Annotated in this window: 52 protein-coding genes and 2 pseudogenes; 24 read left to right on the forward strand and 30 right to left on the reverse strand. The window is 63.7% G+C overall.

Going from position 1 to position 49361, the window contains the following annotated elements; all coding sequences use genetic code 11:
- Window positions 1–131: 131 nt before the first annotated feature.
- Both ribB and aroC read right to left on the reverse strand, forming a co-directional pair.
- Window positions 132–1232 carry a 3,4-dihydroxy-2-butanone-4-phosphate synthase gene (gene ribB, locus AC0L2P_RS07790; protein ID WP_473500638.1) on the reverse strand — a complete coding sequence of 367 codons (1101 nt, stop codon included), beginning with the start codon at window positions 1230–1232 and terminating at the stop codon, window positions 132–134.
- Between the two features lie 97 nt (window positions 1233–1329).
- Window positions 1330–2430, reverse strand: a complete 1101-nt coding sequence (aroC, locus tag AC0L2P_RS07795; protein WP_473500639.1) for a chorismate synthase — start codon at window positions 2428–2430, stop codon at window positions 1330–1332.
- On the opposite strand from aroC, the gene AC0L2P_RS07800 reads away from it, so the two are divergent.
- Together AC0L2P_RS07800 and AC0L2P_RS07805 are read left to right on the forward strand one after the other, a co-directional pair.
- Entirely contained in the window at window positions 2429–2692 is a 264-nt protein-coding gene (locus AC0L2P_RS07800) for a hypothetical protein (RefSeq protein ID WP_473500640.1), read from the forward strand. The genes aroC and AC0L2P_RS07800 overlap by 2 nt on opposite strands.
- 15 nt (window positions 2693–2707) lie before the next feature.
- Window positions 2708–2971 (forward strand): DUF1344 domain-containing protein, encoded by a 264-nt coding sequence (locus tag AC0L2P_RS07805; protein WP_023716902.1) that lies wholly within the window; start codon window positions 2708–2710, stop codon window positions 2969–2971.
- A 12-nt stretch (window positions 2972–2983) separates the two neighbouring features.
- Here AC0L2P_RS07805 and AC0L2P_RS07810 read toward each other — a convergent pair whose 3' ends face one another.
- The gene (locus AC0L2P_RS07810) at window positions 2984–3571 is read right to left on the reverse strand and encodes a histidine phosphatase family protein (protein ID WP_473500641.1); all 588 of its coding nucleotides are present in this window, start codon (window positions 3569–3571) and stop codon (window positions 2984–2986) included.
- 31 nt (window positions 3572–3602) lie between these two features.
- A complete protein-coding gene (gene fabI, locus AC0L2P_RS07815) occupies window positions 3603–4421 on the reverse strand; it encodes an enoyl-ACP reductase FabI (RefSeq protein WP_473500642.1) in 819 nt (272 codons plus the stop codon).
- 214 nt (window positions 4422–4635) lie between these two features.
- Here fabI and AC0L2P_RS07820 point away from each other — a divergent pair, with 214 nt between their 5' ends.
- The 3 genes from AC0L2P_RS07820 to AC0L2P_RS07830 all read left to right on the forward strand — a co-directional run bounded on the left by AC0L2P_RS07820 (window position 4636) and on the right by AC0L2P_RS07830 (window position 6984).
- On the forward strand, window positions 4636–5211 hold the full coding sequence (locus AC0L2P_RS07820; RefSeq protein WP_473500643.1) for a GNAT family N-acetyltransferase: 576 nt from the start codon (window positions 4636–4638) through the stop codon (window positions 5209–5211).
- Between the two features lie 232 nt (window positions 5212–5443).
- Window positions 5444–6031 (forward strand): NAD(P)H-dependent oxidoreductase, encoded by a 588-nt coding sequence (locus AC0L2P_RS07825; protein WP_473500969.1) that lies wholly within the window; start codon window positions 5444–5446, stop codon window positions 6029–6031.
- 182 nt (window positions 6032–6213) lie between these two features.
- The gene (locus tag AC0L2P_RS07830) at window positions 6214–6984 is read left to right on the forward strand and encodes a substrate binding domain-containing protein (protein ID WP_473500644.1); all 771 of its coding nucleotides are present in this window, start codon (window positions 6214–6216) and stop codon (window positions 6982–6984) included.
- A 66-nt stretch (window positions 6985–7050) separates the two neighbouring features.
- Here AC0L2P_RS07830 and AC0L2P_RS07835 read toward each other — a convergent pair whose 3' ends face one another.
- Both AC0L2P_RS07835 and AC0L2P_RS07840 read right to left on the reverse strand, forming a co-directional pair.
- Window positions 7051–7977, reverse strand: a complete 927-nt coding sequence (locus AC0L2P_RS07835; protein WP_473500645.1) for a DnaJ C-terminal domain-containing protein — start codon at window positions 7975–7977, stop codon at window positions 7051–7053.
- A gap of 100 nt (window positions 7978–8077) precedes the next feature.
- Window positions 8078–8536, reverse strand: coding sequence for an RT0821/Lpp0805 family surface protein (locus tag AC0L2P_RS07840; RefSeq protein ID WP_473500646.1), 459 nt, complete (start codon window positions 8534–8536; stop codon window positions 8078–8080).
- A 39-nt stretch (window positions 8537–8575) separates the two neighbouring features.
- Between AC0L2P_RS07840 and pdxH the strand changes: the two genes are divergently transcribed.
- Together pdxH and AC0L2P_RS07850 are read left to right on the forward strand one after the other, a co-directional pair.
- Complete coding sequence (gene pdxH / locus AC0L2P_RS07845) at window positions 8576–9193, forward strand: pyridoxamine 5'-phosphate oxidase (RefSeq protein WP_473500647.1); 618 nt, start codon at window positions 8576–8578, stop codon at window positions 9191–9193.
- A 158-nt stretch (window positions 9194–9351) separates the two neighbouring features.
- Window positions 9352–9792 (forward strand): hypothetical protein, encoded by a 441-nt coding sequence (locus AC0L2P_RS07850; protein WP_473500648.1) that lies wholly within the window; start codon window positions 9352–9354, stop codon window positions 9790–9792.
- Window positions 9793–9969: 177 nt separating this feature from the next.
- Here the strand turns inward: AC0L2P_RS07850 and AC0L2P_RS07855 are convergent, their stop codons facing one another.
- Together AC0L2P_RS07855 and AC0L2P_RS07860 are read right to left on the reverse strand one after the other, a co-directional pair.
- The gene (locus AC0L2P_RS07855) at window positions 9970–10722 is read right to left on the reverse strand and encodes a crotonase/enoyl-CoA hydratase family protein (RefSeq protein ID WP_473500649.1); all 753 of its coding nucleotides are present in this window, start codon (window positions 10720–10722) and stop codon (window positions 9970–9972) included.
- A gap of 54 nt (window positions 10723–10776) precedes the next feature.
- Window positions 10777–12540, reverse strand: a complete 1764-nt coding sequence (locus AC0L2P_RS07860) for an acyl-CoA dehydrogenase (protein ID WP_473500650.1) — start codon at window positions 12538–12540, stop codon at window positions 10777–10779.
- Window positions 12541–13150: 610 nt separating this feature from the next.
- Between AC0L2P_RS07860 and AC0L2P_RS07865 the strand changes: the two genes are divergently transcribed.
- On the forward strand, window positions 13151–14254 hold the full coding sequence (locus AC0L2P_RS07865; protein ID WP_473500651.1) for a glycoside hydrolase family 25 protein: 1104 nt from the start codon (window positions 13151–13153) through the stop codon (window positions 14252–14254).
- Window positions 14255–14274: 20 nt separating this feature from the next.
- On the opposite strand, the gene purD is transcribed toward AC0L2P_RS07865, so the two are convergent.
- Window positions 14275–15552, reverse strand: a complete 1278-nt coding sequence (purD, locus tag AC0L2P_RS07870) for a phosphoribosylamine--glycine ligase (protein ID WP_473500652.1) — start codon at window positions 15550–15552, stop codon at window positions 14275–14277.
- Window positions 15553–15840: 288 nt separating this feature from the next.
- Here purD and AC0L2P_RS07875 point away from each other — a divergent pair, with 288 nt between their 5' ends.
- The 3 genes from AC0L2P_RS07875 (at window position 15841) to ubiA (ending at window position 17752) form a co-directional block, all read left to right on the forward strand.
- Window positions 15841–16059 (forward strand): AbrB/MazE/SpoVT family DNA-binding domain-containing protein, encoded by a 219-nt coding sequence (locus AC0L2P_RS07875; protein ID WP_473500653.1) that lies wholly within the window; start codon window positions 15841–15843, stop codon window positions 16057–16059.
- Complete coding sequence (locus AC0L2P_RS07880; RefSeq protein ID WP_473500654.1) at window positions 16059–16433, forward strand: PIN domain-containing protein; 375 nt, start codon at window positions 16059–16061, stop codon at window positions 16431–16433. Before AC0L2P_RS07875 ends, AC0L2P_RS07880 begins: the two co-directional genes overlap by 1 nt.
- 335 nt (window positions 16434–16768) lie before the next feature.
- Window positions 16769–17752, forward strand: a complete 984-nt coding sequence (gene ubiA, locus AC0L2P_RS07885) for a 4-hydroxybenzoate octaprenyltransferase (protein WP_473500655.1) — start codon at window positions 16769–16771, stop codon at window positions 17750–17752.
- Here ubiA and AC0L2P_RS07890 read toward each other — a convergent pair whose 3' ends face one another.
- The 3 genes from AC0L2P_RS07890 to AC0L2P_RS07900 form a co-directional block, all read right to left on the reverse strand.
- The gene (locus AC0L2P_RS07890; protein ID WP_023674094.1) at window positions 17753–18319 is read right to left on the reverse strand and encodes a DUF6101 family protein; all 567 of its coding nucleotides are present in this window, start codon (window positions 18317–18319) and stop codon (window positions 17753–17755) included. It abuts the gene before it with no gap.
- 186 nt (window positions 18320–18505) lie between these two features.
- On the reverse strand, window positions 18506–19936 hold the full coding sequence (locus tag AC0L2P_RS07895) for an FAD-binding oxidoreductase (RefSeq protein ID WP_473500656.1): 1431 nt from the start codon (window positions 19934–19936) through the stop codon (window positions 18506–18508).
- Window positions 19937–19945: 9 nt separating this feature from the next.
- Window positions 19946–20935, reverse strand: a complete 990-nt coding sequence (locus AC0L2P_RS07900; RefSeq protein WP_473500657.1) for an L-threonylcarbamoyladenylate synthase — start codon at window positions 20933–20935, stop codon at window positions 19946–19948.
- A 159-nt stretch (window positions 20936–21094) separates the two neighbouring features.
- Here AC0L2P_RS07900 and AC0L2P_RS07905 point away from each other — a divergent pair, with 159 nt between their 5' ends.
- Window positions 21095–21514 carry a hypothetical protein gene (locus tag AC0L2P_RS07905; protein WP_473500658.1) on the forward strand — a complete coding sequence of 140 codons (420 nt, stop codon included), beginning with the start codon at window positions 21095–21097 and terminating at the stop codon, window positions 21512–21514.
- Window positions 21515–21582: 68 nt separating this feature from the next.
- Here the strand turns inward: AC0L2P_RS07905 and AC0L2P_RS07910 are convergent, their stop codons facing one another.
- Both AC0L2P_RS07910 and glyS read right to left on the reverse strand, forming a co-directional pair.
- Complete coding sequence (locus tag AC0L2P_RS07910; RefSeq protein WP_473500659.1) at window positions 21583–21906, reverse strand: hypothetical protein; 324 nt, start codon at window positions 21904–21906, stop codon at window positions 21583–21585.
- A gap of 108 nt (window positions 21907–22014) precedes the next feature.
- On the reverse strand, window positions 22015–24483 hold the full coding sequence (gene glyS, locus AC0L2P_RS07915) for a glycine--tRNA ligase subunit beta (protein ID WP_473500660.1): 2469 nt from the start codon (window positions 24481–24483) through the stop codon (window positions 22015–22017).
- A 291-nt stretch (window positions 24484–24774) separates the two neighbouring features.
- Here glyS and AC0L2P_RS07920 point away from each other — a divergent pair, with 291 nt between their 5' ends.
- A complete protein-coding gene (locus AC0L2P_RS07920) occupies window positions 24775–24948 on the forward strand; it encodes a hypothetical protein (RefSeq protein WP_473500661.1) in 174 nt (57 codons plus the stop codon).
- Here AC0L2P_RS07920 and AC0L2P_RS07925 read toward each other — a convergent pair.
- From AC0L2P_RS07925 to AC0L2P_RS07940, 4 genes and pseudogenes are all read right to left on the reverse strand, one after another.
- A pseudogene (locus AC0L2P_RS07925) lies at window positions 24945–25127 on the reverse strand (glycine--tRNA ligase subunit alpha); the annotation flags it as partial. The gene AC0L2P_RS07920 and the pseudogene AC0L2P_RS07925 sit on opposite strands and share 4 nt — an antisense overlap.
- Window positions 25128–25268: 141 nt before the next feature.
- Window positions 25269–25988, reverse strand: a pseudogene (locus AC0L2P_RS07930) (glycine--tRNA ligase subunit alpha); the annotation flags it as partial.
- Between the two features lie 260 nt (window positions 25989–26248).
- Window positions 26249–28024, reverse strand: a complete 1776-nt coding sequence (locus AC0L2P_RS07935) for a tetratricopeptide repeat protein (RefSeq protein ID WP_473500970.1) — start codon at window positions 28022–28024, stop codon at window positions 26249–26251.
- 211 nt (window positions 28025–28235) lie between these two features.
- The gene (locus tag AC0L2P_RS07940; RefSeq protein WP_473500662.1) at window positions 28236–28841 is read right to left on the reverse strand and encodes a TetR/AcrR family transcriptional regulator; all 606 of its coding nucleotides are present in this window, start codon (window positions 28839–28841) and stop codon (window positions 28236–28238) included.
- Between the two features lie 104 nt (window positions 28842–28945).
- Here AC0L2P_RS07940 and AC0L2P_RS07945 point away from each other — a divergent pair, with 104 nt between their 5' ends.
- Window positions 28946–30379: an MFS transporter gene (locus AC0L2P_RS07945; RefSeq protein ID WP_473500663.1), complete on the forward strand. Its 1434-nt coding sequence runs from the start codon at window positions 28946–28948 to the stop codon at window positions 30377–30379.
- Between the two features lie 35 nt (window positions 30380–30414).
- On the opposite strand, the gene AC0L2P_RS07950 is transcribed toward AC0L2P_RS07945, so the two are convergent.
- Window positions 30415–31431, reverse strand: coding sequence for a polyprenyl synthetase family protein (locus AC0L2P_RS07950; protein WP_473500664.1), 1017 nt, complete (start codon window positions 31429–31431; stop codon window positions 30415–30417).
- Window positions 31432–31589: 158 nt separating this feature from the next.
- On the opposite strand from AC0L2P_RS07950, the gene AC0L2P_RS07955 reads away from it, so the two are divergent.
- The 6 genes from AC0L2P_RS07955 to moaB all read left to right on the forward strand — a co-directional run bounded on the left by AC0L2P_RS07955 (window position 31590) and on the right by moaB (window position 35284).
- Window positions 31590–31814, forward strand: coding sequence for a putative signal transducing protein (locus AC0L2P_RS07955; protein ID WP_473500665.1), 225 nt, complete (start codon window positions 31590–31592; stop codon window positions 31812–31814).
- Window positions 31814–32614 carry a tRNA1(Val) (adenine(37)-N6)-methyltransferase gene (locus AC0L2P_RS07960; RefSeq protein ID WP_473500666.1) on the forward strand — a complete coding sequence of 267 codons (801 nt, stop codon included), beginning with the start codon at window positions 31814–31816 and terminating at the stop codon, window positions 32612–32614. Before AC0L2P_RS07955 ends, AC0L2P_RS07960 begins: the two co-directional genes overlap by 1 nt.
- 87 nt (window positions 32615–32701) lie before the next feature.
- Window positions 32702–33559, forward strand: coding sequence for a S49 family peptidase (locus tag AC0L2P_RS07965; protein ID WP_473500667.1), 858 nt, complete (start codon window positions 32702–32704; stop codon window positions 33557–33559).
- An 81-nt stretch (window positions 33560–33640) separates the two neighbouring features.
- Window positions 33641–33826, forward strand: coding sequence for a hypothetical protein (locus AC0L2P_RS07970; RefSeq protein ID WP_473500668.1), 186 nt, complete (start codon window positions 33641–33643; stop codon window positions 33824–33826).
- 26 nt (window positions 33827–33852) lie between these two features.
- Window positions 33853–34755, forward strand: a complete 903-nt coding sequence (locus AC0L2P_RS07975) for a 4-(cytidine 5'-diphospho)-2-C-methyl-D-erythritol kinase (protein WP_473500669.1) — start codon at window positions 33853–33855, stop codon at window positions 34753–34755.
- Complete coding sequence (gene moaB / locus AC0L2P_RS07980) at window positions 34742–35284, forward strand: molybdenum cofactor biosynthesis protein B (RefSeq protein WP_473500670.1); 543 nt, start codon at window positions 34742–34744, stop codon at window positions 35282–35284. The genes AC0L2P_RS07975 and moaB overlap by 14 nt, the downstream gene beginning before the upstream one ends.
- 32 nt (window positions 35285–35316) lie before the next feature.
- Here moaB and AC0L2P_RS07985 read toward each other — a convergent pair whose 3' ends face one another.
- Window positions 35317–36291: a phytanoyl-CoA dioxygenase family protein gene (locus tag AC0L2P_RS07985; RefSeq protein ID WP_473500671.1), complete on the reverse strand. Its 975-nt coding sequence runs from the start codon at window positions 36289–36291 to the stop codon at window positions 35317–35319.
- A 198-nt stretch (window positions 36292–36489) separates the two neighbouring features.
- Window positions 36490–36993, reverse strand: a complete 504-nt coding sequence (locus tag AC0L2P_RS07990; RefSeq protein WP_473500672.1) for a glycosyltransferase family protein — start codon at window positions 36991–36993, stop codon at window positions 36490–36492.
- Window positions 36994–37144: 151 nt separating this feature from the next.
- Between AC0L2P_RS07990 and AC0L2P_RS07995 the strand changes: the two genes are divergently transcribed.
- On the forward strand, window positions 37145–38299 hold the full coding sequence (locus AC0L2P_RS07995) for a PA0069 family radical SAM protein (protein ID WP_473500673.1): 1155 nt from the start codon (window positions 37145–37147) through the stop codon (window positions 38297–38299).
- A 166-nt stretch (window positions 38300–38465) separates the two neighbouring features.
- Window positions 38466–39161, forward strand: coding sequence for a ribonuclease HII (locus AC0L2P_RS08000; protein ID WP_473500674.1), 696 nt, complete (start codon window positions 38466–38468; stop codon window positions 39159–39161).
- 186 nt (window positions 39162–39347) lie between these two features.
- Here AC0L2P_RS08000 and AC0L2P_RS08005 read toward each other — a convergent pair whose 3' ends face one another.
- From AC0L2P_RS08005 to AC0L2P_RS08035, 7 genes are all read right to left on the reverse strand, one after another.
- A complete protein-coding gene (locus AC0L2P_RS08005) occupies window positions 39348–39839 on the reverse strand; it encodes a F0F1 ATP synthase subunit B (protein WP_473500675.1) in 492 nt (163 codons plus the stop codon).
- A 10-nt stretch (window positions 39840–39849) separates the two neighbouring features.
- On the reverse strand, window positions 39850–40431 hold the full coding sequence (locus AC0L2P_RS08010) for a F0F1 ATP synthase subunit B (protein WP_473500676.1): 582 nt from the start codon (window positions 40429–40431) through the stop codon (window positions 39850–39852).
- An 81-nt stretch (window positions 40432–40512) separates the two neighbouring features.
- Complete coding sequence (locus AC0L2P_RS08015; protein WP_254820421.1) at window positions 40513–40737, reverse strand: F0F1 ATP synthase subunit C; 225 nt, start codon at window positions 40735–40737, stop codon at window positions 40513–40515.
- A 67-nt stretch (window positions 40738–40804) separates the two neighbouring features.
- Window positions 40805–41563, reverse strand: a complete 759-nt coding sequence (locus AC0L2P_RS08020; protein WP_473500677.1) for a F0F1 ATP synthase subunit A — start codon at window positions 41561–41563, stop codon at window positions 40805–40807.
- A gap of 70 nt (window positions 41564–41633) precedes the next feature.
- Entirely contained in the window at window positions 41634–42032 is a 399-nt protein-coding gene (locus tag AC0L2P_RS08025) for an AtpZ/AtpI family protein (RefSeq protein WP_473500678.1), read from the reverse strand.
- A gap of 256 nt (window positions 42033–42288) precedes the next feature.
- Entirely contained in the window at window positions 42289–43473 is a 1185-nt protein-coding gene (locus tag AC0L2P_RS08030; RefSeq protein WP_473500679.1) for a cell wall hydrolase, read from the reverse strand.
- Window positions 43474–43580: 107 nt separating this feature from the next.
- The gene (locus AC0L2P_RS08035; protein ID WP_473500680.1) at window positions 43581–44900 is read right to left on the reverse strand and encodes an MFS transporter; all 1320 of its coding nucleotides are present in this window, start codon (window positions 44898–44900) and stop codon (window positions 43581–43583) included.
- Window positions 44901–45020: 120 nt separating this feature from the next.
- Between AC0L2P_RS08035 and AC0L2P_RS08040 the strand changes: the two genes are divergently transcribed.
- On the forward strand, window positions 45021–45938 hold the full coding sequence (locus tag AC0L2P_RS08040) for a LysR substrate-binding domain-containing protein (protein ID WP_473500681.1): 918 nt from the start codon (window positions 45021–45023) through the stop codon (window positions 45936–45938).
- A gap of 10 nt (window positions 45939–45948) precedes the next feature.
- Here AC0L2P_RS08040 and der read toward each other — a convergent pair whose 3' ends face one another.
- Complete coding sequence (gene der, locus AC0L2P_RS08045; RefSeq protein WP_473500682.1) at window positions 45949–47382, reverse strand: ribosome biogenesis GTPase Der; 1434 nt, start codon at window positions 47380–47382, stop codon at window positions 45949–45951.
- 6 nt (window positions 47383–47388) lie between these two features.
- Window positions 47389–48054, reverse strand: a complete 666-nt coding sequence (locus AC0L2P_RS08050) for a tetratricopeptide repeat protein (protein WP_473500683.1) — start codon at window positions 48052–48054, stop codon at window positions 47389–47391.
- 198 nt (window positions 48055–48252) lie between these two features.
- Here AC0L2P_RS08050 and AC0L2P_RS08055 point away from each other — a divergent pair.
- Window positions 48253–49361: polysaccharide deacetylase family protein (locus tag AC0L2P_RS08055; protein ID WP_473500684.1), on the forward strand; the 1109-nt coding region annotated here is incomplete at its 3' end.

Consider the following 49361-nt stretch of genomic DNA (forward strand, 5'->3'; position numbering starts at 1 on the left):
CACGCCCTACGAGTTCATTTGCAAGGCATGGGCTGCACAGCCAGAACGCTTCAAGCTTGATCCGCTCCAGCAAATGCCGGGACTAAACACCTAGGCGGGGGCCGAACGCATACCAGCATCGTGAGAATGGCCTAAAGAATCTCGGTCTTGGCGATGTGAATGCCAAAACCTTCGAGGCCGACATAATGGCGCTCGCGCGAGGCGATCAGATTGATCGAGGAAATGCCGAGATCCTTGAGGATTTGCGCGCCGAGGCCAATCTCGCGCCATTCGTTCTCGCGCCGGCGCGCCTCTTCATGATCCTCTCGGTCGCCGGCAGCCGGCCGCTTGCGCTCCTGATGAGCGACGCCGACAGAGCCTTCGCGCAGATAGACGATGACGCCGCGCTTGCGCGCGCCCATCGCCTCCATGATGGCGTCCAGCCTGTGGCTGGTGCCGAAGACGTCGCTCACCACGTCCTCGGAATGAAGGCGCACCGGCACCTCGACGCCGTCGCGGATATCGCCGAAGACGACCGCCACGTGATGCATGGAATCCCAAGGCAGCGTGTAGGTGAAGACCTGTGCCTTGCCGCCGGGCGTCTCGATGTCGGAACAGGCGACGCGCTCGACCAGCGTTTCCTTGCGCTGCCGGTAGGCAATAAGGTCGGCAACCGAGATCTGCTTCAACCCGTGCTTTTCGGCGAAGGCCTGCACCTGCGGCCCGCGCATGACGGTGCCGTCATCATTGACCAGCTCGGAAATCACGCCGACCGGCGGCAGGCCGGCGAGCTTGCAGAGGTCGACCGCGGCTTCGGTATGGCCGGAACGCATCAGCACGCCGCCTTCGCGCGCGATCAGTGGAAAGATGTGGCCGGGGCGCACGAAATCGGACGCGCCGACATTGCCATTGGCGAGATTGCGCACCGTCAGCGTGCGGTCGTCCGCCGAAATGCCGGTCGTGGTGCCGTGCTTGAAGTCGACGCTGACGGTAAAGGCAGTGGTGTGAGCAGAATCATTGTCAGCCACCATCGGCGACAGATTGAGCCGCTTAGCTTCCTCGCGCGGCATCGGCGTGCAGACGATGCCTGACGTGTTGCGTACGATGAACGCCATCTTTTCCGGTGTGCAATGGACCGCGGCGACGATCAGGTCGCCCTCGTTCTCGCGCCCGTCATCGTCCATGACGACGACGATCTCGCCGCGCTCGAAGGCGCGCAGGGCTTCAACGATCTTCTTCTGGTCGTAAGACATAAGCGCTCGCTTCGCTCGCAGGGAATAGGGAGTAGGGCAGTATGGGAGTAGGGGAAAGGAAAAAATTGCTGTAGCGGGAGCCGCGTAACCTGCTCCCCTACTCCCTTCCCGTTTGTCCCCGATGACGCAGATAATGATCGGCGATGGCGCAGGCAACCATCGCCTCGCCGATCGGTACGGCGCGGATGCCGACGCATGGATCGTGCCGGCCCTTGGTCATGATCTCGACGTCGTTGCCGTCCTTGTCGATCGACTTTCGCGGCGTCAGGATCGACGAGGTCGGCTTCACCGCGAAACGCGCGACGATCGCCTGGCCGGTCGAGATGCCGCCGAGGATGCCACCGGCATTGTTGGACAGGAACACCGGCTTCCCGTCATTGCCCATGCGCATCTCGTCGGCATTCTGCTCGCCGGTGATGCGGGCAGCTTCGAAACCGTTGCCGATTTCGACGCCCTTGACGGCGTTGATAGACATCAGGCCCGAGGCGATGTCCTGATCGAGCTTGGCATAGATCGGCGCTCCAAGCCCCGCCGGCACGCCGTCGGCGACGATCTCGATGACCGCACCGACCGAGGAGCCCGCCTTGCGGATGCCGTCCAGATATTTCGTAAAGACGGCGACCGACGCCGGATCGGGCGTGAAGAACGGGTTTTCGGCGTCGCTGACGAAATTCCAGTTCCAATTGGCGCGATCGATCGATTTATCGCCCATCGACACCAGTGCGCCGCGCACCACCATACCTGGCACGACCTTGCGGGCAAGCGCCCCGGCCGCCACCCGCGCCGCCGTCTCACGCGCCGAGGAGCGGCCGCCGCCGCGATAATCGCGCAGGCCGTATTTGACCTCGTAAGTGTAATCGGCATGGCCCGGCCGGTACTGGCGGGCGATCTCGCCATAGTCCTTGGAACGCTGGTCGACATTCTCGATCAGCATCGACACCGGCGTGCCGGTGGTGATCATCGTCTCACCGTCCTCATCGAGGATGAAGCCGGACAAGACCTTGACCTCGTCAGGCTCGCGACGCTGCGTCACAAAACGTGACTGGCCGGGGCGGCGCTTGTCGAGCTCGGCCTGGATCTCGTGGCGAGTGAAGCGGATGCCCGGCGGACAGCCGTCGACGACGCAGCCCAGCGCCGGCCCGTGGCTTTCCCCCCAAGTGGTGACGCGGAAAAGATGGCCGAAGGTGTTGTGCGACATGAAACCAGCCCTGCCGGCATCGGAGCCGGCTTGGCGCATGACCTCGAAAATCGAAGCGATTCTCGGAAAGGAACATGCGCGAAAAATCAAAAGTGCTACAGCGTCCTTTGTGCGCCCAAGAGGACGTGCGGCGCAGCAGCCTGCCTTCTATTGGCGTTTTCCACAGTGGTCAAACTGTGATCCGGCGGATTTAGTTTTGACACATTCGATTGGTTTCTGCTCAGTTCCGTTCCGTTGGACCGAGCCGCTGTACCGGCGATGATTAAAGAGGACGATGATGCGTATCCTGATTGGCGCTGTTGCCGCCACGCTGTTGATTTCCACCGCCGCCTTCGCCGGCCAGACCGAAGGCCTGATCAAGAAGGTCGACAAGGATGCGCTGACGCTGACGCTTGACGACGGCAAGTCCTACAAGCTGAACGCCGAAACCGACCTCGATGCACTGAAGCCGGGGATGGACATCGTCCTCGCCTATGACGTGACCAATGGCGAGAACGTCGTCACCGACATGGAACTGCCCGACACCGGATCGACCGAGTAGCGGCGTTCCGGCTTACAGCCACTCCAGGCGTTTGCCCTCCAGCCTGAGCAGGCGGTCCTGCGGCACGTCGAGGGCTGCCGCCTCCTTCTTGGGAATGTCCAGCAGGAAGCGGAACAGCGCGCGCACGACGCCGCCATGGGTAACGCAGACCGTCTGCCGGTCGAGCGCATCGAACCACGGTTTCACCCGTTCGAGCAGCATCTGGTAGCTTTCGGCGCCCTCGCCGGGCGGCTGGAAATTCCATTTGTCGCGGCGGCGTTGCTTGGTCGAACCGGGATCATTCGCCTCGAGTTCGGCAAAGGTGAAACCCTGCCAGTCGCCAAAGCTCAATTCTATCAGCAGCGCCTCGGTACGATAGGCGTGCGGATCGAGCTTCATCGCCGCGCGCAGGCGCTCCATCGTCTCGCGCGTGCGCCGCATCGGGCTGGCGACAAAATCGAAATCTTCGGGCTTGTCGATGAGTTCGGCCAACCTGCACCCGTTGCGGGTCGCCTGCTCGCGGCCAAGCGCGTTGAGATCGGTGTCGGCCTGCCCCTGCAGCCGGCCCTCGGCGTTCCACGCCGTCTGGCCGTGGCGCACGATGTAGACGAGCGGGTACATCAGGTCTTCCGGAAGAGGTCAGGCGGTGGCGTCAGTCCTTGACGGTCGAAATATCCGGTGCGTCGACCGCTTTCATGCCGACGACATGATAGCCGGAATCGACATGGTGGATCTCGCCGGTGACGCCGCGCGAAAGATCGGACAGGAAATAGACGCCGGAATCGCCGACCTCCTCCTGCGTCACCGTCTGTTTCAGAGGCGAATTGTACTCGTTCCACTTCAATATATAGCGGAAATCGCCGATGCCGGATGCCGCAAGCGTCTTGATCGGGCCGGCGGAGATGGCGTTGACGCGGATCTTCTTGGCACCAAGATCGACGGCCAGATAGCGCACGCTGGCCTCGAGTGCCGCCTTGGCGACACCCATGACGTTGTAGTGCGGCATCACCTTTTCCGCGCCGTAATAGGTCAGCGTCAGCAGCGAGCCGCCGTCGGTCATCAGCGCCTCGGCACGTTTGGCGATGGTGGTGAAGGAATAGACCGAAATATCCATGGTGCGCAGGAAATTGTCGCGCGTCGTCTCGACATAGCGGCCGGTCAGCTCGTCCTTGTCGGAAAAGGCGATGGCGTGGACAAGGAAATCGAGCTTGCCCCAATGGCTGGCGATCTCGGCGAACACCGCATCGAGGCTGGCCGGATCGGTCACGTCGCAATGGCCCGCGACATGCGCGCCCAATTCGGCCGCGAGCGGCTCGACGCGTTTCTTGAACGCCTCGCCCTGATAGGTCAGCGCGATCTCGGCGCCGTGATCGACACAGGCCTTGGCGATGCCGTAAGCGATCGAGCGATTGTTGGCGATGCCAAGGATAAGGCCGCGCTTGCCGGCCATAAGGCCCCGTCCACCCGCCATGTCAGCGCTCTCCGCAAGGTTCTCTGCTTTGTGGAGTGCCTATCGCACAGCCACAGGACACCATCAAGCGTCCAAAGCGGACAGTTCGGGGACAAAGCGGTCGCTCAACAGCGCTACGCGTCCTTGGACGCGCAAAGAACGCTATGGCGCTTGACTCGGCGCGACCTGCCAGAGCCCGTTGCATTGGCGCCGTCTCAAGTCGAAAATGCCCCCTATGGAAACAGTCCTATTTCCCAAGCTCACAACACCAAGGCTCGGGCTTCGGGCGCCGAGCGAACGGGATATCCCAGCATGGTTTGCGCGCGCGACGGATGTCGAATCCGCCTCCCTTGCCGGCGATCCCGTTCCTGACGACATAAGCGCAGGCGAGCGGTGGTTCGCGCGTTCGCGTCAGCGGTTCGCTGACCGTAAGGCGATCCAGTGGTCCATAGACCAAGCTGGAGTATCGGACGCGATCGGGACGATAACCCTGTCCTTCGGCGTAACCGACGCCAAGGCAGCCGCATTGGGATTTGTGCTGGCGCGTGCGCATTGGGGGCACGGACTGGGCAGCGAGGCGGCGCGCGAAGTCCTCCGGTACGCCTTTGAAACTCTGGAGCTTGACCAGGTGACGGCCGAGGCGGCGGCGCGCAATTTCATGTCGCTGCGGGTATTGGCGAAGCTCGGCTTCAAATATCTCGGGAGCTTCATCGATGAGTCCGACGGCGAGCGCTGCGAGCGTTTTGCGTACGACGGAGACATCGGATCGTCACTGTTGGCGAGCAACGCGATGCCAGACTGCCGGGCTTGAGCCATCCGCCACTAGAGATTGTTTGTGCTGTTTAGGTCCGCAACGAGGGGGCTCGAAGTCCCTTGAGGCGAGAAGGGCCATTCTCGACGTGAAAAACAATTGCTCTTTGAAGACTGCGGCGCGTGCAGTTATTTCGAAATCCATGATTGTTATGAGAAGCTTCGCCCGAGCATCGCACCGCACGAATGATGACGCGCAGCGCAACCAAATTGGGAGGATTCAAAATATCGGCATGCGATGTTTGATTGTCACAGCTCATCCACTCGATCGAAGCCTTTGCCAAACGCTTTCGAACGCAGTTATCGAAACCCTGATGGAGGCGAAGCATCAGTGTCGACATGTTGATCTGTATCGATCTGGCTTCTTCCCGGCTCTTACACCGGCGGAACGCGCGAGCTACTATTCCGGATTCGAGACTACGGAGATAGTTGAAGAGATTGAGGACCTTCTCTGGGCCGAGACTATCGTCTTGATTTTTCCCACGTGGTGGTTCGGACCTCCAGCTATATTGAAGGGCTGGTTCGACAGGGTATGGGCACCTGGTATAGCATACGATCACGCGGCCGATCTTGGTGCCATACAACCGCGGCTTCACCAGTTAAGGAAGGTGGTTGCGATAACAACTTTGGGCTCACCTTGGTGGGTCGATTGGTTGATCCTCAGGCGGCCAGTGCGGCGTGTCCTCAAGACAGCTATTCTGAATACCTGTGCTCCTCAGGCCTCGCTTACCTTCCTTTCATTTTACAAGGTTGAAAGTATGTCTAGGCAAGATGTCGATGCTGCGATAAATCGCATTAGATCAATACTCCAACCTCTATAGGTGTGCCCCGTTCACAATGCTCCTTCCTGTGAAAAGGCGCAGGTAGAACAATGCCCGTCGGGACAGCGCGGCTCGTGACCGCTGCCCTTATCGGTATGCACGCGCATACGCGCCGAAGGTTGGGTTATCTGGCAGCCATAATCACTGGCGAAGCGTCACGGGTCCCCAGGAGACTGCGCCCAGTGGAAGAAGCGGATCTCGGTGGCCGATCTGACAGGCCGGCTTACGCCGGCAGCGGTGAGGGCCAACGCTTTTACGAGGAGGTGCGGCCTCACCTGACCGCGATTGAGGACGCGGCCGTGGTCGCCTCAGGCACTGCTTCCGTCGTGCGCGGCCGGCTCAGAGTCGACATCGACCCGTTCTTCCTCCCGCTGGTGCTTGCGGGACGGTTGGGTGCCTTTTGCGAACGCTACCCCGATCTTTCGGTGGAGTTCGTGACCAGCGATCATGTCGGCGATCTCGTCGCCGAAGGGATCGACCTTGCCATTCGCTTCGGGCAACCGCGACTCGCTACCCTGGTTGCGCGTAAGCTGATCGAGGCGCCCATTCTGACAGTGGCATCGCCGGCTTACATCGAGCGGCGCGGAAAACCGGTCCACCCCTCAGACCTGGCCGGGCACCGTTGCCTGCAATTCCTCGATCCGTACACGAGGCGGCCGTTCGACTGGGAATTCGTTCGCGGCAAGGAGACGATCCAGGTCCCGACCACGGGACCGCTCACCTTCACCGATCCAAAGTCGATGTTGGCGGAATGCGTCGCCGGCACGGGCATCGCACAGGTGATCGGCTGGGGCGCGGGCGGTCTGCTGGCGAAGGGCGAACTGATCGATCTGTTTCCAGACTGGCATGGCGAGCGCTTTCCGCTTTTCGCCTTCCATCCCTCCCGCAAACATCCGCCGGCCAAGGTCCGTGCCTTCGTCGACTTCTGCGTCGAGGTCGCAGTGGATCTCTAACGGGATGGTGCGGGCAGTATGCTCTTCACCTCGTAGTCGAGTTCCGGCCCCTCGCCTTTTCGACCGTCAGCCCTTTCGCCGGCGCATCAGCGCCTCGAGCTCGGTGTCGCCGCCTTCCGCCAGCATCAGCCGCACATGCGCGTAGAGATCGCCGTGACCGCCGGCCTTTTCCGGCAGGCCCCTGCCCTTCAGCCGCAGAACCTTGTCCGAACTGGACCACGGGGGAACGTTGACCGCAATCCTGCCGGTCGGAGTTTCGACCGCGACCTTGGCGCCAAGCACCGCATCGGCCAATTCCACCGGCAGGTCGACATGCAGGTCGCGTCCCTCGACGCGGTAGCGCGGGTGCCGGCGGAAACGGATCTTGACCAGTGCATCGCCGGGCTGCCCCGGCCCTTGCTCACCCTGGCCTTTCAACCGGATGGTCTGGCCGTCCTCGACATAGGCCGGCAGCTTGACCGCCATCTTGCGGCCATCGGGGAACATCGCCGTCACCTTCTCGGCGGTGGCGGCCTCCTCGATGGTGACGTCCAGCGTCACGTTGAGGTCTGCGGCGGTTGGCATCCGGCGTCCGGCGCCCATGCCGGCGCCGCGCTGCTGGGTGAATGCATCGCCGAATATCTGGCTGAAGATGTCGCTGTTGCCGTCGAACGGATCACCACCGGGACGGCCCGTGCGGAATTCGAAATGTGCGCCGCCCGGCCCTTGCTGCCGGCGGAAACCGGCGAAAGGATCGGCGCCGCCAGCCGCGCCTTCGAACCCCTGGAACCGCGGTTTGCCTTCGGCGTCGATCTCGCCGCGATCGAAAGCCGCCCGGTTCTTCTCGTCGCCGACGATCTCGTAAGCCTGGTTGGCGGCGGCAAAACGCTCTTTTGCCTTCGGATCCGGATTCTGGTCCGGATGATACTTCTTGGCGAGCTTCCGGTACGCCGACTTAATGTCCTTGGCCGATGCGTTCTTGGCAACGCCCAGCACCTCATAGGGGTCGCGCATGCTTACTGCCCTGGAGAAGGAGTGGTTCCATGATCGCCTCCTATATGCGCTCGCATAGGAAGAAATTCCAGTGGCCTACCGCTATATCACCGGCGGAAAATCAGAGCGCTTCGAAATCCTGCATTCGCCAGGCGCTGCCGCCTGCCAGGCATATTTCGCCTTTGAACAGCGCGACGCCATCGAAGCTCTCGCGCGACGCGGTGAAACGACGGCATGTCTCGCCGTTAGCCCTGAATTCCGCAAGCTCGGTGATGGAGCCGCGCGAGCCAGTGTCGGCATTCGCCCAGGGAACGGCCTGCCCGGCCAGTTGCCCGACGTCGGCGGAGGACACGGCGTTGCGGATCGTGGCCTGGTCGGAGGCGCCGTCCTGATCGAGTGGCGTGGCCGAGGCCGGCGTGCTCGAGGTCAGCACCGAGCGGTCGACCTCGGCCTGCTCCAAGCTGAAGCCGCCGCCGCAGGCGGCAAGCGGCAGGACGATTGTCACGATCATGGCTTTGGCGCTGGCCGAAGCGATAACGCTCCATTGCCCACTGTCAAAAGCTTGCACGATACGCGACAATCGGCAATCTCCCCAGCCGGCGACAAATTTGAGAAAACTATGAGCGAAACCGGGTTAACAAGCGGTGACTTTACCGAGGCGGCGGAACCGTTCCGGCTATTTGCGGCGTGGCTCGACGACGCGACGAAGAGCGAGATCAACGACCCCAACAGCGTGGCGTTGGCGACGGTCGACGCCGAGGGCATGCCTAATGTGCGCATGGTGCTGCTCAAGGGCTTCGACGAGGGCGGCTTTGTCTTCTACACGAATTTCGAGAGCGCCAAGGGCCGCGAGATCCTGGGCAGCATGAAAGCGGCGATGTGCTTCCATTGGAAATCGCTGCGCCGGCAGGTGCGGGCGCGCGGTCCGGTGGAGATCGTCACCGACGCCGAAGCCGATGCCTATTATGCGACGCGCCCGCGCGGCAGCCGCATCGGCGCCTGGGCTTCCAAGCAGTCGCGGCCGCTGGAAAGCCGCTTCGCGCTGGAAAAGGCGGTCGCCGAATATACGGCGCGCCACGCCATCGGCGACATCCCGCGGCCAAAACACTGGTCGGGCTTCCGCATCGTGCCCCGGACGATCGAGTTCTGGCACGACCGTCCGTTCCGGCTGCACGACCGCGTCGTCTTTTCACGCAACGCCGAGGGCGGCTGGGACAAGGTGAGGCTTTATCCGTAGGTATATCATCCCTCATCGCGTCGAGGGCGAGACTGTCGAAATCCTGACCGTCATGCACGCCGCACAGCTCTGGCCGCACGCGCCGTAAATCGCAACGAGACGCGCGAGATCAGGTCATACTGCTTGCGCCGGCGATTCAGCGGGCCTTTTTCCTGGCCATGAAGGCGGTCAAGGCTGCGCCGCCTCTGCCGATTTCCAATCCCCACTATCACGATCTCGTGTGCGTGAAACATTCCAGCTTGCCGCAACGAACCAGGAAAGGGCTCAACGCGCCGCTGGCGCAAACTCAGGAGGAAGCAATGCATTCATTCAGGTTGGTCACGATGGCCGGTCTTGTCGGCCTTTTCGCCACGCAAGCCTTTGCGGAGGACGCGATGGGCACGATGACGATGATGAAGGGTGGGGAGGTCATGGCGATCATGCCCGATGGTCATATGGGCACCATGATGCCCGACGCGAAGATGAGCGCCGACATGATGAAAATGGCGAAACCGATCAAGCACTGCATGATGTTGATGACCGACGCCAAAGGCAAGACATTCATGATCGACACGTCTTCGGCAAAGGCCCAGGCAGAATGTAAAAAAATGGCGATGTGACAAAGAGATCATGGCGAGAAAACCCGCCGGTTGCTGCCGGCGGGTCCACGGTGCGGGACACGGCCAGAAGGTTCTAAAGCGCGTCGCGTTCGACCGGCCTCATGCGACGCACTTTAGTTCTTGTTTTGATGCATGTCGTTATCGCAAAACCGCTGCACACTTTTGCGCGACATGCATTTAGGCCATTTTCCTGGTCGTGAAGGCGGTCAAGGCGGCGCGGGCCTCGTCGGATTTGAGCCGTTCGCGGAAATGCTGGCTTTCCTGGCCGATGCGCTCGACAAGGGCGTCGCGCGAGCCGCGCATCAGGTCGCGCGCGATCTTCAGCGCTTGCGGCGGCTTGGCGGAGATCTGGCCCGCCGCCGCCAAAACCGATGCTTCGAGTTGCCCCTCCTCGACCACCTCGTAGATCAGCCCGGCGGCCTTGGCGCGCGCGGCCGAAAAGCCCTCGCCAAGGCCAAGCAGCGCGAAGGCGCCTTGCCGGCCGAGGATCTGCGGTGCGAGCAGGCTCGATCCTGCCTCCGGCACAAGGCCGAGATCGACGAAGGGCGTCCGGAATATCGTGCGCGGCGTGGCGAAGGTCAGGTCGCAATGCAGGTTGAGCGTGGTGCCGATGCCGACCGCAATGCCGTCGACCCCGGAAACCATCGGCTTTTCCACTTTGGCCAAGGCCATCAGGAAATCCCAGACCTCGGAACCGCCTTCGCCGCCCGTGGCGACGACCAAGAAATCGGCAAGGTCGTTGCCGGACGAGAAGGCACCTGGCACGCCGAGAAAGACATGGACGCGGATCGCCGGATCAGCGTCGCCGCCGGTAAGAGCCGCCGACATCGTCGCGTACATGGCGCGGGTCAGGGCGTTCTTCTTGTCCGGACGGTTCATGCGGATGATCTGGATGGCGCCCTGGCGCTCGACGACGATGTGGTCTGTCACGGACTGGTCCTTTGTGAATTTCGGGCCTTTGTGAATTTTCGGCGCGTGCGAACGTCAGGCTGAAATCAGCGTCTTGCCGGCAACGGCAAGGCTGTCGGCGCCGCCGATCACGCACTCCTTCAGCGCGCCCACTTCGCCAAGCAGGTTCTCGGCGAAGAACCGACACAGCGCGATGCGGTTTTGGTCGGCAAGCGCGCCGCGCGCCAGATAGGCGCCGCCAGCGGCGAGCGAGATCAGCCTGAGATAAGGTGTGGCGCCGGCCAGCGCCTCGTCCGAACGGCCCTCGGCCTGCAGATCTTGCAGGAAACGGGTTGCCTGGGAGAGCTCGTCGAGCGCCTGGTCGAGGTGATCGGCGGTGCGGCCGAAGCCTTCAAGGTTCGACGCTCCTACCGCATTCGCGGCGGACTTGAGTTCGGCGATGTAGCCATGCACATGCCGGCCGCCGCCGAGCGGCAGCTTACGCGTCACCAGATCGATCGCCTGGATGCCATTGGTGCCTTCGTAAATGGGCGCGATGCGCGCGTCGCGATAAAGCGCTGCGGCCCCCGTCTCCTCGATGAACCCCATGCCGCCATGCACCTGCAGCCCGAGCGAGGCGACCTCGACGCCGACATCGGTGGAAAATGCCTTGGCCAGCGGCGTCAAAAGATTGGCGCGCTCCTGCCAGTGCTTTGCATGTTCGCTCTGCGCCGCAAGATCGATGGCGTGGGCGCAGGAATAACAGATGGCACGGGCAATCTGGGTCAGCGCCTTCATGGTCAGAAGACTGCGTTGGATGTCGGGGTGATGCACGATCGGCGCCATGCCGGCACCGCCGTAGCTTGCCGCCTTGCCCTGCCGGCGGTCGTTTGCATAGACGAGCGCCTTTTGCGTCGCCGCCTCGGCGACCGCCACGCCCTGTATGCCGACGGCAAGGCGCGCATTATTCATCATTGTGAACATGCAGGCGAGGCCCTTGTTCTCCTCGCCGACCAGCCAACCTATCGCGCCGGGCGAGCTGCCTTCGAAGCCATCGCCGTAGATCATGGTGCAGGTCGGCGAAGCGTGGATGCCCAATTTGTGCTCCAGCCCGGAGCAGAAGACGTCGTTGCGTGCGCCAAGCGCGCCATCGTCGCCGACCAGGAATTTCGGCACCAGGAACAGCGACAGGCCGCGTGTGCCGGGCGGCGCGTCGGGCAGCCGCGCCAGCACCAGATGGATGATGTTGTCGGTGAAATCGTGCTCGCCATAGGTGATGAATATCTTTTGCCCGAAGATGCGGTAGGTGCCGTCGCCGGCCGGTTCGGCACGGGTTCGCAAGGCATTCAGGTCCGAGCCCGCCTGCGGCTCGGTCAGGTTCATGGTGCCCATCCATTCGCCGGAGACCAGTTTTTCCAGATATTTGGCCTTAAGTGCCTGCGAGCCATGCTTGTCGAGTGCTTCGACCGCGCCCATGGTCAGCGTCGGGGCGATGCCGAACGCCATCGAGGCGGAGTTCCACATTTCGAGCGCGGCGACGCCGAGCATGGCCGGCAGCGCCTGGCCGCCATACGCTTCAGGCGCCGACAGCGCGTTCCAGCCGCCGCCGATCCAGCGGTGATAAAGTTCCTTCCAGCCGGGCGGGGTAGTGACGGCAGCGCCGTCGAGCACCGCGCCGTGCTGGTCGCCGAGCTTGTAGAGCGGCGCCACCTCCTCGCTGGCGAAGCGGCCGGCCTCAGCCAGAATGGCGTCGACGAGGTCCTCGCCGAGTTCGCCAAAGGTGCCGGCATCGAGCGCCGGCTTCAAGCCGGCGACATGCTTCAGCGTGAAGGCGATTTCCTCGACCGGTGCCAGATACATGGCGTTCGCTCCTCCTCAGCCCGGCTCTCCCCAGTCTGGCAGGTCTACTTAAGACCTGTGCCGATGCAAAACCATCTGCTTCTGGAATTCCCTGTCCATCTTCTTTTGACGTAAACGTCAATTTTGTCACGCAGATTTTGCAGTTGCCATGACGCAGCCTAAATTCGGCAAGATAGAGCAGAATACCGAAATAGGATTGCCTCGTGCCCGCAGACCTGACGCTTATCGCTGCATCGAATGCGCCTGCTCTGGCGGGCAGCCGGTTTTTGCCATCATGAAGGTAAGGTCGAGAACGGTGCAGCCTATTGGTCGGATCGCGGCATATTGTGCTCACCACCATGCTCGCTGACCTCTCATCGCAAACGCGAGGCCGAGGGAACGCTGTCGCAAGTGCCGGCGCTCGACCCGTTTCATATCCCCTCTCGCCAGTGACAACCATCAAGATCATCAACGGAGAAGCCGACCGAGCCGTGGCATGCGCGGGCCGCGATCGAAAGCATTTCCTTAACCATGGCGGCTCAGGATTGGGCTTTGGCCAGCAAGGACCTGCTGTTTGAAAACGCCGGCGCACCCTCTTATCCGCTCAGCGCTTCTCGTTGTCGCGGCCGCGATGACCCTGGCGCTTACGCCGGCAAAGGCGTCGGATTTCTCCGAGCCTTGGAAGGATGCGGACCGGGCGCTGGTTGTCGACGCCTACGAATACAATTCCATCGACTGGACCCGGCTAGCCGCCGACAAGCGTCTTGTCGGCTTCATCAACAAGGCATCCGACGGAATGCCGCCGCCCTATTTCTGTTTCGGCGATGAGACCGAGATGCGGCTGTGCAAGACGCTTTGGAAGCGCCATGCGATGGCGCAGGAACTGTTCCAGACGCGCAAGGTGGTGGCCAAGGCGTTGGGCCTGAAATGGGGTGCCTATCATCTCGCCCGCCCCGGCAACCCCGTGGGACAGGCCAATAATTTCATCAATTTCGTGAAACCCGGGCCGGATGACCTGCTTGCCCTCGACATTGAGGACGATGATCCCACCCAATGGATGTCGCTCGAGGATGCCGAGGAATTCGTGCGCCATGTGCATCGTCGGGTTGGCCGCTTTCCGGTGCTCTACACCAACGGCATGACAGCCCGGCATATCGCCGACAACAAGTATAGATACCCGCTCCTGTCCCGGTTGCTGCTGTGGTACGCGCGCTACAAGCCAGACATCGGCGTGCATTTTCCGATGGGCAACTGGCAGGGTTATGCGCTCTGGCAGTTTTCGGCGCGAGCAAATTGCGGCCGGTTCCGCTGCCCTTACAGGGTGGCGGGCACGCCCAACGATATCGATGTCAGCGTCGCGCCGATGAACGCCACGGAATTACGCGCGCAGTGGCCGTTCGGCGGCCTGATCGACGTGCAGCCGGATTATCTCGCCTCGATACCGGTGCCGCTCTCACGCGAGGCTGGGCTCGCCGGCGGCACCATCACCTACGCTAGCGTGGCCACGCCACCGAGTTTCGAGGAGATGGTGACGGCATTTAGAACGCGCCTAGCGAAATTCAGCAGCGGCTTTCAAAGGCCTACGGCCAAGACGGCGCCGAGCCTTCCGCGCGGGATTGCCGAATATGTCGCCTGGACGCGAAACGAAAAGCGTGCCGCCTCGGTGTCTGCAATTGCCCCCACCACCGACGCGGTCAGCACCGTCTCGACCGAATTCGACAACCGCCTGCGTTAAGGCGAGGACCGCCTTAAGCGTCAGTTCGACTGCTCGCGCGCCACTGCCAGCCAGCCAATGTCGCGGCGGTAAAAGCCTTGCGGCCAGTCGATCCGGTCGAGCGCGGCGTAAGCCTTCTTCTGCGCCTCGCCGACGGTGCGGCCGGTCGCCGTGATGTTGAGCACGCGACCGCCATTGGCGACGAGTGCGCCGCCGTTTATGGCGGTGCCGGCATGAAATATCTCGACGCCCTCACCTGCCGCCGCCTCGACACCGCGAATGACCGAGCCCTTTTCCGGCGTGCCGGGATAGCCCCTGGCCGCCATCACCACGGTGAGCGCCGCCTCGTCGCGCCAGCGCACGGACGTATGCGCAAGCTGGCCGTCGGCGGCTGCGTTGAGCAGGACCAGCAGATCGTCCTTCAGCCGCACCATCAGCACCTGGCATTCCGGGTCGCCGAAACGGGTGTTGTATTCGATCAGCTTCGGCCCGTTGTCAGTGATCATCAGTCCGGCGAACAGCACGCCGGAAAACGGCGCGCCTGTTTCAGCCATGCCGCGCATGGTCGGCTCGACGATCTCGCGCATGGTTCGGTCGATCATCTCCGGCGTCATCACCGGGGCCGGCGAATAGGCGCCCATGCCGCCGGTATTGGGGCCGGTGTCGCCGTCACTGAGGCGCTTATGGTCCTGCGCGGTACCGAAGGGCAGCGCGGTGGTGCCGTCGCACAGGCAGAAGAAACTCGCCTCCTCGCCCCTGAGAAACTCCTCGACCACGACTTCGGCTCCGGCCTTGCCGAAGGAGCCGTCGAAACAGGCGTCGAGCGCGGCCAGCGCCTCGTCAACCGTCATGGCGACGGTGACGCCCTTGCCGGCAGCAAGACCGTCGGCCTTGATGACGATCGGCGCACCCGTCTTCTCGACGTAGGCCCTGGCCGATGCCAGATCGCCGAAGCGGCCATAGGCGGCGGTCGGGATGCCGTATCTGGCGCAGAGGTCCTTCGTAAATCCTTTTGAGCCTTCCAGCCGCGCCGCCGCCTTTGACGGGCCGAAGACGCGGATGCCCTCGGCGCGCAGGTCGTCGGCAATGCCGGCGACCAGCGGCCCTTCCGGTCCGACCACGACGAGGTTTATTTCATTCTCGCGGCAAAACCGGACCACCGCTGCGTGATCCGCAGTATCGAGCCTGACCAGTTCGGCTTCGCCGCGGATGCCCGGGTTGCCGGGCGTCGCGTAGAGCTTGGTCAGCAGCGGCGACGCCGCGATCTTCCAGGCCAGCGCATGTTCGCGTCCGCCGGAGCCGATCAACAAAACACGCATGCCCAGATTCCTTACCGTTCCAAGACCAGAACTGCGCTATTGCGCCCCGGGCGGCGGGTCAAGACATTTGGGCAGTTTGACGGCACTTGCACCGTGCGCAGAATTGTTTGAGGTGCGCCGGACCTCGTTTCATTTCCTTCCGCGTGCGTCCACGTCTGCATTTGACATTCCCGAGCCGGGCTACCGTATGTCCCTGTCTCAACAATATACCGAGGCCGACGGCTGCCATAGCCCCTTGCATTGGGCCCCCATTGCGTCTTACGTTTTATGCATCGATCAACTGAGGGTATGATAATGGCGAACACTGCAACCCTATCCTCGAAGTTTCAGATATCGATTCCCAAGGCGATCCGGACCGCCCAGCATTGGGAAGCGGGTTTGACCTTTGCCTTCATCCCGAAAGGAACGGGCGTGCTACTCGTCCCTGTGCCGAAGCGGGAAGCGCTGAAGGGACTGGCGAAGGGCGCTTCGGCGACGGAATATCGCGACCGGTCGGACCGTTTCTGATGGTGCTCGTCGATACCTCGGCCTGGATCGAATGGCTGATCGGCTCTACGACTGGAGAGCAGGTGGCCGAGCATCTGCCCGAGCGAGCCGACTGGCTGGTTCCGACCATGGTGCAGTTGGAACTCGCAAAATGGCTCACTCGCGAAGCAGGCGAAGATAAAGCCGATCAGGCTATCGCCTTTACGCAGGTCTGCACGGTGGTCCCGCTTGACACGGAAATCGCCCTAGCGGCCGCCGAAGCCTGCCGGAAGTACAAATTGGCGACCGCAGACGCGATCATTTTCGCAACCGCTCGGGCGTGTGACGCGATGCTCCTGACTTGTGACAAGCATTTCGAGAGCCTGCCGGTCGTCACCCTCATCGAAAAGATCTAACGCTGATCTTGTTGGGCCGCGGGGGTGATGTCGGCTCCGGCATTTCACGACCCCTACGGGTACGGGGAGGAACTCCCTTCCGGTCGCCGGCAATACCGCAAAATGCCGGCTTCTCCGGCCTTGCACATCGGAGACCAGCACTTGGAGATTCCCGACCAACTACTGATGTGCGAGACTGATTTTTGGCTCTTGATGCATCGGATTGACTCCTAAGCGATGAACGCAGCGTTCGCGTCATCGAGGCGGGCTGGTTTCCGCCCCACGATAATTTCACATCATGCCATAGGTCGCGGACGAGGCTTGACGGTTTTCGCCTCTGCTGCCACTCCAGCAAAATGGAAACCGTCCAGTCGAAAGCGGCCCAGGGCCGCGTCGCCGATGCGCCGAGCGGCCATTGGGTCTATCGCGCGCTGCCGCAGGTGTTGTGGCCATACGCGCAGCTTGCCCGGTGGGACCGGCCGATCGGCTGGCAATTGCTGTTGTGGCCATGCTGGTGGTCGGCTGCCCTTGCCGCGAGCGCCTATCCGCGTCCGGCGGATCCGCTGCTCTCGCTGCTGCCCTCGCCATGGTATCTGCTGCTGTTTTTTCTTGGCGCGTTCGCCATGCGCGGTGCCGGCTGCACCTACAACGACCTAGTCGACGAGGACATCGACAATCAGGTGGAACGCACACGCTCGCGGCCGCTGCCGGCCGGCAAGGTCACGCGCCGGCAGGCCTGGATGTTTGTTGTCGTGCAGGCACTGGTCGGCCTTGCCGTGCTTCTGCAGTTCAACAGCTTCGCCATCTCGCTCGGCATCGGCTCGCTGGTCATCGTCGCCGTCTACCCGTTCATGAAGCGGTACACCAATTGGCCGCAACTCGTTCTCGGCCTCGCCTTTTCCTGGGGAGCGCTGATGGGATGGGCGGTCGAGTTCGGCGACCTCGATGGACCGGCAATCATGCTCTATATCGGCTCGATCCTGTGGGTGATCGGCTACGACACGATCTATGCCCATCAGGACAAGGAAGACGACGCCATCGTCGGGGTGCGCTCGACGGCGCGCCTGTTCGGCGACAACACCAAGGCTTGGCTGGCCGGTCTTTATGGCGGAGCGCTGGTCTGCTTCGCCATTGCTTTCGCCTCGGCACAGGCACCGGTGCCTGCACTGGCCGGGCTGATCGCCGCCGGCGCCCATATGGCGCGGCAGATCGGCGTGCTCGACATCGACAATCCTGACCAGTGCCTGAGGCTGTTCAGATCGAACAACCAGGTCGGCTGGCTGATCTTCCTCGGCCTGATCGGCGGCGCGGCTTGGGTGGCGCTGAAGCCGCTGGTTTAGCTACTCCCGCGAAATGAGTTCCTCGCCGCCGATGACCAGCCTGAGGCCGAGGTCGCCGGCGCGGCGGCGGGCGAGGAAGCGCGGGCGGCGCATGGTCGAGACGCGACCCTTGCGACGGTCCTGCGCCGGCAGCGCCTTGATGGCGGCGCCGAGCGATTCTTCCAGCGTGCGGGCAATGCCGTCGGCTTCGATCAGCAGCATCGGCAGGCGGTAGGCGTCGGCCCAGGCGCGCCAGTCGGCGGCGACGTCGTCGAGATCGTCGGCGACCAGCAGCGGCACCGACAGCATCGGATCGTTGTGCAGAAGCTCAAGCGTCACTGTGACATTGCCGTCCGGATCCTCCATGGCGCGGGCGGCGACGCCGCGAAACGCGTTGGCGGGCAGAGCGATGATCGCCGGCACGCCGCTCATCTCCAGCGTGCGGCGGATAACCGCGCCGCGCTGGTCGATGGTGAAGGTGACGTCGCCATAATCGTCGCGCGTGGCGTAGCTCACCACCTGCGGCAGGCGGAATGGGTCGAGACGCATATTGCGGCCCGCCCAGACTGGCTTCAGTCCAGTGTTCATATCGTGCCTTTCCTGTTTCTCCTGAGAGCCGGTGTTTTCCGGTTCTCCGGGCCGGTTGTCCCAGCCTCGTTGTGGAGAAACATTAGCGCGAGCTTCTTATCCTCGCGCTTAAGAAAGTCGGTTAAATTTTGCTGATCCGGGGCGGATGGTTATCGGAATGCCAACCGGCGCAGGCCGGCGAAAGGATCAGATAACCTTACCGGGATTCATGATGCCGGCCGGGTCGAACGCGGCCTTCACCCTGCGCATCAGTTCGATCGCTATCGGCGGCGCCGTCGCGATCAATTCGTCCCGCTTCAACTGGCCGATGCCGTGCTCGGCCGAGATTGAGCCGTGAAACGAGCGCACGACGTCGTGCACGGCCTTGTTCATGACGTGGTAAAGGCCGAGAAACGCCTCGTCGTCACCGTCGACCGGCCGGGAGATGTTGTAGTGCAGGTTGCCGTCGCCCATGTGGCCGAAGCAGACGGCGCGTGCGCCGGGACTGACCGATTGCACGGCAGCGGCGGCCTTTTCGATGAATGGCGGGATTGACGCGACCGGCACCGAGATGTCGTGCTTGATCGAGGCACCTTCCGGCTTCTGCGCCTCGGGCAGCACTTCGCGGAAATTCCAGAACGCATCGCCCTGGGCCATGCTTGCCGCGATCACCGCATCGCCGACGATCCCTTGCTCGAGGCCTGCCTGCAGCACCTCCTCGATCAGCGCCCGTGCATCCTCGGCCGAGCGGCCCGACGAGATCTGCATCAGCACATACCACGGCCAATCGCCGGCCAGCGGCCGCACCACGCCTTGTGCGTGGGTAAGCGTAAAGTCGTAGGGCCTCTGGCCGATCAGCTCGAAGGCGGTGAGCGCTGCCCCTGCACGGTCCATCGCTAGGCTGAACAGCGACAGTGCCGCCTCCGGCGATGACAGGCCGGCAAACGCCACCTCGCGCCCCTTGGGTTTGGGGAAAAGCTTGAGCACGGCGGCGGTGATGATGCCGAGCGTGCCTTCGGCGCCGACGAACAGGTTCTTCAAATCGTAGCCGGTATTGTCCTTTTTCAGCTTGCGCAGATCGTCGAATACTTCGCCGGTCGGCAGCACCACTTCGACGCCGAGGCAGAGTTCGCGCGCATTGCCGTAGGCAAGCACGCCGGTGCCGCCGGCGTTGGAGGAGAGATTGCCGCCGATCTGGCAGGAGCCTTGCGCGGCAAGCGACAGCGGAAACAGCCGGTCGGCGGCATCGGCCGCTTCCTGCAGCGTCTGCAGGATGACGCCGGTTTCGACCGTCACCGTGTTGGACAGTGTATCGATCTCGCGGATGCGGTTCAGCCGCGACAGCGACAGCACGATTTCGCGGCCGGATGCGTCCGGCACCTGGGCGCCGACCAGCCCGGTGTTGCCGCTTTGCGGCACGATGGGCGTGCCGGTTTCGGTCGCCAGCCGCATGATGCGGCTAACCTCCTCGACGCTACCCGGCCTCAGCACCAGTGCTGTTCTGCCATGCCAAAGTCCGCGCCGCTCGGCGAGGTAAGGCGCAATGTCCTGCTGGTCGCGCAGCGCATATTTGTCACCGATGATTGTCGCGAAGCGCGCGACGACGGCAGGGTCGAGATCGGGGGAAATGTCGTTCATAGGTGGAAACTATGGTGCTCGATCGATCTTGTCACGAGGGGCGATCTTGTCACGCGGAGCGGCGGCGCGCGAAAGCCTGTCGTTGATCGCCTCGCCCAGCCCTTCGAACGGGATCGGCTCGACGGCGATGGTTTTGGCGCCGCTGCGATCGAGATCCTGCAGATGAGCGAAGAGATTGCTTGCCGCCTCGCGCAGGTCGCCGGTCTCCGACAAATTGCGCAGGGCGGCTGCATCGCGCCAGCCTTCGGCACGGCGGCGGCCGAAGGCCAGCAAGGCTTCGCCTTTGACGACGTTGCGGGCATTGAGGCGCACGGCGGCACCCGGGGCGTAGTGCGAGGCGAGCATGCCGGGCGCTTCGATGCCCGAAGCGCCGCGCAGCAACTTTGTCCCGGCCACTGCTTCGATCTCTTCGGCGGCAATGCCGCCCGGCCGCAGCAGCCGCAGCTTTCCAGCTTCGACCTTCACGATCGTCGATTCCAGCCCGATCGGCGTCGCGCCGCCATCGACCACAAGCTTGATCCTGGGACCGAGGTCGGCGGCCACGGCTTCCGCCGTCGTAGCGCTGATCCTGCCCGACGAATTGGCGCTGGGCGCCGCAAGCGCGCGGCCGAATTTTGCGATCAGGTCGCCGCCAAAGCCTTTCGGCATGCGCAGCGCAATCGTGTCCAGCCCGGCGGTGACCAGCGGATGAATGCCGTTACCGGGCCGTTGCGGCAGCACCAGCGTCAGCGGCCCCGGCCAGAATGCCTGCGCTAGCCTTTCCGACAGCGGATCGAACAGCGCAATGCGCCCGGCCATCATCGGATCGGCTATATGGGCGATCAGCGGGTTGAAGCGCGGGCGGCCCTTGGCTTCGAAGATGCGGGCCACGGCAACGCCATTGGTCGCGTCGCCGGCCAGCCCATAGACGGTCTCGGTCGGTATGGCGACGACGTCGCCGCTTTCGAGCAGCGCCAATGCCCTTTCCATCGCCTCGCCGACGGCACGAATTTCAGCCACTGTCGTCACCTCACGGATGCGGGTGCCTAATACGGCGACGCCGGGCGAGCAAGTCCGGGCGTTGGCGAATCGCAAATCGCTAAAATGCCATGTTTGCCCGCAAGCCGGCATCAACTGCCCTCGGCTAGGGTGCCGTCTTCCTGGGCGAGGGGAATTATCATGCTCTCAATGCGTATCCTTGGTGCGCTTGGCCTGGCGGTTGTGGCCGGCACGGCACAGGCCTCGTCGCTGGTTTTTCTCGGGCAGACGACGGTGACGCCGTCGGTGGCAAGTGCCAGCGCGCTCGAGCGGGCGAAAACACCGTCGATCATCGCGCTTGGCGAGAAGCTGCCCAACGTCAATGGAAACGTCACCGATGAAAAGGTCGCGGCGATCCCGAGCCAGCCGACACATGGCTTCACCGGAAAGCCGATGATCATTCGCGGCGGTGTCGTCGGCGATGCCTTTGCAACGCCCGCGCCCAAAGCCGCGCCAGCCACCGCCGCAGACGACAAAGCCGATCCAAAGGTCGCCAGCAAAACCCCTGAGCCGGCGGTGCCGCAGCCTGCGCCGCTAGCAGCTCCCGACCAGCCCAAATAGGGCTGAGCGGCGTCGGAAACCAGGGCCGTGCGAGAGCGCCGCCCTGGTTCTTTAACCGGAGCGAAACCTCAGGCTGCTTGTTCTTCGTCCGTGTCGTCGGCGTCGTCTGATTCTTCGTCGTCGCCAGCGTCTTTTTCGCCGACACTTTCGGCCTTCACGCTGTCGTCGTCGTCTTCCTCTTCGTCTTCGTCGTCTTCTTCTTCGTCGTCGGAGAGGGTAGCCGACTTATGGTCTTCAGCAGCTTCCTCGTCGGTGTCTTCATCGTCGCCGTCCTCATCGTCCGACAGATCGGCAGGCTCGATCGCGGCGGCGGCCTCGTCGAGCGTCGTTTCGGAGGTGGGTTCAAGCGTCTCGGTCTCTTCTGTCACTTCGATGTCGTGAGCGGAATTCATGGAAGCCTCCGTGGGTTGGGAACATGTCCCTTTTTCCACGCGGAGATCATCGGCATATGACTGTAAGCCGGCTCGAATGGCCGGCAAGCGATGATTTTTTCCCGGATGTCAGCCGGCTATCTTGGAAAAATCCGCGACCCGGTCGGTCGCTGCGCGGATTCGTGCGAGCAATGCCAAGCGATTGGCGCGCACCGCCTGGTCCTCATCGTTTACGAGGACTTTCTCAAAGAATGAATCAACCGGCTCGCGCAACACGCTAAGCGCCAGCATGGCGGCGGAAAAGTCTTCGTTTTGAATTGCTTCGCCGGCTTGCCTCTCGGCCTGATTCACCGCCGCAAACAAGGCTTTCTCCGCGTCCTCCCGGAACAGAGCCGGCGCAACGCTGCTTGCGATCGCCGTCGCCTTCTTCTCTTCGGCAGCGACGATGTTGGCCGCACGCTTGGTGCCGGCAAGCAGGTTCTCGCCGTCCTCGGTATCAAGGAAAGAGCCGAGCGCTTCGACGCGGCGGACGATTTGCAGCAGGTCGTCGTTTTGGCCAATCTCCCCCCTTGAGGGGGAGATGCCCGGCAGGGCAGAGGGGGGCGCCTCGCGCCGAGAGGCCGGCGGGACAGCGCCCCCCTCTGTCGGCTGCGCCGACATCTCCCCCTCAAGGGGGGAGATTGGGCGCGAACCCGCCGCCAGCACCGCGTCGATCAGATCATGCCGCGCACCCTGGTCGCGGAGATAGACTTTTAGGCGGTCGTGGAAGAAGGAGAGGAGGTCGGCGGTGACTTGTGACATTACCTCTTGGGGATGGTCAACCACATGTCGAGCCATGCTGAGCGCTGACATCGAACGGAGTCCCAACCGCACTCGATTCTCGACCAAAATCCTGATCACCCCCAGCGCCGCTCTTCTCAACGCATAGGGGTCCTTTGATCCGGTCGGCTTTTCATCAATCGCCCAGAACCCGACCAGCGTATCGAGCTTGTCGGCGAGCGCCACGGCGATCGATACCGGGTCGGTCGGCACACGATCTGACGGTCCTTGCGGCTTGTAATGCTCCTCGATCGCCGCGGCGACGGACGGATGCTCGCTCTGCAGCAGCGCGTATTTGCGGCCCATGGCGCCTTGCAGTTCCGGGAATTCGCCAACCACTTCGGTGGTGAGGTCGGCCTTCGCGAGCACGGCAGCACGGCGCGCCAGCGCGGTAATCTCCCCCCTCGAGGGGGAGATGTCGCCGAAGGCGACAGAGGGGGTCGTCCCGCGTGGAGCGCCGACTTCCTCTTGCTTCGAAAAGCCAGATCGCGTCGCGCCAGCCGAAGCGACCCCCTCTGGCCTGCCGGCCATCTCCCCCTCGAGGGGGGAGATCGACTGCACCACGATTGGTGCCAGTTCTTCCGCCAACCTGGCAATCCGCTCCACCCGCTCGCCTTGCGTGCCGAGCTTGGCGTGGAAGGTGACACCGAGGTGATCGAGCCGGGCCATGCGCTGGTCGAGCGGTTTTTGCAGATCGAGCCCGAACTTTTGCGCCGATGCCTGCAGCTGGTCGAGATCCGGCAGGTCGCCCTGGTCGGTCCTCCAGAAATAGAGCGCGTCGGACAGGCGCGCGCGTACCACCTTGCCGTTGCCATGGGCGATCTCCTTGCCGCCATCCTTGGCCTCGATATTGGTGGTCAGGATGAAACGGTTGGAGAGCTCTTCGCCCGCGCCATGCGGCCGCGTCACGAAACACTTCTGGTTGGCACGGATGGTGAGCCTGATCACCTCGGCCGGAATGGCCAGAAAATCCTGCTCGAATTCTCCCATCAGCACGACGGGCCATTCGACCAGGCCCGACACTTCCTCCAGCAGCCCCTCGTCCTCGACGAGGTCGAGTCCGCTGGCGAACGCGAGATTGCTGGCATCGGCAAGAATGATCTCCTTGCGCCTGTCGGCATCGAGCACGACCTTGGCCGCCTCAAGCTTCGCGACATAATCGTCGAAGCGGCGCACCGTGATGGCGCCCGGCGCATGAAAGCGGTGACCGTAGGTGACGTTGCCGGAGCGGATGCCGTCGATCTCGAAATCAACGACCACCGGCTCCTCGGTTTCGGGGCCGAAGGTGCACAGGATCGATTGCAGCGGCCGCACCCAGCGCAGCGAGCCGGGCTTGGCCGAAGCTGGCCCCCAGCGCATCGATTTCGGCCACGGAAAATCGCGGATGATGCCCGGCACCAGCTCGGCGATGATCTGCCCCGCGGCCCTGCCCGGCCTGGAAATGTGGGCGACATAGAAGTCACCCTTCTTCGGATCGGAATGAACATGCGCCTCGGCAATCGAGGCAAGGCCGGCCTTGCGCAGAAAACCTTGCACCGCCTGGTCGGGCGCCCTGGTCGAGGGGCCCTTGATCTCCTCGCTGATGTCCTTCGAGCGGGCAGTCAGGCCGCGAATGTCGAGCGTCAGCCGGCGCGGCGTCCAAAATTCGCGCGCCGCCTCATAGGTCAGCCCGGCTTCGACCAGACCGTCGGTCAAAAGCTTCCTGAGATCGCCGGCCGCCTTGCGCTGCATGCGAGCGGGGATTTCTTCGGAACGAAGTTCTAGAAGCAGGTCAGGCATTGAAAGAGCTCACGCGACAAAAAAACAGCCGCCGCTTGGCGGCGTCCTCCTCCATCGAGGCGGAGGTAAGCGGGGCATAGCAACTCGGTCGGCTGCTGTCACCCTTCCCAGCAAGATCGGGCCAGCAAGATCGGGCCAGCACGATCAGGCGTCCAACGGCGATTTCCGAAAAAATTCAGCCGCCTGTCGGAGACGCCCCGGTCCGCCCGTCCTTGGATCAAAGATTTCCATGAACCGAACGCAGCGCTGAAGCGACCAACGCTCAGACAGAGAGCTATTGGCTGAACGACCATGAAAACGGTATCAACATTCCTGCAGATCCTCGCGCTCAGCGCCTGTTTTACAGCGCAGGTGCATGGCACGTTCTCGATGCCCGGCGTTCGGCAAGCGCTGCGGACGATAGCCGGTGCAAGCGGCCAAGGCACGTTGCCAATCAGCGCCCCTGTCGAAATCGCCTGGAGCTAAGCCGCCATTCCGCCCGCCTGGGTCAGCAGAAACGCCTCGCCGCAGGCCTTGGCCAGATTGCGCACCCGCAAGATGTAGCTCTGGCGCTCGGTGACGGAAATGACGCCGCGTGCGTCGAGCAGGTTGAAGACGTGGCTGGCCTTGATGCACTGGTCGTAGGCCGGGAAGACCATGCGGTGGTACCCCTCCCCCTTGAGGGGAGGGTGGCCAGACAAGGTCTGGCCGGGAGGGGTCGCCCGCGCAGTGCTCGACGCCTGACTTGCGGTGCCTTCTGAAGCGACCCCCTCTGCCCGCTTCGCGGACATCTCCCCCTCGAGGGGGGAGATAGGCGCGCCGGCTTCGAGCAGCGCCTTGCACTCGGCCTCGGCGTCTTCGAAATGGCGCAGCAACATCGCGGTATTGGCGAATTCGAAATTGTGGCGCGAATATTCCTGCTCGGCCTGCAGGAAGACGTCGCCATAGGTCACCTTGTCGGCGCCTTCGCGGCCGTTGAAGTTGAGGTCGTAGACATTGTCGACGCCCTGCACATACATGGCCAGCCGTTCCAGCCCGTAGGTGAGCTCACCCGCCACTGGTGCGCATTCGATGCCGCAGACCTGCTGGAAATAAGTGAACTGCGACACCTCCATGCCGTCGCACCAGCACTCCCAGCCCAGCCCCCAGGCGCCCAGCGTCGGGCTTTCCCAGTCATCCTCGACGAAGCGGATGTCGTGCAGCAGCGGATCGATGCCGATCGAGGCCAGCGAGCCGAGGTAAAGCTCCTGCAGATTGGGCGGATTGGGCTTCAGGATCACCTGGTATTGGTAATAGTGCTGCAGCCGGTTCGGGTTCTCGCCATAGCGGCCGTCCTTGGGGCGGCGCGAGGGCTGGACATAGGCGGCGTTCCAGCGTTTTGGGCCGAGCGCGCGCAATGTCGTGGCCGGATGGAACGTGCCGGCGCCGACTTCCATGTCGTAAGGCTGGAGGACGACGCAGCCATAGTCCGCCCAGTAATTATGCAAGGTCAGGATCAGCCCCTGGAACGAGCGGCTGGGGTGCATGTGGGCAGGGATATCAACGGTCACGGCGGCCTCCGGCGGGATGCGGCACCTCGTAGATGCCCGGCCTCCGAGCGTCAAGGCAGAGGGCGGCACGGCGCTCTCCCTTCTCCCTTGTGCGAGAAGGTGGTCGAGCGAAGCTCGGTCGGATGAGCGGTGTTCCAGGGAACGCCAACGCCCCACTTCTTCCAGCACCCTCAACCGTCTTGGCGCTACACGCCAATCCACCTTCTCCCAAAAGGGGGGAAAAAGGGCGGCGCCCGTCACCCCTTCGGGGCGGGCGCCGGCTCGGGCTTCACCTTGGGGGTTTCCTGCGCCGTGTTGGATTCGATCGGCGGCAGGCCCTTCATCAGCTTTTGCTGCAGGGCGGCAAGCACATCCGGGTCCGGCTTCAGGTCGCGGGCCTGGTTCCACTGGAAGGTGGCTTCCAGCTTGCGGCCGACGCGCCAGTAGGCGTCGCCGAGGTGATCGTTGAGCACCGGATCCTCCGGCTTCAACGAAACGGCGCGTTCCATTTCGCGCACCGCGTCGTCGAACTGGCCAAGACGGTAATAGGCCCAGCCCAGCGAATCGACGATGTAGCCGTCGCTCGGCCTCAGGTCGACGGCCTTCTGGATCATCGCGAGGCCTTCCTTGAGGTTCATGTTCTTGTCGACCCAGGAATAGCCGAGATAGTTCAGAACCTGCGGCTGGTCGGGGTAGAGTTCCAGCGCCTTGCGGAAATTCGGCTCGGCCTTCGGCCATTCCTTCAGCCGCTCATAGGCGATGCCGCGCTGATAGAAAATGTTCCAGTTGGCGGCGGTCGGTGTCTTCAGCACCTCGACTGCCTTGTCGTAAAGATTGGCGGCGGAGCGGAAATCCTCCTTCGAGGAATAGACGCCGCCGAGCGCCAGATAGGCGCGCATGTCGTCGGGATGCGCATCGACGATGGCCTTGAGGTGAGCGATCGCCTCGTCGTTGCGGTCGAGATCGGCAAGGTTGAGGCCAAGCTGCAGGTCCGAAAGCTCCTTCAGTGGCGAACTAGGCGGAATGCGGCTATAGAGCGCGATGGCGCCCTCGCCGTCCTTCAGCTGCTCGGCAACGGCGGCGAGCTGAACGAGCGCCGCGTCATTGTCGGGCCTCAGCGCCAGCGCATATTGCAGATAGAGCCGCACGAACGGCTCGCCGCCGCCGCGATTGAGCGCGGTGGCGAGATCGAGCAGGATTTCCGAGGCCCCGTCCGACGGACCGGCAACGAAGGGTTCGATCTTTTCGCCCTTGTTGATCTTGTCGCGAAGGGCTGCAATCTCGACCTTGCCGGGCGCAAACGCCTCGGCCTTGTCGAGCACCGACAGCGCCTTGGCCTTGTCGCCCTTGCGGGCGAGGAAAGAGGCATAGGCCTGCGCGTTGCGCATCCATGTTTCGGGGGCCGCACCGCCGGCGGCCGTATCCTGCAGGGTGGCGGTGTAGAGCGCATCCGCCCTGTCGGGCAGGCCGGAGGCGTCGGCAATCAAGGAACGGTGGAAGGACTTGAACAGGCTGAACCAGTCGGGGCCTTGCAGCTTGTCGATGGAAGCCATGGCCTCGCCGGCGTCACCAGCACCCTGCTTGGCCCAGCCGGTCATGACGCCGGAGATCAGCCGGTCGAGATCGGATTCGAGCGACAGCTTGAGCCAGTATTCGGCCTTGGAGAAATCCTTCTTGTGGAAGGAATCGATGGCCAGCGCCAGGCGCGAGAAACGCTCGACGTCGGGAACCACCTTGAGCTTGTCGGCATAGACCAGGGATTCATCGAAGCGCCCCTGCGCGATCAGCGACAGCATCAGGCTCTGCTGCAGTCCCGTATCGTTCGGATCGAAGGCGAGCGCCTGCTTGTAATAGGTAATGGCGCTGGCGAGGTCGTTGTCGCCTTCGGCAATCCGCGCGGCGAGATAGGCCCCTGAGAAGGATGTGATCCTGACCGGCTCGGCGGTCTGTTTGGCATGCGCCGGCAAAGCCGAGATCGCCATGCCCGTCGCGATTGCCAGCCCCGTCAGCCAGCGCGCATATCCTTGCCGCATCATGTCCCTTTCAGCCAAACGCCATCTCCGCGTTAGCGGGATCGCCGTAGACTCGATCTTTGCAGGTAAAGCATGGCCTTTTTGGGGTCGGGGTTCAACCCGGCCCGAATTCACAATCGGGTCAAGCAACTAGTAAACCATGCCGAAAGGGCCTGAACTGCGACCCTTGACCGCGTGGCGTCCGCTTTGGCACTGCCTGCGCGGACGAAACTCAGGACGTTTGCGAAAGGCTTGCGTCGAGCGCCTGCATGGCGACGGTGACAAGATCGTGCAGCCGCTTTTTCGGCACGCCGTCGCGTGCCTGCACCGAAAGGCCGTGCATCAGCGTGGCGTAATAGTCACCCAGCGTCTCGGCATCGGTATCCGGCTTCAATTCGCCATCGCGCACGGCGTTTTTCAATCGCTCGACGATCGATGCGGTGCGCGCCAGCCGGTGCTCCGCCAGCCATTGCAGCACGGCGTCATTTTCGACTGCGCAATTGGTTGCGGCCGTCACCACCATGCAGCCCTGCGGCTGCCCCGGCCGCGTATAGATTTCGACGGCGTCGCGAAGCATGCGCTCGATGACGCGCCGGACGTTCGGTTCCTCCTCCAGCGCGCGCGTGGCGAAGCCGCCCTCATTGGCTTCGTAAAGCGCCACCGCTTCGCGAAACAGATCCTCCTTCGAGCCGAAGGCCGCATAGATGCGCGCCGATGCGAGGCCAAGCGCCGCTACGAGATCGGCCATCGAGGTGCCCTCGTAGCCACGCCTCCAAAACGCGTCGCGGGCTTTCTCCAGCGCCTGGTCGCGGTCGAATTCCCTTGGCCTGCCTGCCATGGTGGTCTCCAATTTTTGTCGATCAACAAATAATCCACTTGACTTCGGATTGCAAATCTCAATTCTTTGTCGATCATTAAATAATCGTCGACAAGGAGTCCGGCATGAGTTCATTGGATCAAGGCGCGCCGCTCGGGGCGATAACGCAAGGAGCAAGCACGGCGAAACATGGCGCAACGCTGGCGCTGCTCGCCTTCGCGCAGCTCATCATCTCGCTCGACCTCAACATCGTCTTCGTGGCGCTGCCGGAGATCGGCAGCGGTCTCGGATTTTCAGGCCAGACCCTCCAATGGGTGGTCAGCGCCTACACCGTGTTCACCGGCGGCTTCCTGCTGTTCGGCGGCCGGGCCGCCGACCTGATCGGCCAGCGCCGCGTCTTCATCTTCGCGCTCCGGCTCTACGCGCTTTCATCGCTTGTCGGCGGGCTCGCATGGTCGCCGGAAATCATCATCGCGGCCCGTGCGGTGCAAGGCATCGGCGCCGCCTTCCTGTTTCCGGCGACGCTGTCGCTGATCAACCGTCTGTTCGCCGAGGGACCGGAACGCAACCGGGCGCTCGCCGTCTGGGGTGGCGCAGGAGCTAGCGGCCTGACGCTCGGTTCGCTTGCCGGCGGGTTTCTGACCAGCGCTTTCGGCTGGCCGTCGGTCTTCTACGTCAACGTGCTGTTGGCCGGGATCGCCATCATTGCGGGTTTCGCCATCATTCCGCGTGACAGCAAGCGGCACGAACACCGCAGCTTTGATCTGCCCGGCGCACTGACCGTCACCGCCGGAGCGACGCTGCTTGTCTTCACCCTGGTTCAGGGACCTGAATATGGCTGGGGATCGACCGCAATCATCGCCAGCGCTGCACTGGCGGCATTGTTTTTGATCGCCTTCACGGTGATCGAGGCCAACAGCGCCGACCCGTTGATGCCGTTGCGCCTGTTCCACAACCGCAGCCTTGTCGCCGGCATGACTATAACCTTCCTCTACATGGCCACTTTCGGGGCGGTGCCCTACTTCCTCACAGTGCTGTTGCAAAACGTGCACGGCTTCACTGCCTTGCAGACGGGTCTCGCCTTTCTCGTGCCGTCGGTCGCCATCGCCACCGGCACGCAAGCCGGCGAGCGTCTGGCGACGCGCTTTTCGACACGCAGCACACTGGTCGGCGGCATGATCGTCGGCGCGGTCGGCACGGCCTTGATGGTATCTGGCGCGACCGCTGAGAGCAGCTATCTGTCGCTCGTACCCGGCCTGATCGTCTCCGGGGTCGGGCAAGGCATCGTCTGGACCGCAATGTGGATTGCCGCCGCTTCTGGTGTTGCCCATGACCAGCAAGGCGTTGCCTCGGGGATGGCCTCGACGACGCTCAATGTCGGCAACGCCATCGGCATGGCCGTGCTGATTGCGATTGCGAACAGCCAAATCGGCGAATTGTCAGGCGGTGCCTTGAAAATTGCCGTCGCCGACGGCATCCAGGTCGCCTTCTGGCTCGCGGCGGCGGGCATCGTCGTCAGCCTGCTTGCAGCAATGGTTCTTCCGGCAAAGGCCCGATGAGCAGGCGGCGTCCCGGCCTCGCGCCGCGACGCCTCTCAATTCACCCGGCTGATGCAGAAGTCGATGACGTCGATCAGCGCCGATTTCTGCGGCGTCGCCTCGAGCGGTGCCAGCGCGTCACGGGCGATCTCGCCGAAATGGCGGGCGCGTCCGATGGTGTCGGCAATCGCGCCGTGGCGGAGCATCAGGCCGATCCCCTTCTCCAGCCCGGCGTCGTCGACGGCATTCTCCTCGATGGCACGTTTCCAGAAGCTGCGCTCGGCCTTGGTGCCGCGCCGATAGGCGAGGATCACCGGCAGAGTCACCTTGCCCTCGCGGAAATCGTCGCCGACATTCTTGCCGAGGTCCTTGCTGGTGCCGCCGTAATCCAGCGCGTCATCGATCAGCTGGAAGGCAAGGCCGAGATTCATTCCGTAGGAGCGGAGTGCTGCGCGATCGTTGCGCGTCGCCTGGGCGATGACCGGGCCGACTTCGGCGGCGGCGGAGAACAGCGCCGCGGTCTTGGCCTTGATCACGGCGAAATGCTCGTCCTCGGTGGTCTCGAGGTTTTTGGCGGCGGCAAGCTGCATCACCTCGCCTTCGGCGATCACGGAGGCCGCACTCGACAGGATGTCGAGCGCTTCGAGCGAGCCGACATCGACCATCATGCGGAAGGCCTGGCCGAGCAGGAAATCGCCGACCAGAACACTGGCCTGGTTGCCCCAGATCATGCGCGCGGTCTTCTTGCCGCGCCGCATGCCGCTTTCGTCGACAACGTCGTCGTGGAGAAGTGTCGCGGTGTGCATGAATTCGACCGATGTGGCGAGCTTGACATGGCCGTCGCCGGAATAGCCGAACATCTGGGCGGCGGCGAGCGTCAGCATCGGCCGCAGCCGTTTGCCGCCGGATGAGATCAGATGGTTGGCGATCTCCGGGATCATCTCGACATCGGAGCCGGCCTTCGACAGGATCAATTTGTTGACGCGCCCCATATCGGCGGCAGTCAGGTCGATGAGACCCTTGATCGAGGCGGCTTCCCGTTTTCCGTTTTCAATGTTGAGAACGACACCCACGGCAAACTCCCAACCTCGATATGCACGACGGCAACATGGTCCCTGGACCGACTCTAGGCGGCACCCACCGGTGCGGCAAGAGGCGAATTGGCGCGGCGGCTCTGGTACATGATCACGCCTACGTTTACATCAACGCCGCAAACTGCGAGTTTCACCCGATGATAGAGCTCATCCGCACCAACGACGCCGTCATCATTTCGTTTGTCGAATCGCTGATGCGCGATGCCGGTATCGGCTGTTTCGTCGCCGACCAGAACATGAGCGTGCTCGACGGCTCGATCGGCATTCTGCCCCGTCGTGTCATGGTGGAGGCCGACAAGGCCGATGCGGCACGGCGCATCCTGACGGATGCCGGCATCGCCAACGAGATCCGTCAAAAATAATGTCCGCGTCATCCGCTGCCCTTGTCCCGGACATGCCGGCTCATACGGTCGATGCCTTCCATCGCGGACGCTTCTGGCTGGTGCAGCCGAGAAAGGCGGGCCACCGCGCCGGCATGGATGCGATGATGCTGGCGGCTGCCGTGCCGTCCTCTTTCGCCGGGCGGCTAGCCGACTTTGGCGCGGGTGCCGGTGCCGCCGGCCTGGCGGTCCTGTCGCGCTGCCCCGGTGCCGCGGCCGTGCTCGTCGAGCGTTCCCCGGAAATGGCGGCCTTCGCCACAACCACGCTTGCGCATCCCGGCAATGCGCATCTCAGCGACCGCGCTTCGGTGCTCGTCGCCGATCTCGCGCTGTCGGGCCGGGCGCGAACGAGCGCCGGCCTCGAGGACAACAGCTTCGATTTCGTCATCATGAACCCGCCGTTCAATGCCGCAGAGGATCGCCCGACGCCCGATCCGCTGAGAAAGGCCGCACATGTCTTTGAGGACGGGCTGTTCGACAGCTGGATCCGCAGCGCGGCTGCGGTGGTCAGGCCGGGCGGCGGGCTGGCCGTCATCGCCCGGCCGGAGCAGCTCGGCGCCATCCTCGATGCCATTGCTGGCCGCTTCGGCGATGCCGAGATGCTGGCCGTCCACCCACGCCCCGAGGCGGCAGCGATCCGCATCGTCGTCCGGGCAGCACTCGGCGCACGCGGCAAACTGTCGATCCGGCCGCCGCTGATGCTGCATGCCTTTTCAGGCAATGGCCCATCGGAACGGGCAGAGCTGATCAATAACGGGCTGGCGTCGCTGTTCGGAGATTGATCCATTTTGATTGCCGGCGTGACGGCATTGCCGTTGGCCAGCGAATTCCTACATGCCTCAAGCAAATCGACCGGAGACAGCCCCCTCGTGAAACGCCTTTTCAACCGCCTGCTGCCGAAATCCTGGCGCTCCACCGTCGTCACCATTCCGGTCGTCCGGCTGCACGGCACCATCATGCCCGGCGGCGGCCAGTTCCGGCCCAGCCTGTCGCTGGCGTCGACCGCCGGTCTTCTCGAAAAGCTGTTTTCATTCGATGCGCCGGCGGTCGCCATCTCGATCAATTCGCCAGGTGGTTCTCCGGTGCAGTCGCGGCTCATCTTCAGACGCATCCGCGACCTGGCGAGCGAGAAGGACAAGAAGGTCCTGGTTTTCGTCGAGGACGTGGCGGCATCGGGCGGCTACATGATCGCGGTCGCCGGCGACGAGATCTTTGCCGACCCGTCCTCCATCGTCGGCTCGATCGGCGTGGTGTCGGCCTCGTTCGGCTTTCCGGAGCTGATGAAGAAAATCGGCGTCGAGCGCCGTGTCCACACCGCCGGCCAGAACAAGGCGGTGCTCGACCCGTTCAAACCAGAAAAGAAGGAAGACGTCGAGCGCCTGAAGGCGCTGCAGCTGGAGGTCCACGAGACTTTCATCGACCTCGTCAAGGACAGGCGCGGCAGCAAGCTCAAGGACGATCCCGACCTGTTCACCGGCCTGTTCTGGACGGCCAAGAAGGGGCTCGAACTCGGGCTGGTCGATGCGCTCGGCGACATGCGCAGCGTGCTGAAGAGCCGTTTCGGGCCGAAAACCCAGCTCAAGCTGATTACCGCGCCGCGCGGCCTGTTCGGCCGCTTCGGCCTGTTCGGCTCGCGCTTTTCGGCGCCCGATATTGCCGCCGCCGCGGCAAGCGGCGTCATCGATGCGGCGGAAGAGCGCGCGCTGTGGGCACGCTTCGGGCTTTGAAATGCCGGTGAAAGCGTCTAGCATAAATCATCAACCGACCCGACCGGCGGCCTTGCCGGCCTTGCGAGGGAGGAGTTTGACATGCCGCAGATCATTTTCTTCGCCGTCGTCGGCATCGCCGCCTATTTCGGCTACCGCTCCTTCGTCAGGGAAGCCGACCGGGTGACCGCCAAGGTGCGGCGCGCCGAAAAGCAAGCCGCCAACGGCACGATGGGAACACTGGTCAAGGATCCGAAGACCGGCGAATACCGTCTGGCCAAGGATTGACTGTCCTCCCTCTCGCGGCCGAGCCAGTGGACTCCGGGGCCAGCGTCCGGGCATTGCATGCGCACTCCAAGATAAATCTCGCGCTGCACGTCACCGGCCGGCGCGCCGACGGTTATCACATGATCGAAAGCCTGGCTGTGTTCACCCGCTTTGGCGACCGCATCGAAACGAAACTTGCCGACAGCGATGGGTTTTCCGTGTCCGGCAAATACGCCTCCGCGGTACCGGCCGACGACAATAATCTGGTGGTGAGGGCGCGCGACGCGCTGCGGCGCGAGGCCGGTCCCCAGTATGCGCCGGCTGTCGCCATCAGGCTCGAAAAGAACCTGCCGGTCGCGTCCGGCGTCGGCGGCGGATCGAGCGATGCGGCGGCTGTGCTGCGCGCCCTGGTCCAGATCTGGGGACTTGATGTTGGCGATGCCGAACTGGCGCGGATCGGCCTGTCGCTCGGCGCCGACGTGCCGATGTGCCTCGCCTACAAGCCGCTGATCGCCCGCGGCATCGGCGACGAGCTGACGCTCGTGCCGGGTTTCCCGGCCTTGGGTCTGGTGCTCGTCAATCCCGGAACTGCCGTCTCGACGGCCGACGTGTTCGAGGCGCTTGGCCGCCGTGATAATGCGGGGCTGCCGCCGCTGCCGCGCAACCTCGACTTTCATGGCATCCGCAACTGGCTGGAGATCACCCGCAACGATCTCGAGCCTGCGGCGCGCGCAATCCAGCCCGCCATCGGCAAGGCGCTTTCCGTGCTCAACAAGGCCGGAGCCGGTTTTGCCAGGATGTCCGGCTCCGGCGCAACTTGCTTCGGTCTGTTCGAGACCGGCAATGTGGCCAAGCGCGCGGCCGTCGATATCCGCAGCCGCCATCCCGATTGGTTTGTCGCGGCGACGCGAAGCGTGACATCGGAGGCTGATGCCCATGGCCAGGATTGACGAGAGTCGCCCCTTCGTTCCCGTGCGCATCGCGGTGCTGACCGTTTCCGATACGCGCAGCCTCGCCGACGACAAATCCGGGCAGACGCTGGCCGACCGCATTGTGGAGGCAGGCCATATCCTGGCCGCCCGCGACATCGTCACCGACGACCGCGACAAGATCCGCGAGAGGGTCCTGGGCTGGTCGAAGGACGACGCAATCGATGTCGTCATCACCACCGGCGGCACCGGCTTCACCGGCCGCGACGTGACGCCGGAAGCGCTGGAGCCGATCTTCGAAAAGCACATGGACGGCTTTTCCGAAGTGTTCCACCGCATCTCCTACGACAAGATCGGCACTTCGACGATCCAGAGCCGGGCAACCGGCGGCGTCGTCAACGCCACCTTCGTCTTCGTGCTGCCGGGCTCGCCGGGCGCCTGCAGGGACGCCTGGGACGGCATCTTGAAGCCGCAGCTCGACTACCGGCACATGCCCTGCAACTTCGTCGAGATCATGCCGCGTCTGGACGAGCATCTGCGGCGCGGCTGAGACGAACCGAGCTATCAGTCAAGGACCTCGGTTTAGCGAATGACCGGCTCGCCGTGAAAACGGCGGCGCGACGGCGGCGACACGCCGAAGCCAACTTCCATCATCAGCCGCGGCGTGCGCGTCGGCACGGTGCCCATATGGAAGCCGAACGGGTCCTCGACAAAGCCGAGACCGGCCGGCCCGGTCAGCGTGACCGGGCTCTGCTCGCCATAGACGCTCAGCACCTCTTCCGCCGAATGGCCGACCAGAAGCGTCAACTGATGCTTCAGGATGCGGCGGTTGTGGGAGCCGCGGACATAGACATGCGGCCCGGTGTCGGCGTCGACCGGCACCAGGTAAAAAAAGAACTTCAGCATGCGCCAGTCATCGAGGTCGAAATGGTATTTGCCCAGCGAGGCCATGTTCTTGTCGGCGTCCGAGACACCACCGGTCGGAAAACTCCACCAGATGCGGGTGGTGATCAGCTTCGCCTGACTGCCGAGATAGTGCGCCGCGATGTCGAGAAGCAGCGGATCGCGCTGCACGGCGACCGCAGCGCTGCAGTCGAGGACCCGCTCGAAATAGTGGCCGCTGAGCAGCGGGCGGCCGAAATGCTTTTCGGCATCGGCGTGTTTTTCGGGCAGGAATTCCAGCCGGCGGTCGAAATTGCCGAAGCATGGCGTGCGCTCGGCGAAGCGGGCGATCTCCTCTTGGATGACGGCCGGCAGCATCAGGCCCGAATAGAGCCCCTCGATGCGCAGAGCGCCGACGACGGCGCCACGATCGACGCCGGCGAACATCGTTTCACCGACATTGCGCGCCGGCGGAACGGGCTTCGCACCGCGCCAGTGCAGGCGCCGCGCCGGCATGGTGCGCGCCAGCATGAACATCGGCAGCCATGCCGGATTCTCGCAAAGGTCGGAAAGATAGGTCGGGATGCGGGCGGCGATACGGCGCAGCGTACCGCCATTGCGTGCGATCGCCTCGAGGCTTGCAGCGCCGGACTTGTCAGGGCTTGAAAGGGTCATCCGGGTCCTCAAAATGTCGAGGGAACAGCATCGACGACAGTCGTCGTTACCGCTCCGGCACACACCCCAACCCTATTGCCCATATCGCTGGGAATGGTAACCCCCGGCCACATTTTGTGCAATGCACAATAAACCGTTCGCGGCCAAAATTGCAGTGCTTCCCTTCTCCCCTTCTTGTGGGAGAAGGAAACGGGCGCTTCACTTCCGCGGCGCGACCCAGATCTCGGCGTGGAGCCTTCTGGTCGCCAGGCCGCGGGCGATCGCTTCGGCGCTGCGGGCATTCTTCGACAGCGCCCCGGCCTGACGCTTGCTGATCACCAGGCCTTCGGCGAGAGCGCGATGTCCGGCAAGAACGCGCGACAGGAAGGGCGCGCGGCTGCCGCGTGCCGGCGAGAACCGCGCCGCCATGGTTTGCCTAGAGGTATGGGCAACGACCTCATCGATCCAGCCCTCTCCCAGCCGCGCGCCCGGTTCCAGCAAAAGCAGCCAGTCGCCCTTGGCCTGTCTGATGCCGGCGGCGATGCCGCCGCTGACATAATGGCAGCCGGCATGTTCGGCGACGCGGTGCGTCTGATCGGTCGAGCCGATGTCACAGACGAGAACGTCGCGCACGACGCCCTCGACGGCGCCACCGATCAGCGAGGCGAGCGTGCGGGCGAGGCCCTCCTCGTCATTCAGGGTTTCGATTAGGACGCTGAGCATCTTTAGCCGAATAGCGGAAAGCGATGGGCAGCGCCAGTTTTTGCGGCGCATCGCGAGAAAGTTCTTGCTTTGTTCTCCTCAATACGATAGGAATACATTCATGAGCAGAACGATTCGACAGCGGGCGGACAGTCCCTGGGAAAGGGCCAAAATGGAACAGATCGTGCGTGCCGACATTGCCGCCTTCGGCGCTGGCAGGGCCGAGATGGCGAATGCGATAATCGAGCAGAGCGGCATGCGCGTCCGCCCGGACCGCAATCGCGGCAGGTCGGCGGGCATCAATCCCTCCGGCCGTTTCGAGCCGGTCAGCCGGCACGTGTTCGACGATGGCTGGAATTCGCTGGAGGAGCTGCCGCCGTTCAAGACCGAGGTACAGGTCGAGAAGCCGCGCACCATCATCACGCGCAACGAATCGCCCGACATCTCCTTCGATCGCTCGATCAATCCCTATCGCGGCTGCGAACATGGCTGCGTTTATTGTTTCGCGCGGCCGACGCACAGCTTCATGGGCCTGTCGCCGGGTCTAGATTTCGAATCGAAGCTGTTTGCCAAGCCGGAAGCGGCGCGGTTGCTCGACAAGGAATTGTCCAGGGATAATTACCAGCCGCGCACCATCGCCATCGGCACCAACACCGATCCCTATCAGCCGATCGAGAAACAATACCGGATCATGCGCGAGATCCTCGAAGTGCTGGAGGCGCGCGGGCATCCGGTCGGTATCGTCACCAAGTCGGCGCTAGTGACACGCGATATCGACGTTCTGTCACGCATGGCCGAACGCGGGCTGGCCAAGGTGGCATTGTCGGTGACGACGTTGGACAGGATGCTGGCCAGAACGATGGAGCCGCGCGCTTCGACGCCGACCAAGCGGCTGGAGGCGATCAGGCAGCTTTCGGACGCCGGCATTCCGGCCTCGGTGATGGTCGCGCCGATCATCCCCGGACTGACCGACCCGGAGATGGAGCGCATCCTCGATTCGGCGCAGGCAGCGGGTGCGCGCGAGGCCGGTTATGTGCTGCTGCGCCTGCCGCTGGAGGTCGCGCCGATTTTCAAGGACTGGCTGCTGCGCCATTATCCCGACCGCTATCGCCACGTCATGTCGCTGATCCGTTCAATGCGCGACGGCAAGGACTACGATTCGGAATGGGGCAAGCGCATGAAAGGCTCCGGCCCCTATGCCTGGCAGATCGGCCGGCGTTTCGAGATCGCCGCCAAGCGGCTCGGCCTCAATGCCGAGCGGCGTTCACTGCGGACCGACCAGTTCGTCCCGGCTGCCAAGGCAACAGAGCAGCTGATGCTGCTGTGACAAAGCGTCTCGCGCCAGCCGCTTGAAGCGGCCGGCAACAGGCGAAAAAATCCCGTCCGGCCTGTCCTGTCCCCGGCCTTGCAGACGGTAGCCCTCCTGGTCCGGTGCCCCGCCCGACCCGGAGGGACTTGCGGAGAATCGGAGCCGATGCGAACCTCGCCGCACCATGGCTCGCCCGCGTTCCGATTCTCCGCTTCTCTTCGAGATCGTCGAGAAACCCGACTTCTCGTTCGAGACGAAGGCGATGGCCGAAGGCCTTTGGCCGGTGGCGGGGATGGACGAGGCCGGCCGTGGTCCGCTCGCCGGGCCGGTGGTAGCGGCAGCGGTGGTGCTCGATCCGGCCAACATCCCGGACGGCCTCGACGATTCCAAGCGGCTGACGCATTTGCAGCGCGAGGCGCTGTTCCTGAAAATCCTCGGCTCCGCGCTCGCCGTGTCGATGGCCTCGGTCAGCGCCGAAGGCATCGATGCCTCCAACATCCTCAAGGCCAGCCTGGAGGCAATGCGCCGTTCCGTGGCCGGCCTGTCAATCCGGCCGAAGCTGGCGCTGGCCGACGGCCGCGACGTGCCACCCGGCCTGCCCTGCGAGGGCAAGGCGCTGATCAAGGGCGACCAGCGCTCGCAGTCGATCGCCGCGGCCTCGATCGTCGCCAAGGTGTTGCGCGACCGCATGATGTGCGGCTGCGGCAGCCATCATGCGCATTACGGCTTCGAGCTGCATATGGGCTACGCCACCGTGCGCCATCGCACGGCGATCGATCTGCATGGACCAGTGGCGCGGCTGCACCGCGCCTCCTTCGCGCCGTTCCGGTTCGACGGGGTAGAGGTACTGGAGGAAGAGGGTTTTTCGGGGTTGGATTGATTGCGAAAACGACCAGTCGCGTAATCTCCCCCCTCGAGGGGGAGATGTCGCCAAAGGCGACAGAGGGGGTCGGTACGTCCTGGCGCGACACCATCTTGAACGACAGAAAAGGTTGGCGCTTCACGCGCGGCGACCCCCTTTGGCCTGCCGGCCATCTCCCCCTCAAGGGGGGAGATTACGCTCCGTTCAGTTCAGCTTCGACTTCAAATCCTGCAGCGAGGCGTTGAACAGGTCGGCGCCGGCCTTGGCGTCGATCTTGCCGGCCAGCAGCGCGCGCGCGGCTTCGACCGCGATATCGACGGCGCTGGCGCGCACTTCGCCGATCGCTTCGCGCTCGGCCTGGCCGATCTTCTGCTCGGCTAAGGCGGTACGCCGGGCGACATAGTCCTCGGTCTTCTTGTGCGCCTCGGCGGCAAGCATGTCGGCCTCGCGCTTGGCGGCGGCGACAATGGCCGCGGCCTCCTGCTCGGCTTCCTTGCGCTTGCGCTGGTACTGGCCAAGCAGCTGCTGGGCCTCTTCGCGCAACCGGCGCGCTTCCTCAAGCTCGGAGCTGATCTTGTCGGCCCGCGCATCGAGCGCCTTGGCGATCATGCCCGGCACCTTGATGTAGATGGTAATGCCGAGAAAGATTACGAGGGCAACGGTTGCCCAAAGCGTCGCGAGAGATGTGGCGTCCATGATGCGCTCCTCACCCGGCCACGGATTTGACGGCGGCCGCGATCTCGGCCTTGCTGGCCTTCCCGCCGACGAGCGCCTCGACAATGGCCGAAGCGGTCTCCTCGGCGATGGTGCCGACTTCCTTCATGGCATTAGCCTTGATGGAAGAAATACGCGCCTCGGCCTCGCCAAGCTTCTGGTCAAGCGCTGCCTCGATCGTCTTGCGGGCAGCTTCGGCTTCCGCCTTGGCCGCATCGTTGGCCTGCTGGCCGATCGCATTGGCCTTGCCCTTGGCTTCCGCCAATTCCTGCTCATAGGCGGCAACGGCGGCATCCGCTTCGCTTTTCAGCCGGGCGGCATGGTCGAGATCCTGCGTGATGCGGTCGTTGCGAACGTCGATGATGCCGCCGACGCGCGGCATCACCACCCGTTTCAAGAACAGGTAGAACAGCCCGAAAGTGATTGCAAGCCATAACAGCTGTGATGGGTACGTCGCCGGATTGAATGGCGGGAACGTGCCGTGCGCCTCGGCAGGCACGCCGGTGCCGGCGTGCGTGTCGCCTTCCGTTGCGGCGGGCGCGGACTCTTGCGCAAAGGCAGATGTCACGAACATGGACTATCCCCGAAATTCAGACCCGCCGCAGGATCGCGGCTGGCCTGTTCAATCCTTCCCAATGTTCAGCCGAACAAATATTCAGCCGAACAGGGCGAGAAGCGCGATGAGAAGCGAGAAAATACCCAGCGCTTCGGTCACGGCGAAGCCGAAAATCAGGCGACCGAACTGACCGTCGGCGGCAGACGGGTTGCGCAGCGCGCCCGCCAGATAGCTGCCGAAGATGTTGCCGAGGCCAACGCCCGCGCCGCCCATGCCGAGGCATGCGATGCCGGCGCCAATGTACTTTGCTGCTTCTGCGTCCATTTGTTCAACTCCTTTGGATCTAAAATTCCGTTGCGATTCCAACCGGCGGCAATGCCGGAAACTCTAATCAGTGCGAAGGGTGCAGGGCGTCGTTCAGATACATGCAGGTCAGCACGGCGAAGACGTAGGCCTGCAAAAGCGCCACGAGCAACTCCAGAGCCGTCAAAGCCACGGCCATCGCCAGCGGCAGGACCGAACCCGCAATGCCAAGCGTGCCGAGAGCGCTGAGGCTGACGACGAATCCCGAAAACACCTTCAGCGTGATGTGGCCGGCCAACATGTTGGCGAACAGACGAACCGAGAGGCTGACCGGGCGCGATACGAAGGAAATCACTTCGATCGGAACGACAAGCAACATCATCACGATGGGCACGCCTTTCGGCACGAACAGCTTCAGGAAGCCGAGACCGTGCTTCATGAAGCCGTACACGACGACCGTTCCGATCACCAGCGCAGCGAGGCCGAAGGTGACGATGATGTGGCTGGTGACGGTGAAGAAATACGGAAACAGGCCAAGCAGGTTGGCGACAAGCACGAACATGAACAGCGAGAACACGAAGGGGAAGAACTTCATGCCTTGCGTGCCCGCGGCGTCCCTCAGCATATTGCCGACAAATTCATAGGCCATTTCCGAGACCGACTGAAGGCGGCCCGGGACGAGGCTGCGGCTCGACGTGCTGAGATAGAGAAACGCCGCTGCGACAGCAACTGTCGCAAGCATGAACAGAGCCGAATTGGTGAAAGACAGGTCGTAGCCGCCGATGTGAATCGGAATGATCGGATGGATCTGGAACTGGTGGATCGGATCGACCTTGTCAGCAGCCACTTTAAATCCCCATCAAAGCCGCAGACGGCTTCAGTATCCTGTTCAATGCGCCGGCATGCGGCGCCTCAATTCATTCTTTCGGATCGCGCGGTTTGTCGCCCGTTCCGAATTCCGACACAAGCCCGGCTGAACGCAGGACATTGAGCACGCCGGCGCCAAAACCGAGCAGCAGCCCGACTATCAGACCCCATGGCGATGCCCCCGCCACGCGGTCGATAAACCAGCCGAGAGCCGCACCGACCACTATCCCGGCGATGAACTCGCTGGACAGCTTGAGCGCCTGGCCGTACCCGGCCACACTGCCCGCTTTCGCGTCGTCTTTCCCCTCGAGCCGATCCGGCCGCCTTGTCGCAAGCGATGCTTCAAGGTCGCGCCGGCGGCGCTCAAGATCGTCGTCGCGGATATCGGCTTCATGCTGCTTGCCGCGGCCGGTTTTGCCGGTTCCGTCTGGCCCATTCTTGTCGGCCACGCAACCCCCCTGCCCGGTCAGACCGTCGCCGTCCGTCCGCTTCTTAAAGTCGCCGGCAACATAGTTAGAGGGTCCGCGCCCGTCAAGCCACGGGCGGACGTTCAAGCTCAAGTATTTTTTTCGTTATAAATCAGCTACTTGCCTGGGTGCGACATCGCGCCCGACGCAGTCCCCAGCGGGCTGCGGCCGAATCCCCACGGAGATGCGTCTTCGATCGGCCGCTCTCCCGCGAAAGACGCGAGGGCTGCCCGAGCGCTCAGCTCCAGCCCCCGCCATAGGTGCGGTAGAAGATATGCAGGCCGATCCTAGTCATTTTCTGCATCGTCCGCGCCCAGCCCGGATGGACGTAATTAGCGTAATAATGGGTCGACGAGCCGACGTCCGGAATGAAGATCTTGCCGGCAGTGACGGCCATGGCGACATCCTGGGCGGTCTGGTAGGCGGCAGGGTTGTCGATGCGCTTCTTCCTGCCGTCGCAGGCGAAGGAAAACTGGCAGCGGTTGAACCAGTTGTCGTTCTGGTAGACGACGCCGCAGATCGAGTTCGGATAGGCCGGGTTGCGGACGCGATTGAGGATGACCTGGGCGACGGCGGCCTGGCCGCGTACGGATTCGCCGCGCGCCTCGAAATAGATGCCTTTGGCGAGGCAGGCCTGCTCCGGCTTGGAAAAGACGCTGGCGGGAAGCGGCGTCTGCATCCACGAATGATCGCCCTTGCTCAGCGGCGGGATGAAGCGGCCGTCGTTCGGCTCCTCGTCCTGCAGCAAGGCCTCGAAAGGCGATGCTTGTGCGTAATCGGGAGCGGACGAGGCATAGGCGGTCGCCAGCACGTCGGGATGATCGTTGTTGACCAGTGCGGCAAGCATCGCCGGCACGCCGGGATCCGGCTTCTTGTCGACGCGCGCGTGGAAGGCGGCGGCGATCTGGATTTCCTTGCCTTTGATCTCGGGCTTGGCGAAGGCCATCCTCAGGCCGCTGTCCATGCTTGGGCGGAGCAGCGAGGAGGTGCGCTCGAAAATCGAGCCGGCGTTGAAGTTCTTCGGCGGCGAGACGGGCGAGACCTGGATGATGCGGCCCTTCTTGTCGGCACGCATGATGCGGCTCTCGTCCGGCATCGTGCCGGCGATGCTGCCCTTGCCGCGAAACGAGACGGCGCCGATGCCGGGCAGCTGGACGCCGGAGCCGGAGAGCGAGCCGGTGCTGCTGGAATCGAGGAATGGCATTTCGGCGGCGTGAACGGAGCCGGCGACGGATTTCTCCACATAGGCGTTCCAGCGGACGCTCGGCGCTTCCAGGCCGGAGACCAGGCTGGTCATGTCCTGATAGGCAGCGACACTCGGAAAACCGAGCCAGATACCAAGGCCAATAACGAGCGGAGACAGGAAGGAACGCTTTTTCTCACCGGCGGCGGCGACAAGCCGCGTCAAAACACGTCGATGCACGGAACTCTCCAGAAACGCGACGGACCCCACTGGAGAGCTACAATGATGCATTAACCTTGATGGGGCGTTAACAGCTTAGAACGTTGTTTTCCCATCTCGTGTCGAAGTCAGGCGCTTTTGCGGCCATCGCTTGACGGAAGAAAGATCGGCCAGGCGATCAGCGCGCAAATAGCCGCACCCAGCCAGACGCCTGCCCACGAGCAGAGCACGAGAAGCCCCGGAATGGCGATCGGCACCAGGAAGAAGGCGATGAAGACCAGGCTGTTGGCGAGGCCGAGCGCCGTTCCGGCCCGGCTCGCGCCTGCCAGTGTCGCAAGCTCGGTGTAGGCGACGCCATGCCAGGAGGAGACGCAGATGCCTGCCACGACCAGCACCGCGACGATTGCCGGCGAAAGCATCGGCACCTGGCCTGACAAGAATTGGGCCGAAAACAAGACGAGCGCCGCAAGCACGGTGAAGGCGGCCACGCTCAGCGCGCTGCACAGACGCAGGAAGGGCCGGCGGTTGCCGTGACGGTCGGTGTAGCGGCCGCTCCAGACGCGCATGACCATGGCGCCGACCTGCACGGCAGCGAGGCTGGCGCTGATCACGGCTGTTCCCATGCCGGCGAAATCATGCAGGAAGACGGAAGCAAAGGTAAGCACCGCCACCTGCGGAAAGCAAAGCAGGCCGATGGCTGTTGCGATGCGCCAGACGGCCGGGTTGCGCAGCGGCGGCGGGCCGGCCGGCTTCGCCGTGCTGCCCGAATTGGCATCGTCACGCGCCGGTGGTTGATGCAGCCAGCGCCAGGCGAGCGAGCTCGAGACGGCGGATGCAGCCGCCAGAACTCCGAAGACCGCCGTGAAGCCATGGGCTGCAGCGAGCGACGGCAGCACGAGCGCGCCAAGCCCGCCCCCAAGCGGCACCGCCGTCTGCCTGATGCTCATGGCAAAGCCGCGCTCGCCTTCGCCGAACCAGGCCATGATGGCGCGGCCGCTGGAGCCGTTGACGCTGCCGCCGAGCAATCCGGTGACCAGCAGGGCAGCGGCGAGAAGCGCGACGCCGGGAATATGGGCCGGTGACGGCACGATCAGCGCGGCCATGACAAGCAGCCAAACCGCGGTTGCGCCGAGCCCTGTCAGCAGCACGCGGCGGTCGCCCCACCGATCGGTCAGCAGCCCCCACGGCAATTCGCTCAGCGCCACGCCCAGGCCGAGAAGGCCAAGCGCCAGGCCGAGTTCGCCGTTAGAGAGATGATAGCCCGAGCGCAGGACGACCGCCGTCGCCGGAATGCCGGAGAAGGTCGCGGAAAAGCAGGCATTGGCGGCGACGCCGATGCCCAGCACCTTCCAGCGATGGTTGGCTCGAAGTGCCGCTGCTTCTGACGGGGCGGCAACGGCGGCCGGGCGAAGCGGTTTGAAATCTGCTCGTGTGGCGACAGCGGACATGGTTCAGTTCCTGCATGGGTCGGTTGCATTCGGTCTTGACGCGCTGTCTCTACCGCCATAGCTTCGTACTGAATATCAGGAAGTTTTTAACGTAATGTCCCAAATATCAGGATTATTGCCATGCGACGCGTGACATTCGATCTCGACGTCCTGCGCAGCTTCGTCACCGGCATCGAGCTGGGCAGCTTTGCCAAGGCCGCCGACCGGCTCGGCCGCTCGACCTCGGCAATCAGTGCGCAATTGAAGAAGCTGGAGGAGCAGGCGGCGACGCCGATCTTCCGCAAATCGGGGCGCGGTCTGGCGCTGACGGACGCGGGCGAGACCATGCTCGGCTACGCGCGGCGGCTGATCGAGCTCAATGACGAGGCCGCCTCCGCCATCCACGATGTCGAGCTGGAGGGTTGGGTGCGGCTTGGATTGCAGGAGGATTTCGGCGAGGCGGTGCTGCCGGAAGTGCTCGGGCGCTTCGCCCGCGCCCATCCCAAGGTCAAGATCGAAGCCAGGATCGCACGCAGCCACGAGCTTGCCGAACGGATCACTTCGGGTAGCCTCGATATCGCGCTTGCCTGGCACAATGGCGCGACGCTGCCCTACAGCCGGCATGTCGCCGACGTCCAGATGCGCTGGATCGGTCCGGCAAAACAGATCGAGACCAGCCTGCGCGATGGCGAGGCGTTGCCGCTGGTGGCGCTCGAAGCGCCGTGCCTGCTGCGCAGCGTGGCGACCGAAACGCTCGACCGCGCCGGCCTGGCATGGCGGATGGCCTTCTCCAGCCCGAGCCTTGGCGGTATCTGGGCAGCCGTCGCCGCCGGGCTCGGACTGACGATCCGCACCGATATCGGCCTGCCGGCCACCGTCAGGGCGATGACGCCGGAGATCGCCGGGCTGCCCGCTTTGCCCAAGATGGCGCTGTTCCTGCATCGCAAGGAGGCCGAGCCCGACCCCGTGGCGGCGCGGCTTGGCGACATCCTGCTGCAGGCAGCGCTGGAAGCGTTGCCGCAGGCCCAACCGGCGCCCGTTCTGCGCAACGTGGCGTAAAGGCAGTGGCTCAGTGGCGCTTCTTCGCCCTGCCGGCGAAAGGATTGTCCGAGGTGCGCAAGGCGATTCGGATCGGCACGCCGGGCATGTCGAAAGCCTCGCGCAGGCTGTTCGAGAGATAGCGGACGTAGGATTGCGGCATCGCATCGGGGCGCGAGCAGGAGACGACGAAGCCGGGCGGCCGCGTCTTGGCCTGCGTGACATATTTGATCTTCAGCCGGCGCCCGGCGACGGCGGGCGGCGGATGATGCGCCAGGATGCCTTCCAGCCAGCGGTTTAGCTTGCCGGTCGAGACGCGGCTGTTCCAAACTCCATGCGTCCTGATGACGGCATCCATCAGCTTGTCGAGGCCGCGCCCGGTCTCGGCCGAGACCGGCACCGCCTGCATGCCGCGCGCCTGGGGAAGAAGCCGCTCGGTTTTTTCGCGCAGCTCGGCCAGCAATTCCTGGGGATGGTCGACAAGGTCCCATTTGTTGAAGGCGATCACCGGGGCACGGCCCTCGCGGATGATCAGGTCGGCGATCTGCAGATCCTGCTTCTCGAAGGGAATGGTGGCGTCGAGCACGATGATGACGATCTCGGCAAAGCGGATGGCGCGCAAGCCGTCCTGCACCGACATCACTTCGAGCTTTTCGTGGATCCTGGCCTTGCGGCGCATGCCGGCGGTGTCGAACAGTTTTAAGCGGCGGCCATACCAGTCCCAGTCGACCGAGATGGAATCGCGAGTGATGCCGGCCTCAGGGCCGGTCAACAGCCGCTCCTCGCCGATCAGCGCGTTGATCAGCGTCGACTTGCCGGCGTTGGGGCGGCCGACAACGGCGATGCGCATCGGCTTGGTGTCGTCATAGCTCGGCTCGGCGTCCGGGTCGGTGATGTCCTCGCCGATCAGCACCTCGCTGGCGGCGACCTCATCCTCGCCGGCCTCTTCGTCCACGCCGAAGGCGCGCGCCTCGCCAAGTGCTGCGATCACCGCGTCGCGCAGATCGGGCAGGCCCTGGCCGTGTTCGGCCGAAACCGGGATCGGCTCGCCAAGGCCGAGCTCCCAGGCCTCCAGCATGCCGCCCTGGGCGCCGCGCGCCTCGGCCTTGTTGGCAACGACGACAACCGGCTTGCCGGACTTGCGCACGATCTCAGCGAAGGTCTTGTCGTCGGGCATCAGCCCGGACTTGGCATCGATCGTGAAAAAGATCAGGTCGGCCTCGCGGATGGCGATCTCGGTCTGGGCGCGCATGCGGCCGGGCAGCGTCGAGGCCGCCGCATCCTCAAAGCCGGCGGTGTCGATGACGTCGAAATTGAGATCGTAGAGCTTTGCGGCATGGACGCGACGATCGCGGGTGACGCCGGGCGTATCGTCGACAAGCGCCAGCTTCCTTCCCACCAGCCGATTGAAAAGGGTCGATTTGCCGACGTTAGGCCGGCCGATGATGGCGACTTTGAAGGTCATGGAATATCACGACACGCCGCCCGAGCCGCGGATCAGCTCGGAGATCAACGTCGCCCGCTCGCGCGTGTTGCGCGGGGCGCCGTCATCCGCGGCGATCTGGTCGAACAGCTTCAATGCATCCGCCGCCTTGCCTTCCTTCCAGGCAGCAAGGCCAAGCGCTTCGCGCGCCGTATGGCGCAGCGTGTTGGTGTCGGCGGTGAGCGCCTCGACGCGGCTGGAGACATCGGCGAAAGTGCCGTGATCGACCAGCAGTAGAGCGGCCCTGAGGCGCGCCATGTCGCGAATGCCGGAGGGGATCTTGGTATCGGCGGCGACCTCGTCGAAATCCTTGACGGCGGCGTCGACGTCGCCCTTGTCCGCCTTGACGGTTGCCGCGCGCATGCGGGCGAGCAGCGGGTAGGCGCCGTAGCCGTCCTTCTCCAACGTCTCCAGAGCGGCAAGCGCCTCGTCGTTCTTGCCCTCATTGGCGAGCTTCAGCGCCTGCGAAAAAGCATCGCCCGAGCGGTTGGCGCGGGTCTCGTCCCAATAGCGGTAGCCGACGACGGCAGCGGTGCCGAGCACCACCAGCACGGCGAGCACAAGCAAGGCGGGACCGAAACGGTCCCACAGCGCCTGCGCCTGGTCGCGACGAATCTCTTCGTTGACTTCGCGGATAAAACTGTCGTCCGACATGGATCAAAACCATTCATGCCCCGGGCGGGGCGGTTGATGAGCCCGCGTTTTAGCGAAATTTTGCCGGCATGGAAGGGGTTCGGCAGGAAAATCGCCTATTCCCGAGGCAGTCGCCGCCAACGGCGGCCGCACAGGTCGATCGTACCCGTGCCATATTTCACCGGTAGGCGGTGCTTCTACTTTCCTTGATCCGGTCGGATGCCTTTGTCCCGTTTGTCCCGCGTTGTTGCGTTTTCGATCGCGTCGCTTGCGGCGGGCGCGGCTTTTGCCGACCCGCCGGCGGCGCCGGCCAAACCGAAGCAGATCGTCATCATCTCGTTCGACAGCGCTCGCGACATTTCGCAGTGGCAGCGCAGCCGGGCGCTGGCCCAGCGCACAGGCGCGCATTTCACCTATTTCGTCTCCTGTGTATTCCTGTTGTCGCCGCAGACACGCAAGCAATACACCGCGCCTGGCAAGACTGAAGGCAAATCAAACATCGGCTTTGCCGCCTCCAGACAGGAAGTCGCCGACCGGCTCGAGCAGATCAACCTCGCCGCCTCCGAAGGCCACGATATCGGCAGCCATGGCTGCGGCCATTTCGACGGCAAGGACTGGAGCAAGGCCGACTGGCTGAGCGAGTTCGGCTCGTTCAAGCATGTTCTCGAAAACGCCTATTCGATCAACGGCATCGCATCCGAACCAAAGGACTGGCGCGATTTCGCGCGCAAGTCGGTGGTCGGGTTTCGCGCACCCTATCTGTCGGCAAACAAGGCGCTCTACGAAGCGCTGCCCGCCGCCGGTTTCCTGCTCGACGCAAGCGGCGTCTCGCGTGGGCCAGTCGAGCCGCCGACCCTGAATGGCGTCACGCGCTTTTCGCTGCCGCAGATCTCGGAAGGGCCGAGTTCAAGGCGTGTGATCGCCATGGACTACAATCTCTATGTCAGGCATTCCGGCGGCTTCGAGCGGCCGAGCATGGCGCAAGAGTTCACTGAGCGGACTTATGACGCCTTTCGCGCCGCCTTCGACGCGCAATACCAGGGCAAGCGCATCCCGCTTGAGCTCGGCTTCCACTTCACTCTGATGAACGACGGCGCCTACTGGAACGCGCTGGAACGCTTTGCCGGCGAGGTCTGCATCAAGGCGGATGTCGAATGCATCAGTTTTCGCGATTACGTCTCGCGGCGAGGCGAAAGACAGGCGGCGGTGGGGGGGGGGGGGGGGGGGGGGGGGGGGGGGGGGCCGGCGCCCCCGCGGGGCGCGGGGGGCGGGGGGGGGGGGGGGGGGGGGGAGAAAAAAAAAACCGCCCAGGCGCGACAAACACCCCC

This window comes from Mesorhizobium sp. WSM4836 (genome assembly GCF_055811815.1).

Excerpts from the sequence above, each read along its gene's own strand:
- AC0L2P_RS07910 (WP_473500659.1), bottom strand. The coding sequence starts at position 21,906 with ATGAATTCCGCTCACGACATCGAAGTGACAGAAGAGACCGAGACGCTT.
- AC0L2P_RS07835 (WP_473500645.1), bottom strand. The coding sequence starts at position 7,977 with ATGCGCGACCCCTATGAGGTGCTGGGCGTTGCCAAGAACGCATCGGCC.
- AC0L2P_RS08050 (WP_473500683.1), bottom strand. The coding sequence starts at position 48,054 with ATGTCGGACGACAGTTTTATCCGCGAAGTCAACGAAGAGATTCGTCGC.
- AC0L2P_RS07945 (WP_473500663.1), top strand. The coding sequence starts at position 28,946 with ATGAGTTCATTGGATCAAGGCGCGCCGCTCGGGGCGATAACGCAAGGA.
- AC0L2P_RS07960 (WP_473500666.1), top strand. The coding sequence starts at position 31,814 with ATGTCCGCGTCATCCGCTGCCCTTGTCCCGGACATGCCGGCTCATACG.
- AC0L2P_RS07890 (WP_023674094.1), bottom strand. The coding sequence starts at position 18,319 with ATGAACACTGGACTGAAGCCAGTCTGGGCGGGCCGCAATATGCGTCTC.
- AC0L2P_RS07825 (WP_473500969.1), top strand. The coding sequence starts at position 5,444 with ATGCGATGTTTGATTGTCACAGCTCATCCACTCGATCGAAGCCTTTGC.
- AC0L2P_RS07805 (WP_023716902.1), top strand. The coding sequence starts at position 2,708 with ATGCGTATCCTGATTGGCGCTGTTGCCGCCACGCTGTTGATTTCCACC.
- AC0L2P_RS08040 (WP_473500681.1), top strand. The coding sequence starts at position 45,021 with ATGCGACGCGTGACATTCGATCTCGACGTCCTGCGCAGCTTCGTCACC.
- AC0L2P_RS08015 (WP_254820421.1), bottom strand. The coding sequence starts at position 40,737 with ATGGACGCAGAAGCAGCAAAGTACATTGGCGCCGGCATCGCATGCCTC.
- AC0L2P_RS08005 (WP_473500675.1), bottom strand. The coding sequence starts at position 39,839 with ATGGACGCCACATCTCTCGCGACGCTTTGGGCAACCGTTGCCCTCGTA.
- ribB (WP_473500638.1), bottom strand. The coding sequence starts at position 1,232 with ATGTCTTACGACCAGAAGAAGATCGTTGAAGCCCTGCGCGCCTTCGAG.
- aroC (WP_473500639.1), bottom strand. The coding sequence starts at position 2,430 with ATGTCGCACAACACCTTCGGCCATCTTTTCCGCGTCACCACTTGGGGG.
- AC0L2P_RS07935 (WP_473500970.1), bottom strand. The coding sequence starts at position 28,024 with ATGCGGCAAGGATATGCGCGCTGGCTGACGGGGCTGGCAATCGCGACG.
- AC0L2P_RS07860 (WP_473500650.1), bottom strand. The coding sequence starts at position 12,540 with ATGTATCTGGCACCGGTCGAGGAAATCGCCTTCACGCTGAAGCATGTC.
- AC0L2P_RS07880 (WP_473500654.1), top strand. The coding sequence starts at position 16,059 with ATGGTGCTCGTCGATACCTCGGCCTGGATCGAATGGCTGATCGGCTCT.
- AC0L2P_RS07820 (WP_473500643.1), top strand. The coding sequence starts at position 4,636 with ATGGAAACAGTCCTATTTCCCAAGCTCACAACACCAAGGCTCGGGCTT.
- der (WP_473500682.1), bottom strand. The coding sequence starts at position 47,382 with ATGACCTTCAAAGTCGCCATCATCGGCCGGCCTAACGTCGGCAAATCG.
- AC0L2P_RS07955 (WP_473500665.1), top strand. The coding sequence starts at position 31,590 with ATGATAGAGCTCATCCGCACCAACGACGCCGTCATCATTTCGTTTGTC.
- AC0L2P_RS07940 (WP_473500662.1), bottom strand. The coding sequence starts at position 28,841 with ATGGCAGGCAGGCCAAGGGAATTCGACCGCGACCAGGCGCTGGAGAAA.
- AC0L2P_RS08000 (WP_473500674.1), top strand. The coding sequence starts at position 38,466 with ATGGCTCGCCCGCGTTCCGATTCTCCGCTTCTCTTCGAGATCGTCGAG.
- AC0L2P_RS07995 (WP_473500673.1), top strand. The coding sequence starts at position 37,145 with ATGGAACAGATCGTGCGTGCCGACATTGCCGCCTTCGGCGCTGGCAGG.
- ubiA (WP_473500655.1), top strand. The coding sequence starts at position 16,769 with ATGGAAACCGTCCAGTCGAAAGCGGCCCAGGGCCGCGTCGCCGATGCG.
- purD (WP_473500652.1), bottom strand. The coding sequence starts at position 15,552 with ATGCGTGTTTTGTTGATCGGCTCCGGCGGACGCGAACATGCGCTGGCC.
- AC0L2P_RS07905 (WP_473500658.1), top strand. The coding sequence starts at position 21,095 with ATGCTCTCAATGCGTATCCTTGGTGCGCTTGGCCTGGCGGTTGTGGCC.
- AC0L2P_RS07970 (WP_473500668.1), top strand. The coding sequence starts at position 33,641 with ATGCCGCAGATCATTTTCTTCGCCGTCGTCGGCATCGCCGCCTATTTC.
- AC0L2P_RS07850 (WP_473500648.1), top strand. The coding sequence starts at position 9,352 with ATGAAGGCGGTCAAGGCTGCGCCGCCTCTGCCGATTTCCAATCCCCAC.
- moaB (WP_473500670.1), top strand. The coding sequence starts at position 34,742 with ATGGCCAGGATTGACGAGAGTCGCCCCTTCGTTCCCGTGCGCATCGCG.
- AC0L2P_RS07865 (WP_473500651.1), top strand. The coding sequence starts at position 13,151 with ATGACCCTGGCGCTTACGCCGGCAAAGGCGTCGGATTTCTCCGAGCCT.
- AC0L2P_RS07895 (WP_473500656.1), bottom strand. The coding sequence starts at position 19,936 with ATGAACGACATTTCCCCCGATCTCGACCCTGCCGTCGTCGCGCGCTTC.
- AC0L2P_RS07990 (WP_473500672.1), bottom strand. The coding sequence starts at position 36,993 with ATGCTCAGCGTCCTAATCGAAACCCTGAATGACGAGGAGGGCCTCGCC.
- AC0L2P_RS07810 (WP_473500641.1), bottom strand. The coding sequence starts at position 3,571 with ATGTACCCGCTCGTCTACATCGTGCGCCACGGCCAGACGGCGTGGAAC.
- glyS (WP_473500660.1), bottom strand. The coding sequence starts at position 24,483 with ATGCCTGACCTGCTTCTAGAACTTCGTTCCGAAGAAATCCCCGCTCGC.
- AC0L2P_RS07920 (WP_473500661.1), top strand. The coding sequence starts at position 24,775 with ATGAAAACGGTATCAACATTCCTGCAGATCCTCGCGCTCAGCGCCTGT.
- AC0L2P_RS08035 (WP_473500680.1), bottom strand. The coding sequence starts at position 44,900 with ATGTCCGCTGTCGCCACACGAGCAGATTTCAAACCGCTTCGCCCGGCC.
- pdxH (WP_473500647.1), top strand. The coding sequence starts at position 8,576 with ATGAGCGAAACCGGGTTAACAAGCGGTGACTTTACCGAGGCGGCGGAA.
- AC0L2P_RS08010 (WP_473500676.1), bottom strand. The coding sequence starts at position 40,431 with ATGTTCGTGACATCTGCCTTTGCGCAAGAGTCCGCGCCCGCCGCAACG.
- fabI (WP_473500642.1), bottom strand. The coding sequence starts at position 4,421 with ATGGCGGGTGGACGGGGCCTTATGGCCGGCAAGCGCGGCCTTATCCTT.
- AC0L2P_RS07875 (WP_473500653.1), top strand. The coding sequence starts at position 15,841 with ATGATAATGGCGAACACTGCAACCCTATCCTCGAAGTTTCAGATATCG.
- AC0L2P_RS07985 (WP_473500671.1), bottom strand. The coding sequence starts at position 36,291 with ATGACCCTTTCAAGCCCTGACAAGTCCGGCGCTGCAAGCCTCGAGGCG.
- AC0L2P_RS07800 (WP_473500640.1), top strand. The coding sequence starts at position 2,429 with ATGAAACCAGCCCTGCCGGCATCGGAGCCGGCTTGGCGCATGACCTCG.